We start from the raw sequence: 42,245 nt of genomic DNA, 5'->3' as shown, positions 1-42,245 counted from the left end.
CTTCGGGCCCAGCACCCCTCAACCCGCCCCTCAATCCCCTGCTCAGCATCGCCGCGCCGGTGCTGGCGCTCGTCGGCGCCCTGCGCGACCGCAGCCTGACCGATCAGCCCCGCGCCGCCGCCACCGCGGCGCTGGAGCGTTTCGACCGCGCCGCCTCCGCCTCCGGCCTCGACCCGGACGAGATCCGCGCCGCCCGCATCGCGCTGGCCGCCACCCTGGACGACGTCGCCCGTGCCGCCGGCCATGGCGGGGCCGCCGTGGCGGAATCGGGGGCAGGCGTGCGGTTCTTCGACCTGCTCGACGGCATGCTGGGCGACCCGCGCCGCCACCGCCACGCGCTGGAGCTGTTCTACGCCTGCCTGTCGCTTGGCTTCGAAGGCCGGTTCCGCGACCGGCCCGGCGGCGCCCACGACCTTGCCCGCCTGCGCGACGAGCTGTACCGCATCCTGCGCCGCGCCCGCGGCGATGTGGCGGCGGAGCTGTCGCCGGCCTGGACCGGGGTGGCGGAGCCGTTCCGGCCGCCCAACACCCTGTTCGGCAATCCGTTGAGTGCTGTGCCGGGCTGGATCGTCTGGGCGGTGGTGGCGCTGGGCCTGTCCGGCCTCTACGTCCATCTCGCCGGCAGCCTCGACCGGCAGGCCGAGCCGGTGGTCGCCCGCATCGCCGCCTTGCTGCCCGACCGGTCCATCGAGATCGCCCGGCTGGTCCCGCCGCCCCCGCCCACCGCCGGCCCGGCGCTGATCGGCCGCATCACCGGCCAGCTCGCCCCGGAAATCCGCACCGGTGCCGTCGAGGTGCTGGCGGGGGAGGATGGCGCCCTGGTCATCCGCATTCCGGCGGCGGCGATGTTCGCCACCGGCAGCGACGCCGTGAAGGCCCGCCACCGCGCCATCGTCGAGCGGGTCGGCCAGACCCTGGCGGCGGAACCCGGCAGCGTGCTGGTGGTCGCCCACACCGACGACCAGACCCCGCCGGGCGGCCGCCTTCCTGCCGCCCAATCCCTGGCGGCCCAATCCCCGACGGCCCAATCCCCGACGGCCCAATCCCTGACGGCCCAATCCCTGACGGACGCCCGCGCCGAGGCGGTGCGCAAACTGCTGGAGCGCTCGCTGCCGCCCGCCCGCCTGTCGGCCGAGGGCCATGGCGACCAGGAGCCGATTGCGCTGAACGACACGCCGGCCGGGCGCGATGCCAACCGGCGGATCGACATCCGCCTCTATCCGCATTAAGGCGCCCGCCATGGCCGAACCCCGCTCCCCCAAGGCCGGCGCCCGGACGGCGAAGACGGCCGGCAAGGGCCGCAAGCCAGCCGCCGCCATCGCCGCTGCCCCGTCGCCGCACCGCTCCGCCCGCACCCGCTGGGCGACATCGCTGTCGGGGGTGCTGGCGCTGGGGCTGGCCGGCTGGCTGCTGCTGCCGCGTCTGGCTGCAGCCTTCGCTCCGCACCTGCTGCCGACCATCCAGCCGGACTGGAGCGTCCGCCTGCTGCCGCTGGTCCTGGCGCTGGCCGCCTGGATCGCCGTCAACCGCCGCATCGACGCCCGCGAGCGCGCCGCCAACGCCCGCCTGCTGGAGGCGCTGGCCGCCACCCGCGATCCCGAGCTGAAGGCCTCGCTGGAGGAGATCGGCACGGTCCACAAGCGGCTCGACGGCGTGCTGGCCCAGCTGCGCAGGCGCCGGGGCGGGCGCTATCTCTACCAGCTTCCCTGGTATCTGGTGATCGGCGCCCCCGGTTCGGGCAAGACCACGGCGCTGGCCAACACCGGCCTCGCCGCCCTCTCGCCTGACGGCACGGCCGCCCAGCCGCTGGCGGGTCCGTTCGCAGGGTTGGGCGGCACCCGCAACTGCGACTGGTGGTTCACCGACCGCGCCGTGCTGATCGACACCGCCGGCCGCTACACCACCCAGGACAGCCGGCGCGCGGTCGATGGCCGGGTGTGGTCCGGCCTGCTCGACCTCCTGAAGGAGCACCGCCCGCGCCAGCCCGCCAACGGCGTCCTCCTCACCGTCAGCATCCCGGAACTGACCGGTTGGACCGACGCCGAGCGGCGCAACCACGCCATCCTGATCCGGCAGCGCCTGAACGAGCTGCGGGTGCAGCTGGGCGTGCGGCTGCCGGTCTATCTGCTGCTGACCAAGGCCGACCTGCTGGACGGCTTCGCCACCTTCTTCGACCCGCTCGACCGCGAGGCGCGCGGGCAGGTCTGGGGCCTGACCCTGCCGGCGGAAGAGCCGGCACCCGACAGCTCCGGCGGTCCGCTTCCCGTCTTCCGCGCGCTTTATGCCGGGCTGGTGCGGCGGCTGGACGAGCGGCTGCTCGACCGGCTGCACCAGGAGCCGGACATCCGCCGCCGCAGCGACGCCTTCGCCCTGCCGCTGCGCGTGGCGGAGCTGGAGCCGGCGCTGGCCGACATCGTCGACACCGCCTTCGGCTCCGAACATGGCGAGGAGACGCCGCGCCTGCGCGGCCTCTATCTGACCAGCGCCACCCAGACCGACGCCTCGCTCGCCCTGCTCGATCCCGAGGGCGGCCCTGGGGGCGGCGGGCCGGCCTCCACCTATTTCCTCGAACGGCTGCTGCCCGACGTGGTGTTCCCGGAGGCCAACCTCGCCCGGGTCGACCGGCGGGTGGAGCGCGCCCGCCGCCGCCGGGCGCTGCTGTCGGCCGCCGCCGCGCTGACGCTCGCCCTGGCCGTCGGCGGCTGGTGGCTGGTCAGCGCCCGCGGCAACGCCGCCCTGCTGGAGCGCGCCGATGCCGGCGCCGCGGCGGTGGAGGCGGCGCTGCGCCCGCTCGACACCGCGCCGCGCTCCCTGGTCCGGGTGGACGATGCCGACCCCGCGGCGATCCTGCCGGCGCTGGAGGCCCTGCGCGCCCTGCCGCTCGCCTTCGACGATGGCCAGATCTGGGCAGGTCCGGCGCTGGCCGGCGGGCTCTACCAGGGGGGCCGCATCGCCGCCCCGGCGCAGGAGGCCTACCGCCGCGCCCTGCGCAGCCAGTTCCTGGCCCGCATCGCCCTGCGGCTGGAGGAGCGGCTGCGCGCCGACTGGGCCTTGCCCGACCAGCTGCGCCAGACCCTGCGCGTCTACCGCATGATCACCGGGCGGATGGGCGCTTGGCAGACGGTTGGCGGGGCGGAGCCGATGGATGCCGGCGCCGTGGCGGAATGGCTGGCGCTCGACTGGCAGCGCACGCTGCCCGGCCCGGCCAACGAGGCGCGGCGCCGCGCGCTGGGCGACCATCTGGCCGCCCTGTTCGCCGTCGGCTTCGCCCCTGTCCCGGCCGACGAGGTTCTGGTCGCCCGCGTGCTGGAGGTTCTGGCGCAATCCGCCCCGCAGGCATCTTCCGTCCAACCCGGCCGGGCCGCTCAGCCATGATGGGCTATTTCGCCACGCCGCGCGCCATGGCGGCCGGGGTCGGCGGGATCGGTGCCGATCCCGTGGTGGGATTCCACGGTAAGGTGCCGGCCCGCGGCGATTTCATCGGCCACGGCCTGCCGTCGGCGGTCCTCGGCCCCTGGGACCGCTGGCTGTCCGCGGCGCTGGGCGAGGCCGGCCGCCGGCTGGGCGCCGAGTGGGAACCCCTGTTCGCCCAGGCCCCGGTCTGGCGCTTCGCCCTGTCGGCCGGCCTGTGCGGCGCCACCCCGCTGGTCGGCGTCTGGATGCCCAGCGCCGACCGGGTCGGCCGCCTCTATCCCTTCACCATCGCCGCCGGCCTTCCCGCCGGCTTCGACATCGCCGACGCGCCCGCCGCCTGCGGCGCCTGGCTGTCCCGCGCCGAGTCGCTGGCCGCCGACGCCTGCCGCGCCGGTGCCGACGTGGAGGGATTGCCGGCCCGCCTCGCCATTCTCGGCCGGCCGGAACCGGAGCGTGTCAGCCCCGCCACCCGCGCCCTGCTCGATCGCCTGTCCGGCCCCTTGCGCGCCGACGCCAGCCTGTGGTGGACCCGCGGCGCCGGCCGGATCGCGCCGTCGCTGCTGTCCTGCCCCGGCCTTCCCGCCGGCCCCCGCCTGACCGCCTTCCTTGACGGCGCCTGGGCCCGCTGGGGCTGGGAGAACGCCGACGAGGGGTAGGGCAGGGGCTCAATATTCTCGAGTCGATCAAAGATCGCGGGCAAGATCGACACGGATTTCACGGATTAAAACACGGATGTCACGGATGGCTTTACCTTACCAAAGCGCCGTGGCTGGATCGCTGATATAAAAAATCCGTGTAATCCGTGTCTAAATCCGTGACATCCGTGTCAATCTTGTTTTCCGTCTCAGGAAGTCACAGTCAGGCCGGTCACTGCACTCCCGCCATCTCGCGGTCGAAGCGGGCCAGCGCCTCTTCCAGCCCCCACTGGACCCGCGCCTTCTCGCTGCGCGCGGTCACGGCGCGGCAGGAGTCCTCACGCACCGGCGGCGTGCAGCCGGGGGCGGACCACAGGCTGTCGCCGGGCAGGAAGCTGTGCTCCAGGCTGGCGCGGGCCAGCCCGACGAGGTCGGCATAGCCGAAGCCGAACTCCTCCACCGCGCGCTGCAGCTCGTTGGTCAGGTCGATGCGGCTGACGCCCTCGTCGTCGGTCGACAGCACCACCGGCACCCCGGCGGCGCGGTAGACCGGCAGCGGGTGCGCCTTGCCGCTGACGCCCAGGATCTTGTCGTTGCTGGTCAGGTTGATCTCCACCGCCACCTTGCGCCCGGCCATCGTCCGCAGCAGGCCCTGGGGATCGTCCTCGTACATCACGTCGACGCCATGGCCGATGCGTTTGGCCCCGGCGATCTCCACCGCCTTGCGGATGTGGTCGCGCAGCCGTTCCGGCGGGACGAGGCCCAGCGTCAGCTCGCCGGCATGCAGCGCGACGTTGGTGCCGGGCTGGCGCCTTTTCGCCTCGGCCACCATGCGCATGTGCAGGTCGTAATCGTCGAGCGCCACCGGGTTGTCCTCCGGCGCCACGAAGTTCAGGCCGACGACGCGCGGCTCCTGCGCTTCCAGCAGGGCGTTGAACAGGGTGGTGGCATAGACCGGGCCGGGGCTCTGCGTGCGCGACACCTGCTGGAGATAGCGCACCGACACCGCACAGCCCGGCCGCGCCGCCGGCGTGCCGCAGCCAAGGACGCTGCGCATCCGCGCCTCCGCCGCGTCGATCTCCTGCCGGGCCGGGGCGACCAGGGCCGGAAGTCCGGCGGCGATCAGTTTGTCGGCGGTTCCGGCCAAGTCGGCCGCCGCCTGCGGCGTCCAGGGGAAGGACTTGCCGATGGCGGCGGCCGGGCCGGTGCCGAAGGACACCATCAGCTCGACATGCCGTTCGCCCTGCCGGCCGGCCCGGTCCACCACCTCGGCCAGCAGGTCGCCGGTCGAATTGGGGACGGAGTTGGCGGCGCGGAAGCGTCCGAAGGTGGCGAAGAACTGGTCATGCAGGCTGTAGCCGGAGACCGGCAGCGCATCGCGGGTCGACAGGGCGTCCAGCGCCATCGGGTAGAGCACGCTGTCGGCGATCGCCGCCGCGGCGCCCGGCCGGGCGGACTTGGCGTCGCCGCAGGGCGCCTGCGCCGTCGGCGCCACCAGCGTCAGCGCCTTGACGTCGAAGCAGAGCCCGGCATCCGCCGCCATCCGCATGTAGGTCTCGGCATAGGCGGCACCGGTCAGGTGGCTGTGCAGGTCCGCCCCCTTGGGCATGCGGTAGAGGAAGGCGCGCAGCTCCGGCGGGCTGGTCCGCACCGCCTGGAACCGCCGCGCCGCCGCCGACCCGCCGGCGTCGCCGCCGCCGCCGACGCTGCCGCCGCCCATCTCCGCCGTGGCGCAGCCCGCCAGCAGCAGCGTCGCCGCCAGCATGCCTGTCACGCCGCCCCTCGCACGCCCGATCATTCGCACATCAAGCATCTACCCGTCTCCATATTCTCCTTTTACGGGTATCGATGCGCTGATAATCGCGCAAAAACAACTGCCCTGTGCAGATCGAAAGGCTGTAGCGGGTTGGCAATTCCCGCTATGGTGCGGCGACCTTTTCGTGTTCCCGCCCATCCTGGAGCCCGCCGCGATGACCGACACTTCCGCCCCGACCCTGCTCGATGCGGCCAAGCGTTTCCGCAGCAACGATCTGGCGGGGGCGGAACAGGTCTGCCGGGCGATCCTGACGACCGACCCGCACAACGCGCAGGCGCTGCATCTGCTGGGTCTGGTCGCCGCCCACACCGACCATCCGGACAACGCGCTCGCCCTGTTCGCCCAGGCCATCGCGGAGAACGGCAACGACCCGTCCTTCCACAACAGCCGCGGCAGCCTGCTTTTCCAGCAGGCCCGGCCGGCGGAGGCGGAGGAGGCGTTCCGCGCCGGCCTCGCCCTCAATCCGCGGCTGCCGGAACTGCATGGCAACCTCGGCAACGCGCTGAAGGCGCAAAGCCGGCTGGAGGAGGCGGCGGACTGTTTCCGCATCGCGCTGGACCTGCGGGCGCAAGCGCCGGAGATGCACCATTTCCTCGCCGCCACCCTGCGCGAACTGGGCGAGCTGGAGGAGGCGGAGGAGCATTTCCGCACCGCGCTGGCCCAGGCGCCCGACTATCTCGACGTGCATTACAGCTTGGCGGAGCTGCTCTCCACCCGCGGCCGGCTGGCCGAGGCGGAGGCGGAATTCCGCATCGTGCTGGCCGCCGCCCCGCGCTTCGTCCCGGCCCAGGTCGGGCTCGCCCATGTGCTGCAGAGCCTCGACCGCGCCGCCGAGGCCATCGAGGTGATCGAGGCGGCGCGCGAGCAGGCCCCCGACCACCCAATGGTGAAGTTCACCCGCCGGCTGATCTACTCCAACGCGGTGCCCGGCTGGCACCTGCCGATGATCAACGATTTCGAGCGGAACGAGGCCTACAAGCAGTCGCTGGAGCGGGCGGTGAAGCCCGGCCAGCTGGTTCTGGAGATCGGCACCGGCTCCGGCATCGTCGCCATGATGGCGGCGCGCGCGGGTGCCGGGAAGGTGGTGACCTGCGAGGTCAACCCGATCCTGGCCCGCGTCGCCAAGGAAACCGTGGCGCGCAACGGCTATGGCGACCGCATCGACGTGGTGCCGCGCCTGTCGACCCAGCTGACGGTGGGCGAGGGCGGCGACCTGCCGGAGAAGGCCGACGTCTTCGTTTCGGAGCTGATCAACATCGGCATGCTGGCCCCGCGCATGCTGTCGGTGCTGCAACATGCCCGCACCCATCTGGTGAAGCCGGGCGGCGCCATCATCCCACGCGCCTCCACCGTCTACGCCATGCTGGTGGAGACGCCGGAACTGGCCCGCATCAACCCGGTGGAGACCATCGACGGCTTCGACATGGGCAGCTTCGACGTCTTCCGCTCGCCCGGCTACCAGCAGATCGACCTCGGCGTCGACGCCCACACCCCGCTGTCGAAGCCCTTCACCGCGCTGGATTTCGACTTCACCCGCAACATGCCGGAGGAGGGCGAGCGGGCGATCGACGTGACCATCGTCACCGCCGGCACCTGCCACGGCGTCGCCTTCTGGTTCGACCTCTTCATGGATGACGAGGTGGTCTACAAGTCGGAAAGCCGGTCGCGCACCAACCACTGGAAGCAGGCGATGACCTTCCTGGAAAAGCCGATCGCGCTGTCGGCCGGCGACCGCCTGCGCATCGTCGCCCGCTACGACAACAACCAGATCTCCTTCGGGGTGGATGGGTTGGCGGGGGGCTTGCGAGAGTAGGCGGGCGTGACCGAAGCCGTGCCTTCCTGCGACGTGCCCTCGCGCCGGGCCATCGCCTCCTGGTGCCTCTATGACTGGGCGAATTCGGCCTACAACACCATCATCACCACCTTCGTCTTCTCGGTCTATTTCGCCCGCGGCGTCGTCGGCGATCCGGTCGAGGGCACCGCGCGGTGGAGCGCGGCGATGACGGTGGCCGGGGTCGCCATTGCGCTGCTCAGCCCGGTGCTGGGCGCCATCGCCGACCGGGCCGGGCGGCGCAAGCCCTGGATGGCGCTGTTCACCCTGGTGACCGTCCTGTTCACCGCCGCCCTGTGGTGGGTCAGGCCCGATCCGGCCGACGCCGCCTTCGCGCTCGCCTGCGTCGTGGTCGCCACCGTGGCGTTCGAGCTGGCCAACGTCTTCTACAACGCCACCCTGCCGGGGCTGGTGCCGCCGCGGCTGCTCGGCCGGGTGTCGGGCTGGGGCTGGGGCATCGGCTATTTCGGCGGGCTGGCCTGCCTCGTCCTGGCGCTGGTCGGCTTCGTCCAGGCGCCGGCCCCGCTGTTCGGCCTGTTCGGGATGGAATGGGCCGACTGGGGCCAGCAGGCCAATGTCCGCGCCACCGCCCTGCTGGCCGCGGGGTGGTACGGGCTGTTCGCGCTGCCCTATTTCCTGTGGGTGCCGGACGAGCCGGCGACCGGCCACGGGCTGTTGCGGGCGGCGCGCGAGGGGGTGGCCACGCTGCTCGCCACGCTGCGCCACGCCCGGCGTTACCGGGAGGTCGGGCGCTTCCTGATCGCCAGCGCCTTCTACCGCGACGGCATCAACACCATCACTGCCTTCGGCGGCCTTTTCGCCGCCGGGACCTTCGGCATGAGCTTCGAGGAGATCCTGGTCTTCGCCATCGCGCTCAACGTGGTGGCGGGGGCGGGGGCCATCGGCTTCGCCTGGATGGACGACCGGGCGGGGGCGAAGCCGGTGATCCTGATCGCGCTGGCCGGCATGACCGTCTGTTCGGTGCCGCTGCTGCTGGCGACCGAGCGGCTGTGGTTCTGGATCTTCGCGCTCGGGCTCGGGCTGTTCTTCGGGCCGGCCCAGGCGGCCGGGCGGTCGATGATGGCGCGGCTCGCCCCGCCGGGCATGGCGGGGGAGATGTTCGGGCTCTATGGGCTGACCGGCCGCTTCGTCGGCTTCTTCGGACCGCTGCTGTTCGGGCTGGCGACCCAGGCCTTCGCCAGCCAGCGCGCCGGCATGGCGACGGTTCTGGCTTTCTTCGCCATCGGCTTCGGGCTTATGCTGGCGGTTCGCGAACCGGCCCGCTAGAAAAGGGCCTGTGTCAAAGCGCCGCACATGAGACCATTCGAGGGCAGAGCTGTTACCTTCGTTTTTGCTGCGACGCACAAAAGTCGAAGCCGAGGGATACGGACCATGCTGCACATCAAAGACATCGAAGCCTTCGCCCGCATCAACGAGGCCCTGAACGAGGAGCCCGGCACCGATGACGGCGCGCATGGTCAGGCCGAACAGGCCGGCCAGGACTCCGAAGGCCGGCACACTTCCGGCCCGGCGCATCCGGCGCTGGTGATGGCGATGTTGGCGACCGGCCGTTTGCCGCTGTCGGCGCTGTCGAAATCCGATCAGGCAAAGACCCCGGACGTGCCGACGCCGTGGACGAGGATGTTCCGCCGCTCCTGACGGCGGTCGGTCCGGGTGGGACGCCGTGGAGTCGGTGGGCAAGATCGACACGGATTTCACGGATTTCAGCACGGATTTCACGGATGTGGCGTTCCGAAGCGACCTGTGTCGAGGAACTCGAAGCGTCGCCAAGTTCAAGAAAAATCCGTGAAATCCGTGTCTAAATCCGTGAAATCCGTGTGAATCCTGCTCCCGATGCCTCGACCCTCCGTACTGGCGGCTGTTGCAAAAATTCCGCCATAAAGGAAATTATTCTTATACGCTTCCCGCAGACCCACCTTTCTGCGGAGCCGACCCATGCCCCTCGACAGCCGTAGCTTCACCACCGACAACTTCCCGCGCTGGGCCGAAGAGCCGCCGACCCCGTCCGAAGGCTCGCTGGTGCCCGGTTCGCAGTTCCACGAGGAACAATGGATCATGGCCGCCGGCATGCTGGCCCGCGGCAACAGCTTCCTTCAGGTCTCGCGCGCCATGGGGTGCAGCCGGACCACCTTGTGGCGGGCCTATTACGGTTCCAAGGATTTCCGTCACAGGGTGTGGTGGGAGCGGCAGGCCCTGAACCGCGAGGCCGAGCTGCGCCTGTCCTCGCTGCGCATTCTGGTCGCCGAGCAGATCGAGCGGCTGGTCTCCTCCGGCGATCCCGCCACCGTGCGCTGGCTGGCCGAACGGCTGGGGCTGTTCGCCGGCCTCGACCAGCCGGCCCGCGAACCCGCTGCCAAGCCCGCTCCCCGTCCTGAAGACCCGCCCGCCGTCACCGTCCCCGAACTCGACGACGACATCCCCGGCGAACTGCGCGAACGCACCCCGCCCAGCCCGGCCCTGGTCGCCGCCATCCTGGCCCAGCCGGAGGCTACGGGACCGAAGGGCGTCTTCCCCTATACCCTCAACCAGTATGAAGAGTATCCCAACCTCAATCCCGGCCCGGTGAGCCGCCGCGCCGCCGGTCCCTTCTCCTGGCGCCGGTAGGCGGGGGATGGAACGTCATCCGCCCCCCCGTTCCACGCTGTTCCATCCCCTCACAGAAGCGACAGCTGGTCGCCCACCGCCGGCGGCACCCGGAAACGGCTGCAATCGAGCTGCCAGCTCCGGCCGCCCAGCCCATGCTTCCGGCAGGCCAGCTTGAAGCGGTGGCGCAGAAGCTCGGCATAGGGGCCGGTGCCCTTCATCCGCGTGCCGAACCCGGAGCGGTACAGCGCGCCGTCGCGACTCTGCCGCATCAGGCTCAGCACGCGGTCGGCGCGGTTGGGGGCGTGGACGCGCAGCCATTCCTCGAACAGGGTGGCGATCTCCAGCGGCAGGCGCAGCAGGATATAGTTGGCGGCATTCGCCCCGGCGCCGGCCGCCGCCTCCAGGATGGCTTCCAGCTCATGGTCGTTGAGCGCCGGGATCATCGGGCTGGCGAGGACCGCCACCGGCACGCAGGATTCCGACAGGGCGCGGATCGCCTCCAGCCGGCGCGGCGGGGTACTGGCCCGCGGCTCCATCGTCCGGGCGAGATCGCGGTCCAGCGTCGTGACCGAGACCGCGACCGACGCCAGCCCCTGTGCGGCCATCGGCGCCAGGATGTCGAGGTCGCGCAGCACCAGCGCCGATTTGGTGATGATGCTGACCGGCTGGTTGAAGTCGCGGCAGACCTCCAGCACCCGGCGGGTGATCCCCTCCGTCCGTTCGATGGGCTGGTAGGGATCGGTGTTGGCCCCCAGCGCCAGCGGCTGGCAGACATAGGATTTCGCCCGCAGCTCCTTGGCCAGCAGCTCCGCCGCGTTGCGTTTGGCGAACAGCTTCGTCTCGAAATCCAGCCCCGGCGACAGGCCCAGATACGCATGGGTCGGCCGGGCGAAGCAGTAGATGCAGGCATGCTCGCAGCCCTGGTACGGGTTCACCGAGCGGTCGAAGGGGATGTCGGGCGACTGGTTGCCGGTGATGATCGACTTGGCCGAGGCCGGCGAGACGCTGGTGCGGACCGGATCGGACAGCGCCTCGTTGCCGCTCTCCGCATAGCCGGTCCAGCCGTCGTCGGTCAGGACGCGGGTCTCGCGTTCGAACCGCCCGGTGGCGTTGCTGACCGCCCCGCGGCCCTTGATCGGGGATCGCCGTATCTCGTCCATGGCCGCAGCTTAGACGGGGCAGGATGGAACGTAAAGCGAACAAACGGGGTGAGGTCCCGTCATTGCTTCCGCTACCGAACAAACATAAAGATATCTTTATGCTTGCATGGTTCCGGGAGCGCTGATACACCGATGGCCAATTACAGCGGCAGGGCCGGGGATCCGGTGCGCCTGAAACTCCGCTGCCCGACCGTCACCGCCCACCAGGAGTCATCCCTCATGGCCGCCGAATTCACGGACTACAAGGTCAAGGACATCAGCCTCGCGAACTGGGGCCGCAAGGAGATCACCATCGCCGAGACCGAGATGCCGGGCCTGATGGCCCTGCGGTCGGAATTCGGCGACGCCAAGCCGCTGGCCGGCGCCCGCATCGTCGGCTGCCTGCACATGACCATCCAGACCGCCGTGCTGATCGAGACGCTGACCGCGCTCGGCGCCACCGTGCGCTGGTCCTCCTGCAACATCTTCTCGACCCAGGACCAGGCCGCCGCCGCCATCGCCGCCGCCGGCATCCCGGTCTTCGCCTGGAAGGGCGAGACGGAGGAGGAGTTCTGGTGGTGCATCGAGCAGACGCTGCGCGGCCCGGATGGCTGGACCCCGAACATGATCCTGGACGATGGCGGCGACGTCACCCAGATCATGCACGACAAGTATCCGGAGATGCTGAACGACGTCCGTGGCCTGTCGGAAGAGACCACCACCGGCGTCCATCGTCTCTATGAGATGATGAAGAAGGGCACGCTGAAGGTTCCGGCCATCAACGTGAACGACAGCGTCACCAAGTCGAAGTTCGACAACCTCTATGGTTGCCGTGAGTCGCTGGTCGACGGCATCAAGCGCGCCACCGACGTGATGGTCGCCGGCAAGGTCGCCGTGGTCGCCGGCTATGGCGACGTGGGCAAGGGCTCGGCCGCCAGCCTGCGTTCGCAGGGTGCGCGCGTCCTGGTGACGGAGATCGACCCGATCAACGCGCTCCAGGCCGCCATGGAAGGCTATCAGGTCGTGACGATGGAGGATGCCGCTCCGCAGGGCGACATCTTCGTCACCGCCACCGGCAACGTCGACGTCATCACGATCGAGCACATGCGCGCCATGAAGGACCGCGCCATCGTCTGCAACATCGGTCACTTCGACAGCGAGATCCAGATCGACGCCCTGCGCAACCTGACCTGGGAAGAGGTCAAGCCGCAGGTCGACGAGGTCGTGTTCCCCGACGGCAAGCGCCTGATCGTGCTCGCCCAGGGCCGTCTGGTCAATCTGGGCTGCGCCACCGGCCACCCCAGCTTCGTGATGAGCGCCAGCTTCACCAACCAGGTGCTGGCCCAGATCGAGCTGTGGACCAACGCCGCCAACTACGAGAACAAGGTCTACGTCCTGCCCAAGCATCTGGACGAGAAGGTCGCCCGCCTGCATCTGGACAAGATCGGCGCCAAGCTGACCACGCTGACCGACAAGCAGGCCGCCTACATCAGCGTTCCGACCGCCGGCCCGTACAAGCCGGACCACTACCGCTACTAAGCGGTTGCGGGGTTGAAAAAAGAGGGCCGTCCCGGTGGGGCGGCCCTTTTTCTTTGGTACACGTAAATTGCCCTCTCCCGCCCCGGGAGAGGGAGTATCCCGTTCCCCGCGTTCGCTTTTTCCTGCGAAGCTTGCCACCGCACCCGATGCGCATCACCATGCAACCTGTCATCGGGGAGGGCGCTATGAGCCGAGCCGGCAAAATGGATGAATGTGCATCCAAGCGATGCGGAAACATCGCCCCCAATATGAAGGCTGTTGAAGTTCGGGACGAGCGTCGTCGGCACGAGGACGACCAAGAGCATCGGCGCAAGGTTGCGGCAGCCTGGAACTCATTCGACGAGAAGCAGGGATGCTTTGCCGACGAATGGAACCGGGACTTCATGCCCGAAGATGCTCAAGGGCGGTAGACAGATGTCGGCTGTACCCCGCAGGACTGCACGCTTTCACCGCTGTCCCAGCCACTCCACCATCCCCTTGCCGGCCGCCACACCCATGGCGAAGCAGCCCTGCAACAGATAGCCGCCGGTCGGCGCCTCCCAGTCCAGCATTTCGCCGGCCAGGAACAGGCCGGGGCGGCAGGTCAGCATCGACCGCTCGTCCAGTTCCGACAGGCGGACGCCGCCGGCCGTGGAGATCGCCCGCTCGATGGGGCGGACGCCGGTCAGCACCATCGACAGCCCCTTGATCTGGCGGGCCAAAGCCACTGGGTCGGTCAGGTCGGTGGCGGGGGCGAACTCGCGCAGCAGGGCGGCGCGCGGGCCGGTCAGGGACAGCGACTTCTTCAGGAAGGTGGACAGCGACTCCGCACCGCGGCGGCGCAGGCGCTTGACCAGTTCGGCCTCGGCCATGTCCGGCAGCAGGTCCAGCGTCAGGGTCGCCCAGCCCTCCGCCGCGATGGCATCGCGCAGCGGCGCGCTCAGCGCATAGACCGCGCCCCCTTCGATCCCGGTCTCGGTGATGACGAACTCGCCCTTCAACCGGCGTCCGGCAGCGGAGAGGCCGACGCTCTTCACCGGCTGGCCGGCGAAGCGGTCGCGCAGGTGATCGGACCAGGGCACCTCGAAGCCCATGTTGGAGGGAATCAGCGGTGCGACCTCGACCCCCAGCCCCTCCAGCAGCGGAACCCAGCCGCCGTCCGACCCGGTGCGCGGCCAGCTCGCCCCGCCCAGCGCCAGCAGGGTGGCGCGCGGGGCGACGGTCACGCTTTCCTCGCCATGGCGGAAAGTCAGGGCCCCGCTCCCGTCCCAGCCGGTCCAGCGATGGCGGCTGTGCAGGGTCACGCCCAGCCCGTCCAGCCGCCGCAGCCAGGCACGCACCAGGGTGGAGGCCTTCATCTGCACCGGGAAGACGCGGCCGCTGCTGCCGACGAAGGTCTCGATGCCCAGCCCGGCCGCCCAGCCGCGCAAATCGTCGGGCGAGAAGCCGGCCAGCAGGCGGCGAAACAGCGGTTCGGCGGCGCCATAGCGCGGCAGGAAACGGTCGAGCGGCTCCGAATGGGTCAGGTTCAGCCCGCCGCGCCCGGCCAGCAGCAGCTTGCGCGCCGGGGTGGGCGTGTGGTCGAACACGGCGACCCGCAGGCCGGCGGCCGCGGCGATCTCCGCCGCCATCAACCCGGCGGGGCCGGCGCCGACGATCGCCACATCGAGGGCCGCGTCAGGGGTGGGGTGGGGCACTTGGAAACGCTTTCACGAAAGGAATCGCCCCCGCCCGTCCCATGCTGCGCGGGCAGGGGCACGGGCGGGGGCATGCGGGGCTCGGCCTCGGTTCCCCGCGGATCAGTCCTCGTAATCCTGGTCCTGGGCCACTTCCTCGGCCAGATCGGCGGCGAGGTCGGCGAAATAGCCGGCATCGACCTCCAGGCCGTTCTCCTCGCAGATGCGCATGAAGATGCGGTAGGCATGCAGGATGGCGACGTCGAGGACGACGAGGTCCCCTTCCTCGCTGTGGCGGTCGGTGATGTCCCGCTCCTGAAGTGTGCCGACGATGTCGTGCGCGGCGGCCTGCAGGACCGCGTCCATGGCTTGCTTGTGTTGGGTCGACATCGTGTGAATCCTCGTTCCGGTCGTGCTTCGCGTCCCCGCCCGGCCGGACCGGCGCCGCAAGGCCGGCGGGGATGGCCGAACCGTCGGAGGAAACGGGCGCGTCGGGGGCTCCGTTCGTCCGCGAAAGTTCGGCCTCCCCCTTGTTGTAGAATCCTTCTTCACGGCCGAACAAGCCCCTTCACGGGGGGCCGGGGCGGGTCCTTCCGGGTAGCCTCGTACCGGCCATGGAGGGGGCGGTGGAGGGAGGCCGCTTCAGCGCGCGACGGGGGCCAGCAGGGGAGCGCCGACATAGCCCAGCGGCTTGCCTTTCCGCCCCACCTTGTACCAGCCGCCGACGGCCTCCAGCACGGTGACGCGTTCGCCGGCCTCCAGCACATCCAGCACCTTGGCGTCGCAGACCGGGGCGACCCGCAGATTGCCGGCGGCCCGCAGCCGGGCGACGGTTCCGCCGGAAAGCTTCGGGCGCTGCACCCGTCCGGGCAGGTCGTCGGGCAGGGCGCAGCCGCGGTCCTCGCGGTCGGCCCTGGCATAACGGCCGGGCTTTGCGGCTGTTGCAGGCTCGGTGCCGGCGGGCCGCGCGGGAGGGGCTTCGGCCAGATAGGCGCTGGTGACGTAGCCCTGCGGCTTGCCGCCTCGGCCGATCCGCTGCCAGCCATCGGACGGCGCGCCGAAGGCCGTCACCCGCTCGCCCTTTTCCACCGTGTCGAGGACCCGGCCCTTGGCGTCCGGTGTCGCCCGCAGGTAGATGCCGGCGGTGGCGGTCATCGGCCGTTGCGCGGGAACGACCGAAGGCTGCTTGGCGGGGGCTTCCTGTGAAGCCGCCTCCTTGGCGACAGCTTGGGGCGCTGCCTCGACCCGTGGCTTCATCGCCGGCAGCGGTGGAGCCTTGACGGCCGTCGGTGCCTCCGCGGCCTTGGGATCGGGCGCCTTTGCGGCAGCGGCCGCTACCGGCGGTGGAGCGGGTTGCAGGCTGGGCGGTAAGAGCGGCCCCGACAGGGGACCGGGGGCTTCCGGGGGATGCTCCCAGACCACACCGGGAGTCAGGGGTGGGGAAAGCGCCTGTGCCGGCGTCAGGCGGGGAAGGGCAACGATGGGGGCGGGCGACGGGGTCAGCCGTTCGGCCGCGCTGTCCGCCAGCGCGCCGGCCGGGCAGCCGAACGGGCCGGCCAGCAGCAGGGCCGGTGCCGCGATCCGCAGCCAGGCGATCAGCCGCGCTCCAGCCATCGCCCCCTCCTCAGTCGAGCGTGATGCGGGCGATCAGCGTCGGCAGCGTCTGACAGCGCAGAAGCCCGTCGAGCGTCCGATGTTCGGCCAGCCGCAGCGTCAGCGCGCAACCGAAGGAGTTCACCGCCAGTTCGGTCTGCGCCAGGGTGCCGATGATGCTGGACGAACGCGCGATGCTGTAACCGGGCGCCCCCAGCTTGCCGGCCAGCGCCCCGTTGACCGGGCTGAACCCGTCGATCTCCAGCGTCATCGGGCCCAGATTCTGCACCACCACCTCGGAACTCGGATCCTCCTTGGTGGCGTAGAGCTGGACCGGGACGGCGCGGTGTCGGGCGATCCAGTCCTTCAGCGCGAGGTTGGCGACCACCGGGTCGCGGCTTTGCAGCGCCGCCTCCATCGCCGTCTGGCGCAGCGCCGGGTCGTTGCCGCCCAGCGCCGCTTCGAAGGCGGCCAGCCGTGCCGCGCGGTCCGTGCCGGTCAGCTTGCCGCGCAGGTCGGCGACCTGGGCGATGCGCGCCTCGACCGCCCGGCGCTCCATTTCGGCGCGGGCGGCTTCGGCCTTGGCGGCGGCGGTCTGCTGCGCCAGCCTTTCCTCCTCGCGCCGCCGGCGTTCGCTGTCCTCGGCCAGCCGCTGGGCGGCGTCGCGGTCCAGTTGCTCGCGCAGGCTTTTGGCTTCCGGCGTGCCCAGCACGACCGTACGGCCGGGCAGTTCGGAGGCCGGCTTGCCGATGCCGTCGAGCAGACTGGGGGACTGTGGCGTCAGCGTCACCGTCCAGCCACCGGCGCCGCGGGTGGCGAGCGCCGTCGCCACCCAGCTCTTGCTCAGTCCGGCCTCCGCCGCCGGGCGCAGGAAGGTCACCGGCCCTTCACGGCTGTCCACCAGATAGGTCGGTCCGCCCAGAACCAGCTTGGCGCTGACCCGTGCCGCCACCTGCGGTTCCGAAGATTGCGGTTCCGGCAATGGTTCGACGCTCAGCGACTCGATGCGCCAGGGGGCGGGCAGCAACGCTTCGATCCGCGCACGCAGGAGAGAGTCCGGGATCGTCTCGACCGTGGGAGCCTTGGCGGTGGCGGTGGCCTCCGCAGCCCGGGCACCCTCGACCGGTGCACCCAGTGCGACCCAGACGGCGATGAGAGTTGCGCCCAGGCTCACTCTTGGGCCTGCCCCGAGGCCCGGCCCGGCACCGGCTGCGATGCGGGCCGCGAATCGTCCGTTCCCCGGTCGCTTCATCGCCGATCCTTCCCCCCGTGTCCGCCGTCCAATGTCCGCCGTCCGGCACTGGTATAGCGAAGGTTCCGGCCAAGGGAAGCGGCTTTTCCCGGCAACCTGTCGATCTGTGGTTGGATGCAATACCCGCCTGCGCCGGATTGTCGCGTCAATCCGCAGCCATGGGTCGAATTGGACTTGGACGCCACACGCCACTTGCAATATGGTCACACAAATGGATGTATTGGCCCCGTATCGAGAGATCGGGACACGCAACGGATGGGGAACGGGGTTTCCGATGGAGGGCACGGGCGGAGGTAAAGACGGACCGGGGCTGCTCTGCCGCAATGTCAAAGTGAGCGGCCGCCGAACCAGCTTAAGAATGGAGCCGTATATTTGGGATTCGCTGAAGGAAATCTGTGAGCGGGAGCAGATGACCCTCAACGAAATCTGCACCCAGATCGACGAACGGCGTGGGGAGGCGAACCTGACTGCCTCCATCCGCGTTTTCATCGTCAGCTATTACCGCACCGCCATCGGTCAGCGCGGTTTTTCGGAAGATGGTCAGTCGCCCCTGCTGCGCAGGGCGATGGACGACGCCGTTCCGCTGGACTGACGGATGCGGGCGTAACGGGACCGGGTATGCCGGAGGCAGGTGTGACGGGAGCGGTCTATACGCTCCCGTCCACCGGGGTTCACCAGCGCAGGCTGGGAACCGCATAAGTCGGCATGTGACCCGACGCATCGGCCAGGGCACGCAGATTGACCGGATCGACCGCAGCCCCCCAGGCCGCGCCGCCCAGTTCCTCCTGGTGGATGCCTGCGGTAACCAGCGCAACGTCGATTCCGGCGGCATTGGCGCCGGCGACATCGGTGCGCAGGCTGTCGCCCACCGCCAGGATGCGGCTCTTGTCGGCGATGCCCAGCAGCTTGAAGCAGCGCTCGTAGACGGGGGCATGGGGCTTGCCGTGCTGGCGCACGTCGCCGCCCATCTCCTCATAGCGGGCGGCCAGCGTGCCGGCGCAGATCACCAGCATCGGCCCGACCATCACCACCAGATCGGGGTTGGCGCAGATCATCGGCAGACCGGCGGCCAGGCAGGCGTCCAGCTGCGGCTGATAGTCCGCCACCGTCTCGCCGAAGGTGACGATGCCGGTGTTGACGACGAAATCCGCGTCCTCCGGCGTGGCGGCAACCTGATAGCCGAGCCCGGAGAAGACATCGATGTCGCGCTCCGGTCCAATGTGGTAGAGCCGCCCGCCGAGCGCGGCGTGCCAGGGATCGTCGCGGTCGCGCAGCGCCTCGTAGGTCGCTTCGCCCGAAGTCATGACATGGTGGTAGCGCTCGCGTCCCAACCCCATGCCGTCCAGCTTCTCGATGACGCCGGGGGTGCGGCGCGGCGCGTTGGACAGCAGGCAAATCGTCTTGCCGGCCGCGCCCATGCGGTCCAGGCAGTCGGGCACGCCGGGATAAGGCTGTTCGCCGTCATGCAGTACGCCCCAGAGGTCCAGGATGAACCCGTCATAGCGGTCGATGACCTCGGCGATGCCGGAAATCTGTCGGATGTCGGCCATGGTGTCCGGTCGGTTTGATGGGAAGATAGGGATCGGATTGCATCGATCGGATTGCGTCGACAGGCCGATCTCAGCGTGGTTGCAGCAACTCCGCATAAACCGCCAGCGTGTCGGCGCACATGCGGTCCTTGGTGTAGCGGTCGGCGACGAACGCCATGGCACGGGCGCCGATGGCGTCCCGTTGCTCCGGCGTCAGCGACAGCGCCTCGTCGAGTGCCCGGGCCAGCGCGTCGGGATCGTCCGGCGGCACCACCCAGGCGGTTTCACCGGGAATGACGGTCTCCTGATAGGCGCCGATGGCCGAGACGATCACCGGCTTGCCCATCGCCTGCGCCTCCACGATCACACGCCCGAAGGCTTCTGGCTCGCGCGAGGCGGAGACGACCACCGTCGACAACAGGTAGGCCGCGGCCATGTCGCTGCAATGGTCAGTCATCCGCACCACGCCGCGCAGGCCGGCATTGGCGATGCGGTTCTCCAGCTCTTCCCGGTAGCCGGTACGGCCCTGGTCGGAGCCGACCAGCAAGGCCAGCACATCCTTGCGTCCCAGCTTGGCCAGCGCGTCGATCAGCACGATCTGGCCCTTCCAGCGGGTCAGCCGCCCGGGCAGCAGGATCACCGGCCGGTCGTCCGGCAGGTTCCACTGCTTGGCAAGGGTCACCAGCCGCGCCGGGCTGACCCGGTCGGGCGCGAAGACGCCGCGGTCGATGCCGCGGTGGATGACGCGCACTCGCTGCGGATCGACCGGGTAGTTGCCCAGCACATGGTCGCGGATGAAGCCGGAGATGGCGATCACCCGCTCGCCGCGCGCCATCACCGAATTGTACCAGCGCTTCAGCCGTCCGCCGACCGGCCCCGAACCGAAATTGTAGGGCGCGTGGAAGGTCGTCATGTAGCGCGCGCCCGTCTCGCGGCAGGCCAGCCACGCGCTCCAGGCCGGCGCGCGGGAGCGGGCATGGACGATGTCCACCTTATGCTCGCGGATGATGGCGGCCAGCCGGCGGGCATTGCGGCGGATGGTCAGCGGGTTCTTGGAGGCCAGCGGCAGCGTTAGATGGGCGATGCGGGCGCGGTCCAGTTCCCGCACCATCGGTCCGCCCTGAGACGCCACCAGGGGCGTGCCGCCGGCGGCCTGCAGGGCGAGCGCCATGTCGATGCAGCCGCGCTCCGCCCCGCCGGTGACCAGAGTCGGCACCACCTGCAGCACCGTCGGCGCCCTCCCTCCCGGCCAATGCTCGGGCCAGCCGGGGACAGGGGTGTCCTGATGGCCGTCCGCGTTGCGCGGGGAATGGTCGGTGGTAAGGTGGGTGTCGAAATCCATGATGCCGGCTGCTCGCAAGGGGCGGCCCGGGACCGGCCGCGGGGCCCGGCAAGCCGGCGCCCCATCGAGCCCGGTGCCCGACCGCGTGCCGGTGTCCGTTGTCGAAGGTGACCGTATGACCGAAACCGCAGCCCAACCGGGCGGCGCGCACCATAGCCTAACGCGCGGTGCCGCGACCATAGCCTATCACCACAGCCCTGCCGGCCCGTCCGGGCAGGGCAAGCCGGGCGTGATGTTCCTTGGCGGCTTCATGTCCGACATGACCGGCGGCAAGGCGACGGCGCTGGAAGCCTGGGCGGTTGCGCGCGGCCTGTCCTTCACCCGCTTCGACTACCAGGGCCACGGCGCTTCCAGCGGGCGGTTCGCCGATGGCACCATTGGCCTGTGGGCCGACGATGCGCTCGCGGTGCTGGACGAGGTGACGACCGGGCCGCAGATCCTGGTCGGCTCCTCCATGGGCGGCTGGATGATGCTGCTGACTGCGCTCCGCCGGCCGGAGCGGGTTTCCGGGCTGGTCGGCATCGCGCCGGCCCCCGACTTCACCGAAGACCTGATGTGGGACATCTTCGAAGCCGACATCCGCCGCCAGATCATGGAGGCGGGCGTCTGGAATCGCCCCTCGGACTACGGTCCCGAGCTGCAACCGATCACCCGCGCCCTGATCGAGGACGGCCGCAACCATCTGCTGCTGCGCGGCCCTATCGCCTTCGACGGCCCCGTCCGCCTGCTGCATGGACAGCGTGACCCCGACGTCCCCTGGCAGTTCAGCCTGCGCATTGCCGAGGCGCTGACCGGTGACGATGTCCGCGTCACGCTGGTGAAGGACGGTGACCACCGCCTGTCCCGTCCCCAGGATCTGGACCTGCTGTGCCGCAGCGTCGGCGCCCTGGTGGATGGATTTGGTGGATGAAATCGGAGCGGTTCGGTGTGCCGCCAAAAAAACGTCGCCCGCGTGAAACAGAGGCTTGCATCGCCGCGAACCTCTGGCTATAACGCGGGCCTCTGCGGAGGGGTGGCCGAGTGGTTGAAGGCGCACGCCTGGAAAGTGTGTATACGTCAAAAGCGTATCGAGGGTTCGAATCCCTCTCCCTCCGCCACGGATTTAGCCCAAGCAACTGGTTTGCTTGGGCTTTTTCGTTTCTGGGGCATGTGTGCCCCACGTTTCACCCCACATTTCTCCTCGGATTGGGGCGGATGGCTGCGTACGTCCACGGATAAAATCTGTCCAGAGGACTATGGATGAGCCTGCACCAATCTCAGATGCGGTCTGCGCTCTGGGCCAATTGATGAGCTGCAATGCGTGTTTTCCACGCTTATGACGAGAGTTCGATTCCCTTTACCTTCTCTAATGGTCCCAAGGGCTTGCGCCTATTCCAGTAGGCACACGACTTCCCAGACAGTGACGGCGCAGACGAAGTGGAGCATTGCTTCGTAGGTGATGGCGAGCCTTTCCCAGTGGACAAAGATGCAGCGGTAGCGGTTGAGTCAGGAGCGTAGGCACTTGAAAATCTAGCGCTGGCGGGACCGGCCGAGCGGGTGTGCCCCTGCTCATAGTCGCTGCGGATGCAGGAGGTGAAGCGGTGGTCATACGCGCGTTGGCAAGGGGGGCATGTAGCGCTGCCGCGAGCGTTCCTCAATGGCGAGAGATGGCTTAGGACGGCAACTCCTTCAATGCCTATGACGTTCATCTATCCAGATTGACGAATGCGCCTAAGGCTATTGCAACATACGATAGACCAAAATAGCATCCGTCTCCTACAGTGGCCTACTGAGCGCTGGACATTCTGCAGAGGCGTAAATGAACGAGAACCTGAAGGCTTGGTATACCAAGGAGCAGCTAGAGTTGGCTGCCAGTATTAGCCTGGGTGACAAGCCCATCGTCGATAAAATCAAAGAGCTTTTTGAGGGGCTTGGCGATCCCCTTCTAGCAAAGGAAGAAGTATCCCAGTTGCTCGGCATAAATATACAGCAACAGGATCTCGAAGAGGCACTTGCCTCGCTTGTTCACTCTGGTGCTCTTGAGCGATCCAAGATTACGAACCGCCCACTCGACTCCGACGGCACAATTCTGTACCGTCTAAAAGACTTTCCGTGGTCAGAGTTGACGATCCTCGCTACGGAGGCGGAGCTTTCAGACAAGACCAAGCGCTATCAATTCACATGCGACGGACGTTTGATCCGCTCGTTCGCTAAAGTAGATCGACTCGATGCCCTGTCAGGGCAAGGCAACCAGCGCGCAGAAATCGAACGCCATGTGCGGCAGATTTCCGAGGGCATTACGGATGGCGTACAGATCCCGAACTCCATTCTGATCGTGTTCTCGGCCGATCATTTTGCCGACGACGATACCGACCAACCGCCAGCATCTTTTATTAAGATGCGTCCTCTATCTGACGTAATTGAAACAGCCCATCCTTCCGCCAATGGCTCCGTTGCACAACGCCTGCGGACTGTCGAGATAAAGATTCCGTACCGAGCTGCCGCATTCGACGACGAGAAGAACTGCTTGCTAGTAGATGGACAACAGCGCACAGCCGCTCTGTCTCTTGTTGATGTTGATAGCGTGCCTGAGTATTACCTTTCTGTAAATGCAGTTGTAGCCGATCCCGACGAAGCAAAGCGTATTTTCCAGGTAGCTAACAGTACCGTTAAAATCTCAACTGAGTTCTCGCGTGCGCTTCTTGCTACAATGGAGGAGGCGCCGGGCTATCTCAGAAAGGAGAGAACCAAGGCCATTGCGGTCAAACATCTGTCGATTGACGATAATGATTCTCCCTTCTTCGGCCTTGCGCAGCACCCTGGCGTTAAATCGGACAAGCGCCCTCCCATTGCATTTAATTCTCTTTTTCAGGTCGTCTCGATTTTTGCTGAAAGCGCATTGCCGGTTGATGAAGATGCCACAAAGCTAGCTGAGGTCATTTCTAAGAGCTTCCAGATTGTGCGTTCTGTATGGAAAGAGAGTTGGGGGCTGCGACCGAATCAATCGCGCCTCATGCATGGAGCTGGACTGCGGTCAGTTTCAAGCTTGCTGGTTAATCACTTGGAAGCCAATTATAAGATTTACGAGTACGACCTGACAAAGCAGGCAGTCTGGGATGACCTTCGCGCAAGTTTGAACCGCCTTGCAACACGAATTCAGTGGACACCAGAGCAGGCGCTCAACGGCACGGCGGTACAGAAGAAAACGTATCTCGAAGAAATCGCAAATCGACAAAATACGAATCAGGATATTGCTGCGCTCACTGCTCTGCTTTTGAAGGAGAGCACTCACCTTGATAAAGAGGCTAGTAAGGCAGCGAAAAAATGAATTTTGATTGGTCAGACCTTATCTCTGCAATAAACGCGTTGCAAGATACGCCCCCAACTCCCGGCATAGATGACGCCGAACTCCAAGCTCAGTTCCGCGTGCAATCTGCATTGCGGAAGGCACTTCTTTGTGTGCCAAACGACCGACTAAAAGCCGACCAGTATCCGCAGTATCTTCGTAGAGTGCTAGGGAAACCTCCTTCACCCGATATTATAAGGCTGGTCGAGAAAGCACAAAGGGGAGGAAAAGTATCTGATGACTTGTACCGTGAACTAGAAATACGACAAAACTGTCGCTGTGCATGCTGCGGCATAGTGCTGTCGAAAAATGCTAGGCCGCAGGTAGATCATATTCATCCAGTGGCGTTTGGAGGAGAGAGCGCCCCAGGAAACTATCAACTTCTTTGTAGCAAGTGTAATCTTGGGAAGAAAGCTAGCCTCCATTGGGTTATGGCTGCTCCATTTTTCAGTACAAGGGAGATAAAGAGTACGTCTGTTAGTGCCAGATACTGTATTCTTGCGAAATATCAGGGAAAGTGTGCGGCTGATGGATGTACGTCTACAGCGCGCGATGAAGAGCTGTTTGTGGACCAAATAATTCCTTCTCAAGAAGGAGGGAGGCCTATATTTGACAACTTGCAGGTCCTCTGCCGTCATCATCACGATCAAGAAATCAATCGTCTACAGATTAAAGCGTCACGCGCGGTTAGTGCTGCAACCAAATATAGGGGGGCAAAGAAATTTTCCTTCTAAAGGCAGGTTGATTGCAGGATACGCTAAGCACTCACATGAGCTTTCCTCGTGAAGTGCAAAAAGATGAAAAGGGGAGCCATGGTTGAGATCGTTGAATTGCATATCGAGAATGCCATCCACACCCAAATTGATCTGGATGGTGAAATAATTGTCGCAACTGGATGGCTCAACGATCTACGTCACCTGAAGCCCGGTGTCATCGTTTGTCTACATGGTGCCACTCCTGCTCAAGGCCGGTTTATCCGAGAACTGCAACCTGCTTCAGATGGCCGTCTTCGGTTCGAGCTGAAGTCATTGTGCGGCAACCGACCGTGGCGGGGGCGCGGCGGACCCAAGGCCGGATATCGCTGGGTAGGCGAAGATCAGAGCGACTTGCTAACCCTCCCCACCGAACTCACCCCTTACAGAGGTAGTGGCAACCCGCCATTCATGCCGCTCGCACCTGACGAGCTGTTCAATTATCCGCTTCCGTCTAGCCTGAACCCTTACGCTCGCCCAACGCAATCAGCACGGCAACGGCAATTCGAACACGACTTGGCACGTATTGTCTTGGCCAGTGGTTGTCGAACTGTACCCTACGCTTTTCGCGATGCTAAAGGCGCCGCGTTCCGAATGACAGCTACAGCGATAGACTTCGCCGCAGCAAATGTCTTTATTGCAAGTCCCTACAGGGGAGGGGGTCGGATTTGCAACGTGACGGTTATCGCTGATCTTGATGCCTCGCTCGCCTACCGGCCCGCTCTTTCGAGGAATGCGGCACACCCTACGGAGGCACAGGGCTCCCTTGTTCTTGAATAGACCGAGGCTGGCTCGGAGCCCTATACCGTTCCGAGGCCGATCTGTCGGTCGCGCTCGCGGAGCCAATGTAGGACGGGCATCGCCAGGATCACCATCCAGAGCTTGCCGACGATCTGACCGCCCACGAACTCAAGGCTGCCGAAGGCCAAACTCACAAAAGCAATGCTGTCGATGACCAAGCCGACAACATTACTGGCGGTGGCAGCGAGAAGCAGGCCTCGTCGCCGCAATGGTGTGTATACGGCAAGGTCTGCGGTTTCTGAGAGCGCAAATGCCGCCGTTGACGCCAGTACAAGTGCCGGAGGTGCGAAAAGAGCCGAAAGCCCTGCACCGAGAGCAATTGCGACGAATGCCCAGGTGAGTCCGAGGCGACGCTGGACGAGGTCACGCAACACCAGCGCTATACCAACCGCAAGAACCCCACTCGGAGCCGACAGACCTGGCGCGACGGGAATGAGGCAAGCCCCATTCGGGAGGCAGACAGTGCCGACGCTAGCGATCAACCAATTCGCGGCCGGAACGCACGCTGCGAAAGCCACCAAGAACGCGAAGCCTTCGATAGTACGCTGATGGCGCTGGCTAAACATTTCCGTTGTCCGAAGAGGAGAACCGAAAACGCTCCCATCCCTGTGCGCGGAGATCGCATGCCGGACACTGACCGCAGCCATACCCCCATTCATGACTGTGATTGCGATCTCCGTTGTAGCAGGTGTGGGTCTCCTTGCGGACGAGTTCGACCAGAGTATCCCCGCCGATCTCGTATGTGAGTTGCCAAGTCTTGGCCTTGTCGATCCACATGAGCGGCGTGTGGATAACGAACCGCGTATCCATGCCAAGGTTAAGAGCGAGTTGCATCGCCTTCATGGTATCATCACGGCAGTCAGGATAGCCCGAGTAGTCCGTTTCACAGACGCCGGTTACGAGGTGTTTGGCTCCACGCCGGTAGGCCACAGCCGCTGCGAAGGTCAGGAACAACAGGTTGCGGCCGGGCACGAAGGTGTTCGGCAACCCGTTTGCCTGCATTGCGATCTCGACTCCACGAGTGAGCGAAGTCTCGCTCACTTGGCCGAGCACCGCCATGTCGATCAAATGATCGTCGCCGAGCTTGCCTGCCCATGCCGGAAATGCGTGCCGCAACGCGTCAAGAATACCTGGTCGCACCTCCAACTCGACGCGGTGGCGTTGCCCGTAATCGAAGCCGATGGTTTCGACGTGATCAAAGCGGTCAAGTGCCCATGCCAAGCATGTAGTCGAATCCTGACCACCTGAGAAAAGGACCAATGCGCTCCCACCGTCCGCAGCGTGTCCCATCACCATTCATCCTTCGTATTCAGCCCAACAATCCGGAGTTTCATAAACTACAATCGCCGCGGTTTGCGGCAGGATTGGTTTGACACGATCCCAGATCCATATCGCGATGTTCTCGGCGGTCGGATTCTCAAGTCCCTCAACTTCGTTAAGGCAGTGATGATCAAGGCGCTCCAAAAGAGGGCCAAAGGCAGCCTCGACATCGAAGAAATCGACAACGAACCCGGTGTCCGAATGCACTGGCCCTTCTAGCCGGAGTTCTACCCGGTAGGAGTGGCCGTGCATCCGATGGCAACGGTGGGTGTTGGGCACTCCGGGGAGGCGATGCGCTGCCTCGAACGTGAAAGCCTGAGTAATCTTCATGGTATCCCCAGTAGCTTATGGGTCTGAAGGCTAAGTTGCCAGCGGGGGTGGGTGAGGCAGTAGGCGACCGCTGCCGCGGTATTCGCCTCGCGCATTGGTCCGTCCATTGGCTGAAGCAAGAAGTGATCGAACGCCAAACTCTCGAAGCGTGCAGGTTCGGCTCCGACCTGCGGAAATACCAGCTTAAGTTCGTCGCCATGTGTCAGGGTAAGCGGGGTCGATGACTTAGGGCTGACGCAGACCCAATCAACACCGGGCGGCAGTTCAAGCGTGCCGTTCGTCTCGACCGCAACTTCGAAAGCTTCGGCATGCAGTGCCACGATGAGTGGACCATCTGCCTGAAGCAGCGGTTCACCACCTGTTAGTACGACGAAACGACGATCACGCTCCGCTGCGGGCCAGAGCGCGGCAATGGTAGCCGCGAGTTCATCTGGGCTGCCAAAGCGCCCTCCACCCTGACCGTCAACTCCGACAAAATCGGTGTCACAGAAAGTGCAGGTTGCTTCGGCCCGATCAGCCTCGCGCCCAGACCAGAGATTGCAACCGGTGAAACGACAGAAAACGGCCGGACGGCCGGCGTTCCGACCTTCACCTTGAAGCGTGTAAAAGATTTCCTTGACGAAGTATGCCATGCCGTCACGCTGCCTCGACTGCCCGCGGCAGCAATCGCTTAAGTTCTCCAACGAGATACAGCGAGAGCTGTCGAACGTCGGACGGAACGTTCTGCAGGCCGTTCCACCGTCGGCGCTCCTCACCGAATGACCACTCACCCGAACTCCAAGCGGTTTGCCCCTTCAGGAGGCGGAGACCACGGGCAAACGCATCCCGCTCTTCAGCGCCGGTCATAACGTGCAGCGCTTCCATCACATAGCCCATCGCGATGATGCCAGCGCCATGCACCAGTCGTGATGTCTTCGGCGTCTTTCCCACCCAATCTTCCTCGAAGACGTGTTTCACAGCGTGGAAAAACTCACTGACGAGATTAACGCCGCGCTCGAGCAGCAACCGATTATCGTCGGCATAAAGGCGGAGCGCCCCGTCACTCAGAGAGTTCATGATCACGCGCTGAAGAACCGTATCCCGAATGATACCTTTGGGATTTGTTTGCTGGCGGATGAGGCCGCGCAGAGAGGAGTTGGGGCGATAGTTTAGTGCCTCGGTCATCAGTGCAGCTTGGCTGCGGTTCGACATCCGTTGCGGCAAATCGGTGACCTGTGGCAAGAGCTCGTAGACAAGTGCCTTGGGTAGGGGGCGGGTATTGTTGATTAGAATGAATTGCTTCTGGAGCTCTTCCAAGCTGTCGCAGATGAAACCGGAGACAAGCACTTCGAAGTCACGATCTCGCAACTCGCTCAGCGCCGTGAAGCGCTGCTGCCCGTCCACAATCCAGCCTGGCGGACCGCCTGCGACATCAATGGTGAGTCGGTTGAATTGGCCGGTGCCACTACCTTCGAATGGCAGCAGCGGCTCAAGCGTGGCGGCACCAGTGAAAGCAACGACGATCGGGTTCGGCAAGATGGCGGTTGGCTTCTCAAGATAGTCGCGGATTTCACGAATATGCCCGGCAATCTGCGGCCGCTGGAAGCCTTGCAGCACCCCATCATCATTGCGTCCGGCGCGATCGATTCGCGCGAAGCGCGCAATATCGGCAGCTCGTGCCGCAAAGGTGAACACCGGCAGGCCCGCACTCTGGCGGGGCGCGATGACATCATAATGCAGGAAGCGGACCTTGCTCATGCGGCCTCCGCCCGGAAATCTCTCAGGTGACGGTGAAAGACATGGAGATTGTGCATACCGCGTCGCTTGTTTCGGTTTGAGCTTCGGAAAATCAGTGCTTCGACACCGCCTTCCCGGCAGACACGGCAGTCGCATGTCTCCCAAGGTCGGTCGGCAAGGGTACGGGCGTATAAGCGCCGCTGACGCTCAAGCACTTCGGCCCGACGTGCCGGCGACGCCTCTTCATCCCAATTGAGCTGTGCCCAATAAGCCATGACGGCGTCGAGTGCTTCGTCAAGCCCGGCTGCACCGCGCGCCATGCGCCGTACGCCGTCAAGCGCCGCCTCCTCAAGCCGCTTCACTTCTTCCTGGTTGAGCCGCCCTTCAAGGGCTTTCTGCTTCAGGCGATTATTCTCGATCGCTTGCGGGATGCGAATAGCAGTATAATAGGAGAGATCACCAGCTGGACTCCGCACCCAGTAATTCTTGCGCGCATCTTTGAAAGCACGCACCAGTGGCGACGTTGTATCGAAACTTGCGACATTATATTGCTCAAGATCGGCGAGGTTTTCGATCTTACCGAATCCCAATACGTGCAAGCGTATCCTCGGCGACAACGCACCACGAATGGCGGCTAACGCCCGACGTAGTTGCTCTATCTTGAGCGGGACCGTGCCACCCACAGCCAGATAGTCGTAGCCCATGCGAGCAAGGTCTGAGGCCGCCGCAGCCATGCTCGGCGCTGACCACCCCTGAATGACTCCCATGGGAGTGAACTGCGGCCCAAGTCGCTTAGCAGCCCGCAGAAATTCAGACGCATACTGGAGCGTGATGTCAAAGCGCTGCCGTGTCTCTTCGGGCACCTCGTTCACGCCCCGTTCTCGATCTGCGTCATCGAAGTCAAAAATGAGATGGTCTGGTGAACATCCATGGTTGAAGCCGCCGTCAGCGTAGAACTCGACGGTGTCCTCCGCTCGGTATGGAGGCTCTGGCATGTTACGATAGGTGAAGGCTCCACAATCACCTATCATCATGCTGCCTGGAAAGCGTTCTTCGGGATAGCGTAGGAAGCGGCGAGCGCCCTCACGTCGAAAGCGCATGAGTTGCGCTTCCGTATACTTCCCTGGGATATGCGCATCACCGACGATCCCACGCGAAACCAAAATCCCGTCGTAGGGAGCTTCGTCCAGGAACTCGTGCGGAAATTGGTCGTCACGGTGAACCGCTCGGCGCGCGCCGTTGCGATCAGCCACGAAGTCGTAGGCTGGGTCCACGAAGTCGAGGCTGTCGGCGAACACAAACTTCATTACGCTACCTTCGCGAAAGCATGCGCGTGATCGAGGCGCGCGAGCTGATCAGAGAGCAACCGAATGTCCCGGTTGAGGTTTTGGATGTCATTCCAGTTCCGCTCAAGATCGGGCCAACGGCCGCTGGTCCAATGGCAGTGTGGAGCGATCCGCGCAAGCGTTTCGAAGGCGTGCCGTCGCAAATCGCCGGTGGCAATGGCGCGCGACATTACGCGGTCCATGAGGAATCCCATCGCTTCAATGCCAGCCGAGTGCATCAACCGGCTCTCAGTTGGTGAACGCCCCCAAGCGTCGGAAAAGACCTCGCGTACTGCGCCCCAGAACGCGACGAGCACGCGATACATGGCCCCGCAGTCAGCGGGACGCGATGGTGATGCTTTATAGGGCGCGAGCGCTCCCAGCGGGCTATTCATGCTATTGCGAACGACCTTGATCAGCGCTGTGTCGATAACAACCGCGTTTGGGTTGTCTTCGGACGGGCGTCGAATGAGCCCCCGAAATGGTGAGTCGGGTGCCGTGTTGAGCCGGTTTACGAGTTCACTTGGAATCCGCCTCGGCGCCAGATCGCGTGGTAACTCTGCCTCAACCTCCGGGAGCAGTTCATTGATGAGGCGAGGTGGCAAAGGGCGCGCTTTGTTTACGAGAATGAACTGCTCGCGGTGGACCGAAAGATCCTCGGATACGAACGCAACGACGGGGACCGGGAAGCTCTTGTTTTGCGCCTGCGCCAGAGCAATTGAACGCTGCTGACCGTCGACAATCCAGGCAGTTTTGGAGCCATCCCTTGGGATGGGAATACGTAAGGTTCCGGACTCCGACGCCTTGACGTCGCCCTCAGGCTTGCCACCACGACTGCGCGTGAAGAGTGCTCGAGGCGAAATTGCTAAAATGATTGCGTTGGGAAACAGGACCGGACCTTGGTCAAGGAACTCAACAATGGCCTGCACATGGTTACGAATCTCCTTGCGTTGAAAACCATGTAGTGCGCCTTCCGTATCGCGATGGACGCGGCTGATTTCGGCAATGCGCAGGAGATCGGCGCCAGGAACGAAGAATGCGTATACGTCCACATCATCAGCTTGGCGTGTCCGCAGTGCGCGAACCGCGAGAGTTGGATCATCGCCTGACTTCCGGCGTGTCATGCGGCCCTCCGCTCAATGGTGGCTCGGTATAGACGCGTGAAGCGCGCCTGCTCGCAGGCAACGTGTTCTCGATCTCTAATGAGACGCAAGAGGCGGCCGATGGCTTTGGTCTCAGGAAGGTGCCGCTCGATGAGTAGCATGATGTCCTCATCGGACAACCGCGGACGCTGCGGGAGCACAGGGGCGATTCGGCCGGCAAGTGCTGCCTCAACCCAACGGCGATGCTCGGCCACGTCCGCACCCGGTTGCGCCCCAAGCCCGTTAGTTGCGAAGTGAGCGATCGCTCGATGGGGGAAATCGGCACGTGTCCCCGGCAGAACGGCCTGGAGTCGCTCGTCATAAGGCAGTGTTTGCGAAGCCAGTCGTCCCGGCAGAAGCGACGTGAGGTTGACACCAACAATTCTAAGACGGGCTATGGCGATATCGGGTAGAGAATCAAGCGCTGTCGCAAACATCCGAGCGTAGGGTTGCGTCAGCGCAACGAGTACCGGCCGGTCATCTTCGGGCTTGAACAAGCTCAACAGTGACGTCGCAAATGGACCCGAACTGATCGCGCACCACCAGGCCGTTGGATCGAAGCGCCCCACAACCCGCGCACTCACGCTCTCGGGTCCTCGTCCAACAATGGTAAGGCCATAAGCAGGCACAACCTGCTCAGCCGCAACCAACCCCAACCCTGCGGAGATCGCGTAGAGAGTTCCGCCGGATGCAGCGGCAGCTTGCCGCGCTAGATGAAAACCACGGCCTGAGTAGAGCGCTCCAGCAGGTCGTTGGACTGGCAACTTATGAAGGCGGTCTAACCACGCAGTTTCGATGTCGGGTTGCTGTGCCTTTGTCAATGAAACTGCACAGGCGCTGGTCGCAGGCCGCACCGATTTACGACTCGCGCACGGGACCAGCAATGCCTTAGCAAGCCCGCCACCCGCTTCTCCCCCAGTCGCATTATTCATCTTCTTTCGTCCCAAAACTGCGCCTTACTCCCGGCGGAAGGAAGTGGCCCGATCTGCGATGGAGCGGCGCTGCCGCCGCATTTCGCAGACTAACATGGCATACGCGCCCGCAGCTACGGCAATCGGCCGCGTCGACCGAATTGCCTGCTACGGATCACTCCGTGATGTGACGACTGAATACCTGGGGTGCAGTTTTCGGCAACAAGCCCCACCATAGCGGGACAAAAACACGGCAGTTTGTGGCAAGGAAAAAGGCAAGCGTCGGCGAACCGCCGCTTTGTGGGTGCCGAGGTAGAGCGAAGAGCGGGGGCAAGGGCTCCAATGAAGTGCTACGGGAGGCACGCTTTATGTCGAGGATTGAGATCATCACCAACCGCGGTGAGCGGCGGAACGCGGATGAGAAGGTCTGGTTAGTGCAGACATGGTTGACACCCTTGATGTTTTGGCTCGTCAAAGCCCAAGGCGGGTAGCGGCGTTGTCGGTGAACAGGTTGCCGTCACGGATGTACCGGCGCAGGGTGGCGGTGCTGCGGTGGCCGGTCTGGTTCATGATCGCTCGTTCGGAGACACCGGCCTGCGCAGCGGAGGTGCACAGACCCGCGCGCAGGCTGTGTCCAGCGAAGGAGAGGGAATCGAGCCCCGCTTCCTTGGCCGCCTGTTTGACGATGAGGGAGACAGACTGTGGCGTCATCGACTGACGAATAAAGCCCTTCCGGGAAACCGAGCGGAAGATTGCGCCTTCTTTGATCCCCGCTGCTGACAGCCAATCCTGAATTGCTCGTACCGGGCAGGTCTGGGGCCATGAACCGTATGGGATGGCAACCCGGCGCCCTTCACCCTCTTGGTCCGTCTTGGACCGACGCAACGTGACGATCAGCCCATCACGGCAGAACTCAACATCCGCCCGTGTAAGGCCGGTCAACTCCGAACGCCGGAAGCCGCCAGCGAAGCCGAGCAAGAGCAATGCCCGGTCCCGTATCCCGCGTGGGCGATCCGGCAGCGCCGCGACCATCGCCCGCAGGTCTTCAATCATAATTGGTGCCTTGGGACGCGGCGCGCTTCCATGATGGCGGCGGATGCCCTTGAAGACGGAACGGACGTGCGCGTCTGCCGTCGGTGAGGGAAAGCCGGCAAGCTGGTGGGCTTGGCTGATCGCGGCGAGTCGACGCTCCAGTGTCGCGACTCGCCGCCCCTGGTCGGCGAGGAAGGCAAGATAGGCGGCGACGGTGGGGCTGGTGGCGGGAAGGACCGCTTCGCCTTGCCGCCGGCAATAACGCTCGAAGTCGCGCAGGTCAGCAGCATAGGCACGAAGCGTGCTGGGGCTCCGTGCCATCGCGGCATAGTCGTGCGCGCGCTCCATGTCGGCCGTCGAGTCGGGGGGCATGAAGAGCGGATAAACGGGAAGCGGCATGGCAATTCTTACTAACGATAAGTGGAGATTATCGCTAGTATTTTACGTTAATTCCAGGTCGAATGAAAATCTATCACCCATTATTAATCCTTATTCGTGATGTAATCTGCAGTGGTCATGCGATGATACGGGGGTCACTCGGTGCCCAGTGTTACAAGGAAGCCAGAGCGACGGTTCGCGGGTGCTTCGATGTGGTAGGTGATGTCGACCGGTTCGCCCACTGCCCCGTAAGCGTCGTCTGGCGACTGCGGCGTGAATGGGTTGCCGGTGGCGTTCACCCCTGTTCGCGGAGCGTGATGTTCCAGGGCAGGAGATTGGCGATGCGATTGATCGGATGACCGGCGATGCAGCCGAGCACATGGCGTAGGTAGGCCTGGGGATCGAGGCCGCTGAGCTTGGCGGATTCCACGATGGTGTAGATCGCCGCGGCACGTTCCCCGCCGGTATCGGAACCGGCGAACATCCAATTGCGTCTTCCGATGGCCAGTGGACTGATCGTCCGCTCGGCCGCATTGTTGGAAATCTCCAGCCGGCCGTCGTCCACATAGCGCGTCAACGCCGTCCAGCGTGAGCGGGCGTAGCGGATCGCCTTGGCCAAGTCGCCCTTTCCGGGGATGCCTGCCAAGGTGGTATCGAGGAAGGCGGCCAGTTCATCCAGAACGGGCCGGGCTTCCGCTTGGCGAACGCGGCGGCGGTCTTCGGCGGGCCTGCCGGTCAGGGGAGTTCCGATGTCGAACAGCCTCCCGATCTGCTTCAGTGTGTCGGCGGCCAGGGGCGAGCCGGTTTCGGCATGCTCGTCGAAGAACTTTTGACGCACGTGAGCCATACAGGCCACTTCGGCGACAGCGGCCTCGTACAGGGCGTCGAACCCGGCATAGCGGTCGGCATGCAGGTGCCCGCGGAAACCCGCGGAAACCCGGCCAGTTCCCGTTGCGGATGTTCGCCTTTGCGGTCGGGGGGGTAGCGGTACAGCACCGCCGGTGGGTCCTGTCCGGCCTGGGGGCGCTCGTCGCGCAGGTAGATCCACAGCCGCCCTGTTTTGGTCTTGCCACGCCCGGGATCAAGCACGGGTAAGGTGGGGAGGGTGGCGCCTGCGAGAGGACACCCGTCTCCCTCCCTCCGAACCGTGCTTGCACCTTACCAGTGCACACGGCTCTCCATCTCCAACTGCTGTCGCGCTCTCCAATCCGGCAACCGCCCCGCATGCAGCGCATGGTGGCATGACCGACACAGCACGATCCGCTTGCGCAGTCGTGCCGCCGGAGCCATCCGGCCGTAGGGGTTTCCTTCAGGTCGGCCAGCTTGCGGACATGATCAAGCGGTACTGGGCATCGCTCTGGGTTTGGCTGGCGCCATATTCGCCAACAAGCCGGCGGTCCTCGGGCGTCCACCTCAGCGATCTCCAGCAGGGTGTGTTCCCTCCCAACAGCCGTTACATCAGACCTTCACCTCGCCTGCGACAAATTTCGAAACGCGCTATTAGACCTCCACCTGAATGTCTTTGCACGATTACCTTCTTGTAATTAACGGAAAAGTTATTGATTAGATGTTCGCTTCATTTCGACGTTAGCATGCCCACTGGTAACACAGTGTGTTATATTTTGTTGATTAGGTTTCGCCGTGACAGCTACACATACTTCGCCTTTTTTATTAAACCCAGAATACACTGGCCCGATGTTTCCATATCCGCCACTGCATGTGTGCTGAGTGGTTACGAACTCCGGAGGTTTTTCTGTGAAAGTCCATTTAAAGCGAGCTTCCCTTCCCTTCGTTAGATCGGTAGTTTTGAAACATTTTTCAACTGTTAGACCAATCGTTCTTCCTTGCTCGTCTATTCTTCGAGCGAGACTCTCTGGCATATCCGCCATAACCTGATCAGTCTTAAACGATTTTACTATTATCCTCGGTCTTCCTGTGATTTCCTTTCTTTCTCTATGATTGTTCTCAGAATTGCTTGTCGGATAATTTGGCTGCTCGACAGGCTGCGGAGCGGGGCGGACTGTATCGCTCGGCGGCATGCTGCCTGAAAGTTGTGAGCATGCGCCCAGTGTGAACGCAGCTAAGAAGGGAGCAAACCGAGCAGTCGAGTTTTTAATGCCTTTCAATTCGCTCTCCATACATCGATTATGATAAGATGCAATTTATCCACAACTTTTTATATATTGCAAGGAACCTGCGATGGCCTAGCTCCAGCAGCCATGGCTATGGCTGAAAGAGGTAGTCCGATAGCAATCAAATTGATTTATCGAAAATCAATAAACTAGACGCCTTTATTCACCGGAGTGAGGCGCGGCCGAGCCTCCGAGCGGAGATGTTCAGCGTCAGGTTGGCGCCATCCGGGCCGTGGATCAAGAAATCATGGTTGCAAAACCTGTAGCCCCAGGGTGAAGTGAAAGGGGTTGGAGTTCTGCAATGCTGAGCAGGTTACATGCTGATCGGGTACCTGTAGATGACCTGCACGATTGGTCAGTTCGGATACTGCTGTTCGCACTGCGCCACGATGCGATCCGTAATGGGTTGATCAATGATCTGCTTTAGGTTGGCGGTGAGAAGAGTATCGTACCATGCGCCTGGTCCAAACACCTGATTTGGACTTTGGCAGCTAATCTCGATCCATGCTCGGGTTTGCAGTTGTGTCGTGGACGACATTCCATAAAAGGGACCGGTGTGGCTGCCGCGATTGTCGGATTGGATCGTTACTCTCGCGGGCCCATCAATGAAGTATCCAGGAGGAGCATCAATGGAAACCGTCGAATTTTTCCGGTCGCCACGGCCAAGTGGACCTCCCCCCTCACAACGCACGGAGCCCTGCGCATCAATCGGCCTGATTTGTTCCGCAAGCTCCTTGAGTTTTAGGCGCACGCACTGGTTACGTAGCTGTTCCACTGGGGGCGAAGCGGAGTGGAGGGTCGTGTCGCAGGGCATGTCCGGCCATAGCCTTTTCACTTCCTGGAGCGGAGTGCCATAGGATTCAGGCGCTCCCTCAAGCAAACGGCGGTCGCGACCGGACGTTATTATGCCCACGACGGTTCCGTCCTCGGTGTAAAGGGGTCCTCCGCTGTTGCCCTTAAAGGCCGTTAGCCCAACGAGGCGCCAACGGAGGCCATGGGCGGGATCGCGCGGAGCGATCTGTCCCTCTCCCAGAGGATCGTAGGTGGACTGCCCCTTCCGCCAGCCTTGGCCGCGCAGCCGGCCCCCCTCACTAAGTTTTGCTCCGGCGCATTTCACGCCTGGATAATTGGTCCCTGGAATTTCGAGAATGGCGACGTCGAGATTCTGATCTATCAACATCGGGAACGCCGTTACCGGCAACGGCTCCAAGATGTCGATCCCCGGGTTCAACCTCTCGATCAAGATGTTCGGGTTTGGCCGCCCGTCGGGCATGGTTGACCACCGGATCGGGTTGCCCACCTCGTCCAATCCGACAACATGGTATGCGGTGAGAATGCGGCCTTCGCGCCCGACGAAGAAGCCGGTCCCCTGTTGATCGATCGGACCATTCTCCGATTGTCCGACCACCCTGATGCGGACAGCCGACTTCCGAACCTCCGCATCAGGGGACTGCGCGACGACGGAAGGGGGAACTACCGTTGTGGACAGGACAAAAAACACTCCAAGGAGGCCGACCCTCGTAATTGCCGCGCGCATTGAGCCGGGCACTCCGAGGTTCCTAGTATGCCGATTCCGTCCCGTCATTCGCGACGTCTCCCACTGCCGCCCGTGGATATAGGGCTTATTGTCTCTCAACGATGGCGAAGAAGTCTTGGAGAACCGGCAACCCCGCCGTTGTGACCGTCACTGTCATCGGACCTGGTTGAGAACCAGCGGAAACGGTCGTGCGGTAGATGCCCTGAGAAACTAGTGGGGACGAGGAGTCCAGCTGGCGCTCCAACGTGAGCGGAATCTGAACGCCATTCGGATCCCGGACACTTGCCACCACGGCAAGCTGATCGGCCGGCGCTCCGGCGTCAGCGGTAACTCGAAGCTCAATGGCCACAGTGTCGCCAGGCACGGCAACGGAGGGTGTGACAGCCAGCCCGATTGACGTCACGCCAACGACATCGCCGGAGACGGTGGAGGCGCTGTAGGTTCGCGCGTTGTATCGTTCCGGTCCCTCAGCCGTAGGGAAGAGGACGCGTCTCAGAAATTCGGCTGCCGCAGTATCGTCGTAGATGGTTCCGTGCTGTCCCATCGAGACGAACGCCCTGGATAGGTCACCGGCCGCAGCGCTCGCCTCAGGGACGGTGCCGTCGCCTCTACCATTGCTATAGAGAGCAATACTGCTCGTGGACCGGTCGGCGTAGAACTGCCAGCGGGTATCGACGCTGCTCCCGACGAGGTAGGAGACCTTCACATGGACCGGGTAGGGCTCGGATGCGAGATCGCGAAGGCGCGCCGTGGCTTTTAGGACATTGGCCAGCCGCTGGGTTCCTTCGGCGGTGGGCGCATCGCCAGGAATCCAGTCAATGTACTTCCAAGCCTGGGGGATAATTGGATTATATGGTGTCCGTTGCGGATCATCCGGACGCCCCAGGATGCAGCAGTTACTGTAACGCGGGAGGAGTTCATAGAAGGATGGGATCGACAGGGCGAACTTCCGGATGGTCGGGAGTCCTCCCGTAATCCAGTTGGCGGGCTCACCCCATCCTTCGGTGAGCGTCGCAAACGTATTCACGGATCCGTTAAACGGTACGGCCATGTTGATCACGCGTCGCACTCGTCGCTCGTTCCGATCATGCTCCTTTACATAAATCTCTGCGACGAGGCCGCCCATGCTGTGGGCGAGAATGTCGAACTCGCGCCCCTTGAGGGTATCATTGGTCCTGACGAACTCAGCAAACTGCTTTGCCGTGGTATAGTTGCTCTGGCGCCAGTCATAGGGAAACTCAACGTAGTTAATCCCGAGCTGATAACCGAGGTTGGCTAGTGTTTGTCGAAGCGTGCTGTACTGCTTGATCTTGAACGGCCCCAGGATGGCCACCTGCTGGATGGTGGTCGTGGCGACCAGCCCATCACTGGGGTCGCTCGGACCATCAGGGATGGTCAGTTGCCCAAGCCGGCTCAGCGACCGAACGTCCCCCCACACCACGTTTCCGCTTTTGGTCTCCAAGACCGATCCGAGTATCCCTGGGATGAAAACGAGCGGACGCTCCTGTGCGGAGGCAGAAGAGTCAGCGAGAACCGTCATCAAGGTTATCGTTATCAAAGCCGCACGGGCTGCCGCGGTCAGATGAGACCAGACCAATGCGCCAGATCTTATTGAGATGGACCCCACGGCATTCCTCCCGCGAATACCTTTTCACCGTACCAGAATACGATTTCGCGGCATAAGTGTGCAATCCGACAGGAAAGACGTTGTGTCACACAATAAGGCAGTCTCGACTAATACGCTTTTTCCAATACGCCCCTAAATGTTACCACTGGCCCTCACTCAGGGCTTCGCCAGCGCCATAAGCGCCAAACAGACGGCGGCCCTGGGGTGTCCACCTAGTTGTTTGCTTGCGGAGCGTTGTTGGGACGTGAGCTGTTGGGCTAAGAGTGTGGATCAAAACCGAGTAGGGCTGAGGCAAATCAACGGCTTCAGGCCATTCCTCTGGAGTTTTGATGGGAGCTTTTAATGAGTGTTTTTGAGGGTTGCCCGAAGGTGCGTTGATGGATGACGCCAACGGCGCGGCATGAAGGGGGTGGATGGTTACGACGACAGGTTCGTTCGAGGGCACGTCACTCCTGCGGTCACGGCGGTAGCTTGACGGTGCGGGCAGTCAGTATCGCGAGGCCTTCCTGGTAGGGGAAGCTGGTCGGCAGAGACAGCTTGGTGTGGGTTTTTATCTCGGTGACTCGCGCCACCACCTTGATCAGGCTGAGAGACCGTTTGAAAAGTGTTGGCGCTGAAAGCGTGATGTGATTCAAGCTTCGGATGTGGACCGAAGCGACGCGCAGCCGGATGGCCAGGATCGAGAAGCAGACGAAGCGGTATTCGACGGACCTGACCGATGAGGAATGGTCTCTGATAGAACCGCTGATGCCACAGAAGGCCCCCACCGGCCGTCCGAGGTGTGTGGAACTTCGGGAAGTCTTGAACGCCTTGCGCTACTTGGCCCGGACGGGCTGCGGCTGGCGGCTTTTACTAAAGGACTTCCCGCCGTGGCAGACGGTGTATTGGTGGTTCCGGTATCTCCCGCGGCGCTTGCTGTTTCAGACGATCCACGACGTGGCGTTGATGATCGATCGTGAACGGGCTGGCCGCGAAGCCCGTCCGAGCGCCGGGGTTGTCGACAGCCAATCGGTGAAGGCTCCCGCCGCCACGCAGCGCGGCTACGATGCGGGTAAGAGGATCAACGGGCGCAAACGGCACATCGCGGTCGACACCGATGGCCGCCTGCTGATGGTGAACCTGACCACCGCCGACATTTCCGACTCCGCCGGAGCCCAGAAGATCCTTGAGGCGACGCGCAAGCGTTGGCCGTGGATGAAGCACCTCTTCGCCGACAGTGCCTATGATCGCAAGAAGCTGATGGTCAAGGCTGGCTTCCTCGACTTCACCGTCCAGGTGGTTCGGCGAACCGACACAGAGCCGGGGTTCAAGGTCGTGCCGCGGCGCTGGGTGGTCGAGCGGACCTTCGGATGGATGACCCGCTGGAGACGTCTGGTTCGAGACTATGAAGCCCGGATCGACGTCTCCGGCGGCATGATACAGCTCGCCATGGCGAGCCTGCTACTTCGACGAGTCTGCCACTGAAGCGGTTGTCAAACTGGCTCTGAGGCGTAGCATATAGAACTGCGCCTCGTGTAAAGGCCGGAAGTGGTTCTCCCGCACTTTGCGTGATACTGGTGGTACCCGACGCCAGGGATGAGCACATGAAGTGAACATCGAACTAGATTCAGTTTACCGTAACCAAGCGCCTTCTCCCCATGATCCCCAATGGTCTTTGCGTCGAGCATGTTCTGCCGGAGCCGGACCACATCAGCTTGCCAATGTTTCAGGAAGGTGGAAGGGCCGTTTAGCAAATTAACTCACTTTGCAGATCGGCTCGTCTCAGTGGAGGGTGCGATGCGCGTCGATGAACAACCTGCCCTGCCGAGCACGAAATTCCGGACACTTCCCTTTCATTCAGCTATGACATCCATGCTGCCTATAGTTTCGATTTCAGCAACAGTCTGAAATTCAGATAAATATTCTTGTCTGTTCTGCGCCAGCCAGCGAACAACGCGGGCATTGCCCAGAAGCTTGGTAATATACCCCTTGGCGACCGTTAGGTGGAGATTGTCTATCCCATAGCTTTCTTCCACCGACCTCACTTGGGCCTGCAGACTGGCCAGTTCCCGCTCCATCCGTGCAATCTGTTCGGCCGTAACGCCAGAACCTTCCGGCCTCTTCCTCATTCTGGGATCAATGATCTGTTTCTCTGGCGTTGCGACCAGAAGCGCCCGTGCGAACATCAGGGAAAAATTGTTCTGCCCAATCATTAGCTCAGCCGCCTCCACCTGCCGAATAGGCGCCATCCGTCTCAAAATATCGAAAACAGCTTGGGGGCAGGTCGTATCCTTCAACAGATTGATAACATCAGGGCAGATGCCATCGAGCAACCGGAACCGACGGCGGATTGTCGCAACATCAACTCCCAGGGCTTCCGCAATTAGATTCTCCGGAACCCCTTTTTCCACAGCGTGCGTGATCATCCTGTGCTCCTGCACCGCCGCCAATCTATTGATGCGCTTGTTATAGGTATAGGCCTCGTCATCCGTGGAGATCAGACACTCGACTTCGGTAATCCCAAGGTCTTTCAGCGCTTCGATACGCAAATGTCCGTCGAGGAGGAAGTATGTTTCGGGATGTTTGGGGTCTGGTGTTATGATCGGTGCTTCTACCAAGCCGATTGCCCGTATTGATCCAAGGATCTGGGCGTATTTCCGGCTCTCCTTTATGCCTTCCCGTAATATCTTCAACGGGATGATCTGCGCGAGGGAAACAACAATCCCCTCCCGTTCGAAGGACAGTTTTACGCCACTTGCCTTGTGATCCGGCCGGCTCATCGTGGTGCCTCACCTGAAATCCGTGCCGCAAGTGCGCGGGGCATTGTAGATAGTCCCTCGTCCCGCAGCAGGGTCGTGAAAGCCTCATCACCCCGCAAATCCTTCAGCGCTTCCACGATAAAAAGTAGCTTTGCTTGTGTATAATCAGATTTTTTGACCAATATCCGCTGCTTCTCAGCTTCTCTCTGATACACCCGCATCAGATCTGCGGACGTTAACTTGCGGGGGCCATTTTTTCGACCAAAGCCGCTGTCGGGCATCTCTTTGCTTCGCCTCATCCGCTGATCGAGCATGCGCCGGATTGCGGCAATTTTCTTACCCTTGATCTTTCCGGCTGCGTAAGCATCCATCAGGACATTCTGGACCTCGCTGGAATCTGCTCGGGCGATATCGATGGCAAAAGCGATGGGGATCAGTCCACTTTCCACTGCAGCGATGAGCCGCTCTTCACCACGCTCAAACAGCTTCACCACCATATTGGCCCAGCTTGCCGTCACACCGATCTTCTTGCCGATTTCTGCATCGGAATAGCCCCGCTTATGGAGGCTTCTGATCTCTTCCATCAAGTCGATCGGCCGATGCTGACGGCGTGCGATGTTCTCGACAAGGCTCATCACCAAGCATTCTGTCTCCGCCGCCTCTATAACGATGGCAGGGATCATGGTTTCGCCCAGCATGCGTAGGGTCCGGACTCATAACCAGTAGGCGACGGTTGCGGCGATGTGGACGGCGGCCATGAAGTTGGTGGCGGAGCGGTCATAGCGGGTGGCAATGCGCCGGAAGTCCTTGAGGCGTCCAAACATACG

At 63.8% G+C, this 42,245-nt stretch carries 35 protein-coding genes, 1 tRNA gene and 2 pseudogenes; 16 read left to right on the top strand and 22 right to left on the bottom strand.

All coding sequences use genetic code 11. The features are described 5' to 3' along the window. The 3 genes from icmH to tagF form a co-directional block, all read left to right on the top strand. On the top strand, positions 1-1,229 hold a 1,229-nt coding region (gene icmH, locus GBZ48_RS30300; protein ID WP_174474412.1), incomplete at its 5' end, for a type IVB secretion system protein IcmH/DotU. Between the two features lie 10 nt (positions 1,230-1,239). After that, positions 1,240-3,375, top strand: coding sequence for a type VI secretion system membrane subunit TssM (tssM, locus tag GBZ48_RS30295; RefSeq protein ID WP_174474411.1), 2,136 nt, complete (start codon positions 1,240-1,242; stop codon positions 3,373-3,375). Beyond that, positions 3,372-4,070: a type VI secretion system-associated protein TagF gene (gene tagF, locus GBZ48_RS30290; RefSeq protein WP_246307562.1), complete on the top strand. Its 699-nt coding sequence runs from the start codon at positions 3,372-3,374 to the stop codon at positions 4,068-4,070. The genes tssM and tagF overlap by 4 nt, the downstream gene beginning before the upstream one ends. Before the next feature lie 211 nt (positions 4,071-4,281). Here tagF and GBZ48_RS30285 read toward each other — a convergent pair whose 3' ends face one another. Then, on the bottom strand, positions 4,282-5,862 hold the full coding sequence (locus tag GBZ48_RS30285) for an adenosine deaminase family protein (protein WP_174474410.1): 1,581 nt from the start codon (positions 5,860-5,862) through the stop codon (positions 4,282-4,284). Between the two features lie 157 nt (positions 5,863-6,019). Here GBZ48_RS30285 and GBZ48_RS30280 point away from each other — a divergent pair, with 157 nt between their 5' ends. The 4 genes from GBZ48_RS30280 to GBZ48_RS30265 all read left to right on the top strand — a co-directional run bounded on the left by GBZ48_RS30280 (position 6,020) and on the right by GBZ48_RS30265 (position 10,321). Beyond that, on the top strand, positions 6,020-7,678 hold the full coding sequence (locus tag GBZ48_RS30280; RefSeq protein ID WP_174474409.1) for a tetratricopeptide repeat protein: 1,659 nt from the start codon (positions 6,020-6,022) through the stop codon (positions 7,676-7,678). 6 nt (positions 7,679-7,684) lie between these two features. Beyond that, positions 7,685-8,983, top strand: a complete 1,299-nt coding sequence (locus GBZ48_RS30275; RefSeq protein ID WP_174474408.1) for an MFS transporter — start codon at positions 7,685-7,687, stop codon at positions 8,981-8,983. Positions 8,984-9,088: 105 nt separating this feature from the next. Continuing rightward, positions 9,089-9,355 (top strand): hypothetical protein, encoded by a 267-nt coding sequence (locus GBZ48_RS30270; RefSeq protein WP_174474407.1) that lies wholly within the window; start codon positions 9,089-9,091, stop codon positions 9,353-9,355. A gap of 297 nt (positions 9,356-9,652) precedes the next feature. Then, complete coding sequence (locus GBZ48_RS30265; protein WP_174474406.1) at positions 9,653-10,321, top strand: hypothetical protein; 669 nt, start codon at positions 9,653-9,655, stop codon at positions 10,319-10,321. Between the two features lie 50 nt (positions 10,322-10,371). Here the strand turns inward: GBZ48_RS30265 and GBZ48_RS30260 are convergent, their stop codons facing one another. Further along, a complete protein-coding gene (locus GBZ48_RS30260) occupies positions 10,372-11,463 on the bottom strand; it encodes a PA0069 family radical SAM protein (RefSeq protein ID WP_174474405.1) in 1,092 nt (363 codons plus the stop codon). Positions 11,464-11,682: 219 nt separating this feature from the next. On the opposite strand from GBZ48_RS30260, the gene ahcY reads away from it, so the two are divergent. Then, positions 11,683-12,981 carry an adenosylhomocysteinase gene (gene ahcY / locus GBZ48_RS30255; RefSeq protein WP_174474404.1) on the top strand — a complete coding sequence of 433 codons (1,299 nt, stop codon included), beginning with the start codon at positions 11,683-11,685 and terminating at the stop codon, positions 12,979-12,981. Between the two features lie 185 nt (positions 12,982-13,166). Further along, positions 13,167-13,391 (top strand): type II toxin-antitoxin system CcdA family antitoxin, encoded by a 225-nt coding sequence (locus GBZ48_RS30250; protein WP_174474403.1) that lies wholly within the window; start codon positions 13,167-13,169, stop codon positions 13,389-13,391. Positions 13,392-13,427: 36 nt separating this feature from the next. Here GBZ48_RS30250 and GBZ48_RS30245 read toward each other — a convergent pair whose 3' ends face one another. The 4 genes from GBZ48_RS30245 to GBZ48_RS30230 form a co-directional block, all read right to left on the bottom strand. After that, on the bottom strand, positions 13,428-14,591 hold the full coding sequence (locus GBZ48_RS30245; RefSeq protein ID WP_246307563.1) for a TIGR03862 family flavoprotein: 1,164 nt from the start codon (positions 14,589-14,591) through the stop codon (positions 13,428-13,430). Positions 14,592-14,759: 168 nt separating this feature from the next. Then, positions 14,760-15,026 (bottom strand): hypothetical protein, encoded by a 267-nt coding sequence (locus GBZ48_RS30240; RefSeq protein WP_098740726.1) that lies wholly within the window; start codon positions 15,024-15,026, stop codon positions 14,760-14,762. 252 nt (positions 15,027-15,278) lie between these two features. Continuing rightward, the gene (locus tag GBZ48_RS30235) at positions 15,279-16,250 is read right to left on the bottom strand and encodes an SH3 domain-containing protein (protein WP_174474402.1); all 972 of its coding nucleotides are present in this window, start codon (positions 16,248-16,250) and stop codon (positions 15,279-15,281) included. A gap of 10 nt (positions 16,251-16,260) precedes the next feature. Continuing rightward, complete coding sequence (locus GBZ48_RS30230) at positions 16,261-17,403, bottom strand: hypothetical protein (RefSeq protein WP_343049727.1); 1,143 nt, start codon at positions 17,401-17,403, stop codon at positions 16,261-16,263. Here GBZ48_RS30230 and GBZ48_RS36990 point away from each other — a divergent pair. Continuing rightward, on the top strand, positions 17,381-18,073 hold the full coding sequence (locus GBZ48_RS36990) for a ribbon-helix-helix domain-containing protein (RefSeq protein ID WP_343049726.1): 693 nt from the start codon (positions 17,381-17,383) through the stop codon (positions 18,071-18,073). The two genes, GBZ48_RS30230 and GBZ48_RS36990, sit on opposite strands and share 23 nt — an antisense overlap. Before the next feature lie 79 nt (positions 18,074-18,152). On the opposite strand, the gene GBZ48_RS30220 is transcribed toward GBZ48_RS36990, so the two are convergent. Together GBZ48_RS30220 and GBZ48_RS30215 are read right to left on the bottom strand one after the other, a co-directional pair. Further along, positions 18,153-19,031, bottom strand: a complete 879-nt coding sequence (locus GBZ48_RS30220) for a TIGR01459 family HAD-type hydrolase (RefSeq protein WP_174474400.1) — start codon at positions 19,029-19,031, stop codon at positions 18,153-18,155. Between the two features lie 70 nt (positions 19,032-19,101). Then, on the bottom strand, positions 19,102-20,352 hold the full coding sequence (locus GBZ48_RS30215; protein WP_174474399.1) for a glycosyltransferase family 4 protein: 1,251 nt from the start codon (positions 20,350-20,352) through the stop codon (positions 19,102-19,104). Between the two features lie 115 nt (positions 20,353-20,467). On the opposite strand from GBZ48_RS30215, the gene GBZ48_RS30210 reads away from it, so the two are divergent. From GBZ48_RS30210 to GBZ48_RS30190, 5 genes are all read left to right on the top strand, one after another. Beyond that, entirely contained in the window at positions 20,468-21,262 is a 795-nt protein-coding gene (locus GBZ48_RS30210; protein ID WP_174474398.1) for an alpha/beta fold hydrolase, read from the top strand. A gap of 96 nt (positions 21,263-21,358) precedes the next feature. Further along, a tRNA-Ser gene (locus GBZ48_RS30205) sits at positions 21,359-21,449 on the top strand. 701 nt (positions 21,450-22,150) lie between these two features. Then, entirely contained in the window at positions 22,151-23,659 is a 1,509-nt protein-coding gene (locus GBZ48_RS30200) for a DGQHR domain-containing protein (RefSeq protein ID WP_174474397.1), read from the top strand. Then, positions 23,656-24,411, top strand: coding sequence for an HNH endonuclease (locus GBZ48_RS37100; protein WP_174474396.1), 756 nt, complete (start codon positions 23,656-23,658; stop codon positions 24,409-24,411). The genes GBZ48_RS30200 and GBZ48_RS37100 overlap by 4 nt, the downstream gene beginning before the upstream one ends. Before the next feature lie 78 nt (positions 24,412-24,489). Further along, positions 24,490-25,209 (top strand): hypothetical protein, encoded by a 720-nt coding sequence (locus GBZ48_RS30190; RefSeq protein ID WP_174474395.1) that lies wholly within the window; start codon positions 24,490-24,492, stop codon positions 25,207-25,209. 20 nt (positions 25,210-25,229) lie between these two features. On the opposite strand, the gene GBZ48_RS30185 is transcribed toward GBZ48_RS30190, so the two are convergent. From GBZ48_RS30185 to GBZ48_RS30135, 11 genes and pseudogenes are all read right to left on the bottom strand, one after another. After that, positions 25,230-25,796, bottom strand: a complete 567-nt coding sequence (locus GBZ48_RS30185) for a VUT family protein (RefSeq protein WP_174474394.1) — start codon at positions 25,794-25,796, stop codon at positions 25,230-25,232. Then, positions 25,789-26,520 (bottom strand): 7-cyano-7-deazaguanine synthase QueC, encoded by a 732-nt coding sequence (gene queC, locus GBZ48_RS30180; protein WP_209798226.1) that lies wholly within the window; start codon positions 26,518-26,520, stop codon positions 25,789-25,791. The genes GBZ48_RS30185 and queC overlap by 8 nt, the downstream gene beginning before the upstream one ends. A gap of 6 nt (positions 26,521-26,526) precedes the next feature. After that, positions 26,527-26,880 (bottom strand): 6-carboxytetrahydropterin synthase QueD, encoded by a 354-nt coding sequence (gene queD / locus GBZ48_RS30175; RefSeq protein WP_174474392.1) that lies wholly within the window; start codon positions 26,878-26,880, stop codon positions 26,527-26,529. Beyond that, positions 26,877-27,512 carry a 7-carboxy-7-deazaguanine synthase gene (gene queE / locus GBZ48_RS30170; protein ID WP_174474391.1) on the bottom strand — a complete coding sequence of 212 codons (636 nt, stop codon included), beginning with the start codon at positions 27,510-27,512 and terminating at the stop codon, positions 26,877-26,879. Before queE ends, queD begins: the two co-directional genes overlap by 4 nt. A gap of 4 nt (positions 27,513-27,516) precedes the next feature. Continuing rightward, on the bottom strand, positions 27,517-28,617 hold the full coding sequence (gene dbpB, locus GBZ48_RS30165; protein WP_174474390.1) for a DGQHR domain-containing protein DpdB: 1,101 nt from the start codon (positions 28,615-28,617) through the stop codon (positions 27,517-27,519). Next, positions 28,614-29,903, bottom strand: coding sequence for a tRNA-guanine transglycosylase DpdA (dpdA, locus tag GBZ48_RS30160; RefSeq protein WP_174474389.1), 1,290 nt, complete (start codon positions 29,901-29,903; stop codon positions 28,614-28,616). Before dpdA ends, dbpB (GBZ48_RS30165) begins: the two co-directional genes overlap by 4 nt. Then, entirely contained in the window at positions 29,903-31,045 is a 1,143-nt protein-coding gene (dbpB, locus tag GBZ48_RS30155) for a DGQHR domain-containing protein DpdB (protein ID WP_174474388.1), read from the bottom strand. The genes dpdA and dbpB (GBZ48_RS30155) overlap by 1 nt, the downstream gene beginning before the upstream one ends. Before the next feature lie 1,400 nt (positions 31,046-32,445). Further along, a complete protein-coding gene (locus tag GBZ48_RS30150; protein ID WP_174474387.1) occupies positions 32,446-33,405 on the bottom strand; it encodes a site-specific integrase in 960 nt (319 codons plus the stop codon). A 274-nt stretch (positions 33,406-33,679) separates the two neighbouring features. Beyond that, positions 33,680-34,479 (bottom strand): annotated as a pseudogene (gene tnpC, locus GBZ48_RS30145) (IS66 family transposase); the annotation flags it as partial. A 1,392-nt stretch (positions 34,480-35,871) separates the two neighbouring features. Continuing rightward, positions 35,872-37,053 carry a S1 family peptidase gene (locus GBZ48_RS30140; RefSeq protein ID WP_174474386.1) on the bottom strand — a complete coding sequence of 394 codons (1,182 nt, stop codon included), beginning with the start codon at positions 37,051-37,053 and terminating at the stop codon, positions 35,872-35,874. Between the two features lie 85 nt (positions 37,054-37,138). Beyond that, positions 37,139-38,593 carry an alpha/beta hydrolase gene (locus GBZ48_RS30135; RefSeq protein ID WP_174474385.1) on the bottom strand — a complete coding sequence of 485 codons (1,455 nt, stop codon included), beginning with the start codon at positions 38,591-38,593 and terminating at the stop codon, positions 37,139-37,141. A 729-nt stretch (positions 38,594-39,322) separates the two neighbouring features. Here GBZ48_RS30135 and GBZ48_RS30130 point away from each other — a divergent pair. After that, a complete protein-coding gene (locus GBZ48_RS30130) occupies positions 39,323-40,144 on the top strand; it encodes an IS5 family transposase (protein ID WP_174474384.1) in 822 nt (273 codons plus the stop codon). A 368-nt stretch (positions 40,145-40,512) separates the two neighbouring features. Here the strand turns inward: GBZ48_RS30130 and GBZ48_RS30125 are convergent, their stop codons facing one another. The 3 genes and pseudogenes from GBZ48_RS30125 to GBZ48_RS30115 all read right to left on the bottom strand — a co-directional run. After that, the gene (locus GBZ48_RS30125; protein ID WP_174474383.1) at positions 40,513-41,439 is read right to left on the bottom strand and encodes a plasmid partitioning protein RepB C-terminal domain-containing protein; all 927 of its coding nucleotides are present in this window, start codon (positions 41,437-41,439) and stop codon (positions 40,513-40,515) included. Then, a complete protein-coding gene (locus GBZ48_RS30120) occupies positions 41,436-42,116 on the bottom strand; it encodes a plasmid partitioning protein RepB C-terminal domain-containing protein (protein WP_174474382.1) in 681 nt (226 codons plus the stop codon). The genes GBZ48_RS30125 and GBZ48_RS30120 overlap by 4 nt, the downstream gene beginning before the upstream one ends. Before the next feature lie 15 nt (positions 42,117-42,131). Continuing rightward, a pseudogene (locus GBZ48_RS30115) lies at positions 42,132-42,245 on the bottom strand (IS5/IS1182 family transposase); the annotation flags it as partial.

The organism is Azospirillum melinis (genome assembly GCF_013340935.1).
GTDB classification, from domain to species: domain Bacteria; phylum Pseudomonadota; class Alphaproteobacteria; order Azospirillales; family Azospirillaceae; genus Azospirillum; species Azospirillum melinis.
This window is presented reverse-complemented; position numbering and strand designations above follow the sequence as displayed.

Coding starts and splice junctions, on each gene's coding strand:
- tssM (WP_174474411.1), top strand. CDS start 1,240: ATGGCCGAACCCCGCTCCCCCAAGGCCGGCGCCCGGACGGCGAAGACG.
- tagF (WP_246307562.1), top strand. CDS start 3,372: ATGATGGGCTATTTCGCCACGCCGCGCGCCATGGCGGCCGGGGTCGGC.
- GBZ48_RS30285 (WP_174474410.1), bottom strand. CDS start 5,862: ATGCTTGATGTGCGAATGATCGGGCGTGCGAGGGGCGGCGTGACAGGC.
- GBZ48_RS30280 (WP_174474409.1), top strand. CDS start 6,020: ATGACCGACACTTCCGCCCCGACCCTGCTCGATGCGGCCAAGCGTTTC.
- GBZ48_RS30270 (WP_174474407.1), top strand. CDS start 9,089: ATGCTGCACATCAAAGACATCGAAGCCTTCGCCCGCATCAACGAGGCC.
- GBZ48_RS30265 (WP_174474406.1), top strand. CDS start 9,653: ATGCCCCTCGACAGCCGTAGCTTCACCACCGACAACTTCCCGCGCTGG.
- GBZ48_RS30260 (WP_174474405.1), bottom strand. CDS start 11,463: ATGGACGAGATACGGCGATCCCCGATCAAGGGCCGCGGGGCGGTCAGC.
- ahcY (WP_174474404.1), top strand. CDS start 11,683: ATGGCCGCCGAATTCACGGACTACAAGGTCAAGGACATCAGCCTCGCG.
- GBZ48_RS30250 (WP_174474403.1), top strand. CDS start 13,167: ATGAGCCGAGCCGGCAAAATGGATGAATGTGCATCCAAGCGATGCGGA.
- GBZ48_RS30245 (WP_246307563.1), bottom strand. CDS start 14,591: ATGGCGGCGGAGATCGCCGCGGCCGCCGGCCTGCGGGTCGCCGTGTTC.
- GBZ48_RS30240 (WP_098740726.1), bottom strand. CDS start 15,026: ATGTCGACCCAACACAAGCAAGCCATGGACGCGGTCCTGCAGGCCGCC.
- GBZ48_RS30235 (WP_174474402.1), bottom strand. CDS start 16,250: ATGGCTGGAGCGCGGCTGATCGCCTGGCTGCGGATCGCGGCACCGGCC.
- GBZ48_RS36990 (WP_343049726.1), top strand. CDS start 17,381: ATGAGAGTTGCGCCCAGGCTCACTCTTGGGCCTGCCCCGAGGCCCGGC.
- GBZ48_RS30220 (WP_174474400.1), bottom strand. CDS start 19,031: ATGGCCGACATCCGACAGATTTCCGGCATCGCCGAGGTCATCGACCGC.
- GBZ48_RS30215 (WP_174474399.1), bottom strand. CDS start 20,352: ATGGATTTCGACACCCACCTTACCACCGACCATTCCCCGCGCAACGCG.
- GBZ48_RS30210 (WP_174474398.1), top strand. CDS start 20,468: ATGACCGAAACCGCAGCCCAACCGGGCGGCGCGCACCATAGCCTAACG.
- GBZ48_RS30200 (WP_174474397.1), top strand. CDS start 22,151: ATGAACGAGAACCTGAAGGCTTGGTATACCAAGGAGCAGCTAGAGTTG.
- GBZ48_RS37100 (WP_174474396.1), top strand. CDS start 23,656: ATGAATTTTGATTGGTCAGACCTTATCTCTGCAATAAACGCGTTGCAA.
- GBZ48_RS30190 (WP_174474395.1), top strand. CDS start 24,490: ATGGTTGAGATCGTTGAATTGCATATCGAGAATGCCATCCACACCCAA.
- GBZ48_RS30185 (WP_174474394.1), bottom strand. CDS start 25,796: ATGTTTAGCCAGCGCCATCAGCGTACTATCGAAGGCTTCGCGTTCTTG.
- queC (WP_209798226.1), bottom strand. CDS start 26,520: ATGGGACACGCTGCGGACGGTGGGAGCGCATTGGTCCTTTTCTCAGGT.
- queD (WP_174474392.1), bottom strand. CDS start 26,880: ATGAAGATTACTCAGGCTTTCACGTTCGAGGCAGCGCATCGCCTCCCC.
- queE (WP_174474391.1), bottom strand. CDS start 27,512: ATGGCATACTTCGTCAAGGAAATCTTTTACACGCTTCAAGGTGAAGGT.
- dbpB (WP_174474390.1), bottom strand. CDS start 28,617: ATGAGCAAGGTCCGCTTCCTGCATTATGATGTCATCGCGCCCCGCCAG.
- dpdA (WP_174474389.1), bottom strand. CDS start 29,903: ATGAAGTTTGTGTTCGCCGACAGCCTCGACTTCGTGGACCCAGCCTAC.
- dbpB (WP_174474388.1), bottom strand. CDS start 31,045: ATGACACGCCGGAAGTCAGGCGATGATCCAACTCTCGCGGTTCGCGCA.
- GBZ48_RS30150 (WP_174474387.1), bottom strand. CDS start 33,405: ATGCCGCTTCCCGTTTATCCGCTCTTCATGCCCCCCGACTCGACGGCC.
- GBZ48_RS30140 (WP_174474386.1), bottom strand. CDS start 37,053: ATGCGCGCGGCAATTACGAGGGTCGGCCTCCTTGGAGTGTTTTTTGTC.
- GBZ48_RS30135 (WP_174474385.1), bottom strand. CDS start 38,593: ATGACGGTTCTCGCTGACTCTTCTGCCTCCGCACAGGAGCGTCCGCTC.
- GBZ48_RS30130 (WP_174474384.1), top strand. CDS start 39,323: ATGTGGACCGAAGCGACGCGCAGCCGGATGGCCAGGATCGAGAAGCAG.
- GBZ48_RS30125 (WP_174474383.1), bottom strand. CDS start 41,439: ATGAGCCGGCCGGATCACAAGGCAAGTGGCGTAAAACTGTCCTTCGAA.
- GBZ48_RS30120 (WP_174474382.1), bottom strand. CDS start 42,116: ATGCTGGGCGAAACCATGATCCCTGCCATCGTTATAGAGGCGGCGGAG.